Annotated in this window: 46 protein-coding genes (1 of these 46 running past the window's edge); 18 read left to right on the top strand and 28 right to left on the bottom strand. The window is 44.4% G+C overall.

The genetic code is table 11. The features are described 5' to 3' along the window. The 4 genes from IOD06_RS05335 to IOD06_RS05320 form a co-directional block, all read left to right on the top strand. On the top strand, positions 1–2,649 hold the final stretch of the coding sequence (locus IOD06_RS05335) for a YadA-like family protein (protein ID WP_194619739.1). It extends 3,360 nt beyond the left edge of the window; 2,649 of the gene's 6,009 nt are visible here — the last part of the coding sequence; its start codon lies off the left edge, out of view; its stop codon occupies positions 2,647–2,649. 264 nt (positions 2,650–2,913) lie between these two features. After that, positions 2,914–4,023 (top strand): energy transducer TonB, encoded by a 1,110-nt coding sequence (locus IOD06_RS05330; RefSeq protein WP_194619738.1) that lies wholly within the window; start codon positions 2,914–2,916, stop codon positions 4,021–4,023. 271 nt (positions 4,024–4,294) lie between these two features. Further along, positions 4,295–4,885 (top strand): MotA/TolQ/ExbB proton channel family protein, encoded by a 591-nt coding sequence (locus IOD06_RS05325; RefSeq protein ID WP_194619737.1) that lies wholly within the window; start codon positions 4,295–4,297, stop codon positions 4,883–4,885. Between the two features lie 38 nt (positions 4,886–4,923). Then, positions 4,924–5,325 (top strand): biopolymer transporter ExbD, encoded by a 402-nt coding sequence (locus IOD06_RS05320; protein WP_189585118.1) that lies wholly within the window; start codon positions 4,924–4,926, stop codon positions 5,323–5,325. A gap of 171 nt (positions 5,326–5,496) precedes the next feature. Here the strand turns inward: IOD06_RS05320 and IOD06_RS05315 are convergent, their stop codons facing one another. From IOD06_RS05315 to maiA, 5 genes are all read right to left on the bottom strand, one after another. After that, entirely contained in the window at positions 5,497–6,642 is a 1,146-nt protein-coding gene (locus IOD06_RS05315; protein ID WP_194619735.1) for a HupE/UreJ family protein, read from the bottom strand. Then, positions 6,639–7,883, bottom strand: coding sequence for a lipopolysaccharide assembly protein LapB (locus tag IOD06_RS05310; RefSeq protein ID WP_194619733.1), 1,245 nt, complete (start codon positions 7,881–7,883; stop codon positions 6,639–6,641). Before IOD06_RS05310 ends, IOD06_RS05315 begins: the two co-directional genes overlap by 4 nt. A 76-nt stretch (positions 7,884–7,959) precedes the next feature. Beyond that, positions 7,960–8,241, bottom strand: coding sequence for a hypothetical protein (locus IOD06_RS05305; RefSeq protein ID WP_194619731.1), 282 nt, complete (start codon positions 8,239–8,241; stop codon positions 7,960–7,962). A 27-nt stretch (positions 8,242–8,268) separates the two neighbouring features. After that, positions 8,269–9,768, bottom strand: a complete 1,500-nt coding sequence (locus IOD06_RS05300) for a DUF4331 domain-containing protein (protein WP_194619729.1) — start codon at positions 9,766–9,768, stop codon at positions 8,269–8,271. A gap of 503 nt (positions 9,769–10,271) precedes the next feature. Beyond that, positions 10,272–10,919: a maleylacetoacetate isomerase gene (gene maiA, locus IOD06_RS05295; RefSeq protein WP_265087665.1), complete on the bottom strand. Its 648-nt coding sequence runs from the start codon at positions 10,917–10,919 to the stop codon at positions 10,272–10,274. A 130-nt stretch (positions 10,920–11,049) separates the two neighbouring features. Here maiA and IOD06_RS05290 point away from each other — a divergent pair, with 130 nt between their 5' ends. Then, positions 11,050–11,904 carry an IclR family transcriptional regulator gene (locus tag IOD06_RS05290; RefSeq protein ID WP_194619725.1) on the top strand — a complete coding sequence of 285 codons (855 nt, stop codon included), beginning with the start codon at positions 11,050–11,052 and terminating at the stop codon, positions 11,902–11,904. Between the two features lie 79 nt (positions 11,905–11,983). On the opposite strand, the gene IOD06_RS05285 is transcribed toward IOD06_RS05290, so the two are convergent. From IOD06_RS05285 to IOD06_RS05265, 5 genes are all read right to left on the bottom strand, one after another. Continuing rightward, positions 11,984–13,036, bottom strand: coding sequence for a TRAP transporter substrate-binding protein (locus IOD06_RS05285; RefSeq protein WP_194619723.1), 1,053 nt, complete (start codon positions 13,034–13,036; stop codon positions 11,984–11,986). 35 nt (positions 13,037–13,071) lie between these two features. Continuing rightward, positions 13,072–13,647, bottom strand: a complete 576-nt coding sequence (locus tag IOD06_RS05280; RefSeq protein ID WP_010197491.1) for a VOC family protein — start codon at positions 13,645–13,647, stop codon at positions 13,072–13,074. Positions 13,648–13,771: 124 nt separating this feature from the next. Further along, entirely contained in the window at positions 13,772–15,073 is a 1,302-nt protein-coding gene (gene fahA / locus IOD06_RS05275; RefSeq protein WP_194619721.1) for a fumarylacetoacetase, read from the bottom strand. Between the two features lie 273 nt (positions 15,074–15,346). Continuing rightward, positions 15,347–16,543 (bottom strand): amino acid aminotransferase, encoded by a 1,197-nt coding sequence (locus IOD06_RS05270; RefSeq protein ID WP_194619720.1) that lies wholly within the window; start codon positions 16,541–16,543, stop codon positions 15,347–15,349. A gap of 291 nt (positions 16,544–16,834) precedes the next feature. Continuing rightward, positions 16,835–17,764 carry a LysR family transcriptional regulator gene (locus IOD06_RS05265; protein WP_194619719.1) on the bottom strand — a complete coding sequence of 310 codons (930 nt, stop codon included), beginning with the start codon at positions 17,762–17,764 and terminating at the stop codon, positions 16,835–16,837. A 170-nt stretch (positions 17,765–17,934) separates the two neighbouring features. Between IOD06_RS05265 and hppD the strand changes: the two genes are divergently transcribed. The 5 genes from hppD (at position 17,935) to ppc (ending at position 25,370) form a co-directional block, all read left to right on the top strand. Next, a complete protein-coding gene (gene hppD, locus IOD06_RS05260) occupies positions 17,935–19,035 on the top strand; it encodes a 4-hydroxyphenylpyruvate dioxygenase (protein WP_194619718.1) in 1,101 nt (366 codons plus the stop codon). 173 nt (positions 19,036–19,208) lie between these two features. Next, positions 19,209–20,171, top strand: coding sequence for a phenylalanine 4-monooxygenase (phhA, locus tag IOD06_RS05255; protein WP_194619717.1), 963 nt, complete (start codon positions 19,209–19,211; stop codon positions 20,169–20,171). A 109-nt stretch (positions 20,172–20,280) separates the two neighbouring features. Continuing rightward, positions 20,281–20,622, top strand: coding sequence for a 4a-hydroxytetrahydrobiopterin dehydratase (locus IOD06_RS05250; RefSeq protein WP_194619716.1), 342 nt, complete (start codon positions 20,281–20,283; stop codon positions 20,620–20,622). Between the two features lie 92 nt (positions 20,623–20,714). Next, entirely contained in the window at positions 20,715–22,103 is a 1,389-nt protein-coding gene (locus tag IOD06_RS05245; RefSeq protein WP_189585165.1) for a Na+/H+ antiporter NhaC family protein, read from the top strand. 486 nt (positions 22,104–22,589) lie between these two features. Then, positions 22,590–25,370, top strand: coding sequence for a phosphoenolpyruvate carboxylase (gene ppc, locus IOD06_RS05240; RefSeq protein ID WP_194619715.1), 2,781 nt, complete (start codon positions 22,590–22,592; stop codon positions 25,368–25,370). 187 nt (positions 25,371–25,557) lie between these two features. Here ppc and IOD06_RS05235 read toward each other — a convergent pair whose 3' ends face one another. After that, on the bottom strand, positions 25,558–26,091 hold the full coding sequence (locus IOD06_RS05235; protein WP_010197534.1) for a peroxiredoxin-like family protein: 534 nt from the start codon (positions 26,089–26,091) through the stop codon (positions 25,558–25,560). Between the two features lie 279 nt (positions 26,092–26,370). Here IOD06_RS05235 and IOD06_RS05230 point away from each other — a divergent pair, with 279 nt between their 5' ends. Then, positions 26,371–26,979, top strand: a complete 609-nt coding sequence (locus tag IOD06_RS05230; RefSeq protein ID WP_194619714.1) for a TetR/AcrR family transcriptional regulator — start codon at positions 26,371–26,373, stop codon at positions 26,977–26,979. A 174-nt stretch (positions 26,980–27,153) separates the two neighbouring features. Here the strand turns inward: IOD06_RS05230 and IOD06_RS05225 are convergent, their stop codons facing one another. The 15 genes from IOD06_RS05225 to nirB all read right to left on the bottom strand — a co-directional run bounded on the left by IOD06_RS05225 (position 27,154) and on the right by nirB (position 44,278). Continuing rightward, complete coding sequence (locus tag IOD06_RS05225) at positions 27,154–27,807, bottom strand: DsbA family oxidoreductase (RefSeq protein WP_194619712.1); 654 nt, start codon at positions 27,805–27,807, stop codon at positions 27,154–27,156. A gap of 521 nt (positions 27,808–28,328) precedes the next feature. Continuing rightward, the gene (locus IOD06_RS05220) at positions 28,329–29,165 is read right to left on the bottom strand and encodes a sterol desaturase family protein (protein WP_194619710.1); all 837 of its coding nucleotides are present in this window, start codon (positions 29,163–29,165) and stop codon (positions 28,329–28,331) included. A 24-nt stretch (positions 29,166–29,189) separates the two neighbouring features. Next, complete coding sequence (locus IOD06_RS05215) at positions 29,190–29,831, bottom strand: CDP-alcohol phosphatidyltransferase family protein (protein ID WP_194619708.1); 642 nt, start codon at positions 29,829–29,831, stop codon at positions 29,190–29,192. 88 nt (positions 29,832–29,919) lie between these two features. Next, a complete protein-coding gene (locus IOD06_RS05210; protein ID WP_194619706.1) occupies positions 29,920–30,564 on the bottom strand; it encodes an ATP-binding cassette domain-containing protein in 645 nt (214 codons plus the stop codon). An 86-nt stretch (positions 30,565–30,650) separates the two neighbouring features. Then, complete coding sequence (locus IOD06_RS05205; RefSeq protein ID WP_265087661.1) at positions 30,651–32,420, bottom strand: ABC transporter permease; 1,770 nt, start codon at positions 32,418–32,420, stop codon at positions 30,651–30,653. Further along, a complete protein-coding gene (locus tag IOD06_RS05200) occupies positions 32,417–33,724 on the bottom strand; it encodes an ABC transporter substrate-binding protein (RefSeq protein WP_194619704.1) in 1,308 nt (435 codons plus the stop codon). Before IOD06_RS05200 ends, IOD06_RS05205 begins: the two co-directional genes overlap by 4 nt. 51 nt (positions 33,725–33,775) lie before the next feature. Then, the gene (locus tag IOD06_RS05195) at positions 33,776–35,962 is read right to left on the bottom strand and encodes an FAD-dependent oxidoreductase (protein WP_194619702.1); all 2,187 of its coding nucleotides are present in this window, start codon (positions 35,960–35,962) and stop codon (positions 33,776–33,778) included. Between the two features lie 178 nt (positions 35,963–36,140). Beyond that, positions 36,141–36,551, bottom strand: a complete 411-nt coding sequence (locus tag IOD06_RS05190) for a hypothetical protein (protein ID WP_194619700.1) — start codon at positions 36,549–36,551, stop codon at positions 36,141–36,143. 239 nt (positions 36,552–36,790) lie between these two features. Beyond that, the gene (locus tag IOD06_RS05185; RefSeq protein WP_194619698.1) at positions 36,791–37,573 is read right to left on the bottom strand and encodes an SDR family oxidoreductase; all 783 of its coding nucleotides are present in this window, start codon (positions 37,571–37,573) and stop codon (positions 36,791–36,793) included. Between the two features lie 34 nt (positions 37,574–37,607). Further along, a complete protein-coding gene (locus tag IOD06_RS05180) occupies positions 37,608–38,540 on the bottom strand; it encodes an SDR family oxidoreductase (RefSeq protein ID WP_194619696.1) in 933 nt (310 codons plus the stop codon). Next, complete coding sequence (locus IOD06_RS05175; RefSeq protein WP_194619694.1) at positions 38,533–39,426, bottom strand: bile acid:sodium symporter family protein; 894 nt, start codon at positions 39,424–39,426, stop codon at positions 38,533–38,535. Before IOD06_RS05175 ends, IOD06_RS05180 begins: the two co-directional genes overlap by 8 nt. Beyond that, positions 39,423–39,830, bottom strand: coding sequence for a hypothetical protein (locus IOD06_RS13715; protein WP_265087660.1), 408 nt, complete (start codon positions 39,828–39,830; stop codon positions 39,423–39,425). Before IOD06_RS13715 ends, IOD06_RS05175 begins: the two co-directional genes overlap by 4 nt. A gap of 6 nt (positions 39,831–39,836) precedes the next feature. Then, a complete protein-coding gene (locus tag IOD06_RS05170) occupies positions 39,837–40,826 on the bottom strand; it encodes an NAD(P)/FAD-dependent oxidoreductase (protein WP_265087659.1) in 990 nt (329 codons plus the stop codon). Between the two features lie 320 nt (positions 40,827–41,146). Beyond that, a complete protein-coding gene (gene nirD, locus IOD06_RS05165; RefSeq protein ID WP_194619692.1) occupies positions 41,147–41,506 on the bottom strand; it encodes a nitrite reductase small subunit NirD in 360 nt (119 codons plus the stop codon). A gap of 162 nt (positions 41,507–41,668) precedes the next feature. Then, positions 41,669–44,278, bottom strand: a complete 2,610-nt coding sequence (nirB, locus tag IOD06_RS05160) for a nitrite reductase large subunit NirB (protein ID WP_194619690.1) — start codon at positions 44,276–44,278, stop codon at positions 41,669–41,671. A 594-nt stretch (positions 44,279–44,872) separates the two neighbouring features. On the opposite strand from nirB, the gene IOD06_RS05155 reads away from it, so the two are divergent. The 5 genes from IOD06_RS05155 to cobA all read left to right on the top strand — a co-directional run bounded on the left by IOD06_RS05155 (position 44,873) and on the right by cobA (position 54,413). Continuing rightward, positions 44,873–46,384, top strand: coding sequence for a NarK family nitrate/nitrite MFS transporter (locus IOD06_RS05155; RefSeq protein WP_149408266.1), 1,512 nt, complete (start codon positions 44,873–44,875; stop codon positions 46,382–46,384). Between the two features lie 2 nt (positions 46,385–46,386). Next, a complete protein-coding gene (locus tag IOD06_RS05150) occupies positions 46,387–48,480 on the top strand; it encodes a bifunctional protein-serine/threonine kinase/phosphatase (protein ID WP_194619688.1) in 2,094 nt (697 codons plus the stop codon). Positions 48,481–48,556: 76 nt separating this feature from the next. Beyond that, positions 48,557–50,017 carry an NAD(P)/FAD-dependent oxidoreductase gene (locus IOD06_RS05145; RefSeq protein WP_227669925.1) on the top strand — a complete coding sequence of 487 codons (1,461 nt, stop codon included), beginning with the start codon at positions 48,557–48,559 and terminating at the stop codon, positions 50,015–50,017. Beyond that, entirely contained in the window at positions 50,014–53,343 is a 3,330-nt protein-coding gene (locus tag IOD06_RS05140) for a molybdopterin-dependent oxidoreductase (protein ID WP_194619686.1), read from the top strand. The genes IOD06_RS05145 and IOD06_RS05140 overlap by 4 nt, the downstream gene beginning before the upstream one ends. 137 nt (positions 53,344–53,480) lie before the next feature. Next, complete coding sequence (gene cobA / locus IOD06_RS05135) at positions 53,481–54,413, top strand: uroporphyrinogen-III C-methyltransferase (protein WP_194619685.1); 933 nt, start codon at positions 53,481–53,483, stop codon at positions 54,411–54,413. Between the two features lie 202 nt (positions 54,414–54,615). Here the strand turns inward: cobA and IOD06_RS05130 are convergent, their stop codons facing one another. After that, positions 54,616–55,500 carry a LysR family transcriptional regulator gene (locus IOD06_RS05130; RefSeq protein ID WP_189585211.1) on the bottom strand — a complete coding sequence of 295 codons (885 nt, stop codon included), beginning with the start codon at positions 55,498–55,500 and terminating at the stop codon, positions 54,616–54,618. 173 nt (positions 55,501–55,673) lie between these two features. Between IOD06_RS05130 and IOD06_RS05125 the strand changes: the two genes are divergently transcribed. Together IOD06_RS05125 and IOD06_RS05120 are read left to right on the top strand one after the other, a co-directional pair. Further along, positions 55,674–56,828, top strand: coding sequence for an alkene reductase (locus IOD06_RS05125; RefSeq protein WP_194619684.1), 1,155 nt, complete (start codon positions 55,674–55,676; stop codon positions 56,826–56,828). Positions 56,829–57,086: 258 nt separating this feature from the next. Next, positions 57,087–57,308: a hypothetical protein gene (locus tag IOD06_RS05120; protein WP_194619683.1), complete on the top strand. Its 222-nt coding sequence runs from the start codon at positions 57,087–57,089 to the stop codon at positions 57,306–57,308. Positions 57,309–57,343: 35 nt separating this feature from the next. Here IOD06_RS05120 and IOD06_RS05115 read toward each other — a convergent pair. Beyond that, positions 57,344–57,671 (bottom strand): DUF305 domain-containing protein (locus IOD06_RS05115; protein ID WP_194619682.1); only part of this gene is annotated, 328 nt, incomplete at its 5' end.

Genomic DNA, 57,671 nt, shown 5'->3' with positions numbered 1-57,671 from the left:
GATAAAGACGCGGTCAATGTTGGTCAGCTCAACAGTTCAGCTGCCGCTGCTAAAACAGAAGTCGCCGCAGGTACTAACGTGGCTGATGTTGTGAAATCTACGGGTCAGAACGGTCAAGACGTCTATACCGTCAATGCAGATGGTGTCACCGCTTCAGCAGGCTCTTCTGCCGTCACGGTCACAGCAGGTGACAAAGACGAGTTGACCAACATGACCGACTATGCCGTTGACTTAAGTGAAACTAGCAAAGCCAGCTTGGTAAAAGCTGATAGCGCTATGCAGACGGTTATCACTCAAATAAATGGCAATGAGGTTAAAACACTGGATAAAACGGACAATACGGCCAACTTCATCACAGGTGATAACATCGTTCTTAGTGCTGAAGATGGTGGTATTAAAGTGGCGACAGCAGAGAATGTTACCTTTACCAGTGTCACCGCAGGGGATACCTTGTTGAACACAGGTGGCGTCAGCTTCTTGGGTGGCAGTACAGTTAGACTAAGCAGCATGGGTCTCAACAATGGCGGCAATAGAATCACTGAAGTAGCTGATGGTGAAGATGATACAGATGCCGTTAATATTAGACAGTTGAATGCAACCAACAGCACGGTCGACTTGGGACTAGACTTTACAGGAGACGACACTACCGTTGTTGTCAATCGTAAGTTAGGTCAAACCTTAACAATCCAAGGAGGCGCGACAGAGTTAACTGATAACAACATCGGTGTTGTTGCTGATGAAGAGGGCAATCTAAACGTTAAATTGGCTGAAGACGTAATGCTTGGTAAAAATGGTAGCGTGAGAATGGAAAGCACGGTGCTTAACAATGCAGGCGTCACCATCACTGATGGTCCTAATCAGACCATTACGTTAAGCAACGAAGGTCTTGATAATGGTAATAATAGAATTATCAAAGTTGGTGAAGGAATTGCGCCAACTGATGCCGTAAACTTCGCACAGCTCACAACGACCAATAACGAAATTGCCAAAGGTATTAAAATTGGTGATGGTAATAGCGATAATGATCAGCAATTTGCATTAGGTGATACGATCAATGTCACAGGTGATAGTAACCTTACTACTGTTGCTTCTGCAAATGGCGTTCAAGTTAAACTCAACAACCAGTTGGATTTGGGAGATGAGGGCAGTATGCAAATAGGCAATAGCATTATGAACAACGCAGGCTTTACTTTTATAGATAGTGGCTTAGGTAGAACGGTCACATTGAGTAGCCGTGGTCTAGACAATGGTGGCAACATCATTCGTAATGTTGGTAGAGGTGAGCTGAACTCTGATGCCGTAAACGTCGGGCAATTGAGAGAAGTGACCATTGCCTTGGATCGAGGTTGGGATATCACTGCTCAAGGTGATATTGCTACTCAGGTAAGACAAGGAGATGCTATCGACCTAAATAGTAGAGACGGTAATATCAAAGTGTCTAGAACGTTAGTCAATGATGTGGCTACCTTTGATGCTAGCACAGGTTTACGTGCAGCAGCTATACCTTCCAATGCTAATGACATTAGTTTTGATCTAAGCCCAGATATCACTTTGAACAGTGTCACCACAGGTAATACTACTATCAATGATAATGGACTCACGATTGCGGGTGGTCCAAGCGTCACGAAAAGTGGCATTGATGCGGCTGACACTAAGATTACCAATATCCAAAATGGTGAAGTAGCTGCAGACAGCCAAGACGCCGTTAATGGTAGTCAACTCTATGCCCAAGGCAGTGGTATCAGCAGCATTATCGGTGGCAACACTGTCTATAATCCTGAAAATGGTACTTTCATTAATAATGATATCGGTGGAACAGGTCAAGGCAATATCGATGGTGCGATTGCTTCTATCAGACAAGGTACGATCGAAATCAATGAAAACGTACAAGTTAATACTACCAACATCACCAGTAATACAACTGATATCACGACCAACACCACAGATATTGCTACTAACACTAGCAATATCGCGACTAACACAACCAATATTACCACCAATACAACCAATATCAACACCAACACGGATAGGCTCGATGCTGGACTCAACTTTGGTGCAGATAGTGGTGATAATATCAACAAACCAGTCGGAGATGAGAGTGTCCTAAGCTTCACAGGTGGTAACAACATAACGACCACCGCAGAGGGCAGTAGCATCAAGTTTGATCTGAACGGTAATATAAGCGTTGATAGTGTCACGGCTGGGACGACAGTCATCAATAGTAATGGTATCAGTATGCAAGGCGGCCCAAGTATGACCGCTCAAGGAATAAATGCAGGCAGTCAACGTATCACTGGTGTCGCTGATGGTATCGAGGCAACCGATGCCGTCAACTACAGTCAGCTCAGTGCACTTGATAGTCGACTCAATAGTAATATGAATGACCTTGGCTACAGAATCGATGAAGTGGAAGACGATGCAAATGCAGGTATCTCAGCTGCAATGGCAATGTCTGCACTACCTCAGGCCTACATCGCAGGTAAGTCACTGATCGGTGGTGGTGTCAGTACCTATAACGGCGAAAGCGCTGTAGCCATTGGCTTCTCTAAACTCTCTAACGACGGTCGCTGGGTTATCAAAGTGAACGGTACGGCAGATACTCAAGGCAATGTAGGCGGCGCAGTAGGTGCAGGTTTCCATTTTGACTAAAGAGGCTGCTCAATTATAAATTTTGATGAGATAAAAAAAGCAAGACATCAGATGTCTTGCTTTTTTATGGATGAAAAATAAATATTTAATACAATGAAGATAATAATCGTATAAATCTTGATTATCATAAAATCACTTTTTGATCAACTTGCCAAGTTTAAGAAGGTGAATATATCTATAGGATAGAGAGTGAAAATTATTAGATCATTCGCTTTCAACTATCTAAGCACTTATTGAAGAAATCGATATACAGGTTTGTTTTTAATGAGTATTCTAATCATCATGATACTACCAAATCCATTCACTCGTCCTCTCAATGCTTGGGTCACCATTTTTGTGGTTGCCTTGCACGGTGCCACGGTATGGGCAATGATATCTATCGATACCCCAAAACCTCCCGAAATAAAAAATAAACCAGAGACCATTCAACTAGAGCTAATCACATTAGCGTCACCTCCTACCAATAGGCCAAGTACAGAACCTCAATCCAAACCTGTCTCAGAAAAACAACCCGTCTCTGAGACTCAACCAATCAAACCATTAGAAAAAGTAGTAGCATCTGCTCAGCTGTCATCAGCTGCAACATTAAAAGCTGAAACAAAAGAAGCGCCAATATCTTCAACAGCAAACACTGACGTGGCTAAAAAATCATCCAATTTAGAAAGTAATCCTGAAAAGTCTCTCGAAAACCCCTCATCAGCATCATCATTGACGACAGTAGAATCAAGAAAAATATCGAATGTATCGAATGTATCGAATGTATCGAATGTATCGAATGTATCGAATGTATCAGACGACACAGAGCAAGATCTCTCGGCGATGATTCGAGCTGTGACAGCGCAGTTCAACCGTGATCAAGCCAGACAGAAACGTGCACTAGGAAAACAAACCAACCGAAAGCTCGCCGAACAAGAGCAATGGCGCATACAAGCAGCCAATGAAGCAATTGCCAACATGCTGAAGTTAGCCGCTGCCCAAGCCGAAAAGCAAGTCACTGATCAGGCCGCTATAGATGAGAAGGCTGATAAATATAATGAGGTTAATAAAAGTGACGAGACAGGCCCGTTTTTGGCAGATTATGGTAGCTGGCTTGATAAGCACGAACCGACGACTAGCTTACCATTGCTAATATGGCGTAGCATTGATACTGAGCTCGGTGATGTGTTTATCGTCATGCTAGAGTTGCATGTCAATAAAGAAGGCTATATTACGGAGGTGCAACTGCTTGAACCCTCAGGCAGTCCAATAATCGATGCAATGGCAACCACGCAAGTTAGGACAGGGCAACTCAATCCACTGCAAAAAGATGGCAAGACAGTTGATGCAATTATGCCGATGTCATTGGTATATGAGAGACCGACATTTAATAATTAACATAGAATTTGTAAGGTCTTTCGCCGATGATAATGCTAGCAGCTGTTTTTAAATGAACAACACGGTCTATCGTCAGATCAATATAAAAAAACGGCAAGCGTAACATCCAGCTGGTATAAATTTTCCTTGCTTGCTGTGTGCTTGGCACTTTAGAGCCTTACAAAAAATCATCCCGGCAGTATGGTATTTTTTTAAAGTGAATCTACTATAATTACGTCAAGATAATTACGTTAAGATAGTCACGTCAAGATAATTATGTTAAGGAAGATGTATGGATCTTATGGATTATTGGCAATACACAGATATTATTACCAAGGCTTTATTTTTTGCGCTTTTTGCACTATCGGTTGCCTCTTGGGTCACAGGAATTTTGCGGCTGTATTATAGTCGCCAACTGGCCAAAACTGTCGCGGCTGATTTAGCGCAGCAATTACAAAAACAAGTACCGCCTAGTTTGCAAGCCAGTGCAGAGGAGCGCAGATTGATGACCGAGCAGACTTTATTGCAGCTGATCGGTCGCTATCGACATCGCAGTGAGCAAGGATTGCCGCTATTAGGTACGACTGCTGCTATTGCGCCCTTTATTGGATTATTTGGTACGGTATGGGGTATATTTCATGCGCTACGCAGTATCGGTATGAGCGGGCAGGCAGGGCTTGCGCAAGTGGCAGGTCCAGTAGGTGAGGCGCTCATCATGACGGGGCTTGGTCTTGCCGTTGCGATTCCTGCTGTGATTTTTTATAACATTATTGCGCGTATGAATCGTCGAACGTTATTCTTAGCCAATGATATTGCTCACGGTCTCTTAGGTGCATCGATGCGTCCAGCAGTGACGACAGATAAAACGAATACAAAAGTTTAGATCCTTGCAATTTATTGGCTATAAAAAAGGAGACACGCATGGCGTTTCATCTAGGAGATGATGACACTCAAGGTTTGAGCGAAATGAACCTGATACCGCTCATCGATATCATGCTGGTGCTGATGATTATCTTTTTAGTGACAGCGACAGTGATGAACCCAACTGTGCCATTGGATCTGCCCAAGACCAGTGCTACGATTAATGATTTGCCTGATGACATATTACAAATCAGTATCAATCAAGATAATGAGCTGTTTTGGGATGAAGAGTCGCTGTCATTACCGCAACTACAGACACGGTTTGCGCAAGCAGCAAGTGATGGGCTAGATCCTAGTATTCATCTGCGCGCAGACAAAGACACTCGCTACGATATGGTGGCGCAAGTTTTGGCTGCTGCGAGTAATGCAGGTCTTACTAAAGTTGCTTTCGTCAATGAGTAAGCTTTTGAAATACAACCGTAAAAAATACGCCCTACCATCAAGAAGATGCTAGGGCGTATCATCAATCAGCACATGAATACATTTAGCCATTTCAAACTTCACACTCTAAATGATGACACGCCCTAGGACTTATTTTTTGAATCAGCTTAAAAGGAAGAAAACGGCAATCATCTAAAATGCCCGTTCAAAAAACCACCACAGTGCCACTAAAATACTAATCAGCGAACCGATATAAAATATAATCCATTTATAAAATTGTGTGTGACGTAATAGTAGCGCTATTGGAAACACCAAAGCGATAAATACCAACTGTCCCATCTCAATGCCTACGTTGAAACTCAACAACGCTAATACACGTGCACTGGTAGCAAGTGGCAAGTCTACCAATACATTGGCAAAACCAAAACCGTGAATCAGTCCAAAAACAAAGGCCAAATAGACCGCTCGTACCCGTAGTAATGGCACGACATTATTGAGCGCGGCAAAGGCGATGGACAATGCAATCAAAGATTCGATAAAGCGTGGCGGTATGCTAACGATTTGCAGTGCCGCCAAGCTGAGTGTAATGGAGTGAGCGAGTGTGAACGAAGTCGCAATCCAAAACACTTCAAGCAGCGCCGCTTTTGGCTTAGTAACAGCAATCAATTGTTTCTGTTTGCGCACGTACACCGCAGGAATGAGCAGTACAAATAAGAATAGCAGATGATCCCAACCAATTAGCAAGTGGTGTATACCGCTTTTGAGAAAATTAGTCGCGGTAGACATCCAGCCAGTACTCGCCTGCGCTCCTAATGGGCTTTGGCCTACTGCCAGCACTTGTAGGGCGGTGTCATCATTAGCCTGAGTCAGGATGAGTCGGTGGTTGGCATCGATACCTGCCAATATTTGATAATCAAGATTATCAATCGGCTGAGCACAGCTTAAGGCAAAATTGCTATATAAGTAATTAAATCCGCCACGTGTATTAATGGCCAATGGCGCAAATTTTGTAATTTGACACGCTTGTGCGCTACTTTCTAGTTTTATTTTGGATTGAATCAATTGCTCTATCAGCGATGTCTGTGACTTTACTTCTGCCCAACTGACTTGACTGTCTTTGTTTGGATCTATATCAATCAGCAACGCTAAGTCGCGCAGTGAAAGCTCATATTCAGCATCATATTTACTCTCTGCCGTACTCTCAGAGTCGCTCAGATTGAGGTTTAAGTAGGCGGTACTAGACTCATGCGCTTGTGCCACTGAACACGTCAGCGCCAGTAACAGCAGCGTCAGGTAACGATAAGTATGACTTCCAATAAGTCTGCGAAGCGCATTCATAAAAGCTTCTCCTTATTCATACCTTGCGTGTTTACGGTTTGCGTGCTTTTGGCTTGAGTGTTGGACGTTTGCGTAGTGGCAACTTGGCAATTTAGACAATCACTGATTTTACCTGAGCGTAGCGCTTGCTCTAGTGCAGGATATTCGAATTTCGTGTCTGTCATAAATTGGCGTATTAGCTTGATGTCTGCTTGGCTACCAGCTTTGATAGCTGCGCTCGCATAGAGCACGATATCAGCCGTTTCACGCTGCTGTTGCCAATTATCTTGAGCCAATTTTAGTGCTGAGTCTACTTGATTGGCCAGCAAAGCATAAGTCGCTTGTTCGCGCATATGAGCATTTTCTTTGCGTATCTGCCATACCTCAATGCGTTCTTTCATCAAGGCCAAGTTTTTCTGTGCTTGAGGGTCGCCTAATTCCATTTGAGCAGTGATAAGGCGTAGTAGCAAGGCGTCTTTATCCGTATGCTCTCGGAGCATATCGCGCACCTTTTCATACTCACCGATACTCAATAGCCAGTCAGCGCGAGCCATCAGCGCCGGTACGGTTTGATCGTCCATCACGCTAAAAATCTGATTGGTAAGCGAAGTATCTTGGCTACGTAATGCGGCATCTGCTTGCATCAAGTATATCCAGCGAGCAGTTGATGCATCTAACCCAGGTGCGATCGCCGCCAGTCCACTGAGTGTTTGTTTTGCCTGTTCAAGCTGCCCAGTCATGCTCTGTATCTGAGCCTGACAAGCCAGCTCATAAACACGCAATTCAGGATCATCAAGTTTGTTGCAGTAGCTCAAAGCGTCTTTAAACTGACCTTGGACGACCAGTAAAGAAGAAAGAGTCAATAGAGCATCTGGATGAGTCGCTTCTTGTTCTAATATCTGTGTTAGTAACTCTTTTGCTTGAGCAAATTTATGATCTGACTGCAATGCTCGTGCTCGTAGCATTAGCGTATCTATACTCTGGTCTGTGCTCTGATCTAACTGCGCGCGTGCCTGACCCAATGCCCGAGGATCGCCTTGTAGATACGCACGTTCTAGTAATTGACTGGTTTGTGCTGGGGTATTTGTGTGTGTGTCAGTTCGAAAGTCAGCAGCGTTTAGATAGCGCGGCGCTGGGGAATCTGTAGGCAGGGTCGCTAGAATTTGTTGATCGTCTTTTGGTATAAAGGGGGCAGCGTGAAGCAGTTGGCTGCTGAGAGGTAATAACAGTAATAATCCGATAGGGAATTTAATCCAATGCATAAAATATCTCGGCTCAAAACATAAAGAAACACCCAATCAGTAAACTGATTAGGTGCTTGGATAACTTCAGGTCAAACTACAGCGAGGCATTGGCGCCTGATACTGCGACAGGTTCTGCCAAATTGGCTTCAGGCAGCATCACCCGATCAATATCTTGAGGCTCATCAGTGTCGACATTATTACTAGCATCAATCACAGCAGAGGTATTATTAACGGCTAACTTCGCTTTCGCTTGATCTGCCGCAACAGCATTATCAACCTGATTTGACGAGTCAAAGTCATTGTTGTCATTATCATTGAAACAACCAGAAAGTGCAGCTGATCCAGTGATCAATACGGCTAATATTATATAGCGCATAGTATTTCTCCTTGGGTTAGATTCAGCTTATCGGCTACCTGGGTTAGGCGTTTTTAGATAAGGAAAGACAGAGTCAAACTCGGTTGCAGGTTTGACTGCACCATCTGTGAACAATGCTTTGCCAGCTTTAGCATCCGCAGGCACACAAGTGACGTCTGCAGGCAATCCAGCATGACATAAAGCACCCATAGATACTCTCAACGCAATGTCAGTGACATCATCACCAGGACGTCTACCGTTTGGAAAACCTGCCACATCTTTAGCAGTTGCACTTGGGCGACCATCGTTCTGACCTGGAATAATACTAATCACACCTAAGTCATTTTGATTGGCAGCTGCAACAGCAGGCGTGCTAGTGTTAAGTCGCAACATATCTGCTGGTACGAGCTTTGGATTAGCAGGTTTGTTGATAGTAGGAACACCCGTTAAAAAGGCGGTGACTAAATCTTGACGAGGGAAATTCGTTGGTGCAGGGGCTTGTGGATACAAGGTTTGAATAAGTGCTGGTAGCGTAGGATAAAAGACATAAGGCGCGAATTTTGCCACATCATCTTTTGGCTCTGACGCATTGAATTTATCTTTATCCTTTAGACCAATAACCACTTCATTGACCAATGGCATACCTAGTCGTGACACTTGCGTCCATGCGCCGCCTTTTTTGGCTGTTGTACTGATGCCTGAAGCAGGATTGCCATTTACCAAGGTCGCTTGACGCACGCTAGCCGTTGTCCAAGCACCGATGACAGGATCGTTACCAGTTGCGTTAACTAAGCAAGCTTTAGGGACTTCCATGGCAATAGAGGTAATGTTTTTATCTGCTAAGATGTTAGTACCACCATTACGTGCACCTAATGGGTTTAGGTTGATTAAATCAAACACTCTACCCAAGTCAATTGCAAAGCTCTCAGCACGTTGACCAACGAATACTCGACCTTGACCACAGCTACCCAAGTTTAACGGCTTAATAAAGCTGCGTGCATAGGTAGGGTAGTCAGCAAACGATTTGGTACCGATATAGTCAAATGGTTTTTTGAAATTGCCCAAATCAGTGCGTGAGCCACTACGGCGATCGCCTTTGACCATCGTGACGTCATAGCTCTCACTGGTTTGTACGTTAGCAGCAACTGAGGCATCACCAGCGTTAGATAAAGGAATGGCGACATTTGGTGTCGATGGATTGCCATCTGAGTCGATTTCGATACTGTTTAAGTTTTGGGTAAAGTCAAACTGGAAGGTAATATCTTCGACAGCATCGCCGTTGTTATCAATATGGATTTCATACAAGGCATCGTCGTCTAATGCGAAGTAATTAGGTCCACCGTAAGCGTCTTGTAGCGGTAAATAGTTGGCAATAATCGTGACGTAATCGGCTCGATTATTTTCATAACTATTAAACATATAAAAGTCAGTGGCATCGACTTTAGGGGTTTTGGTAATTGAAGGGGCTTCACGGTGACTAGAGGCGACAGCGCTTGCGCTAACGCATAGAGTCATGGCGGCTATTAGAGCCTTTGTGGTGTGTTTCATACGGATCCTTGTAGAAAAACTTAAGTGATAGAGGCTGTAAAAATTTTATAGCATATGAACTTTGATGAATTCAATTAAATTCTAAAGTTTGATTAATTAAATTAAATAGTGTCCTTACCAAGTTCATTTAAACTATACACTGAATTAGCTGATATTATTAGAACTTTTATCGGTTTTATCATACCAGTCGTCGGTTTTTTACAAAAAACTGCTTTGAAAACAATATCAAAGCAGTTGTACTAAAGTCAGTAACTATCGCCTATAATCAGTTCAAAATCAAGAGGATGTATTAAAATAAGAAGGTTTAATCAGTGAAAAATAATATCGATACATCACGCACTGCTGATATCAATTTTTCTTGCTTGCTGTGCCTGCGCAGACAGAGGTTTCGAAAATCAATCCTAGCAATGCTATGTTCTTTTTAAGCTGTGTTCTTTTTACATTGAATCGACTATAGAACCCATTTTGCAACGTGCTTATCCTTTCAATAACGGGTTCGTGATTTATTGAGGGTTAGGGGCATCAAGTTGCATCATAGGGTCGGCATCTGCAAAGGCTTTTAGGGTGCGGCAATGGGCATCAATAGCGACGATGTTGGGATAAGTGCTCAAATCTACTTTAAAACGGCGAGCGGAAGAAACTTGAGGAATCAAATAACAATCTGCAAAAGTAGGGTTGTCACCATAGCAGAATTGTCCGCGATTGTTATCTGCCGCCAAACGTGTCTCTAAAGCGGCAAATCCTTCACTGATCCAGCGATTGCACCATGCAATGACATTTTCCTCGTCTACTGATAACTCATTACGTAAATATTGTAAGATACGGCGATTGTTAAGCGGATGAATGTCGCAACCAATCATGGCACTCAACGCGCGCACATGCATACGTCCAGCAGCATCTTTAGGCAATAATGGCTGCTCAGGGTAGACGTCTTCTAACCATTCCAAGATAGCTGGACTTTGGTATAATAGTAAATCATTAACTTGTAGGACTGGCACCAATCCTTGCGGGTTAATCGCTTTAAAGGCAGTCTCTAACTGCTCATCTTGTGCCAAATTGATTGCGATATCGTCGTAATCTAAACCTTTTAGGTTCATAGCGATACGAGTACGGTAAGAAGTGCTACTGCGAAAGTAGCCATAAAGTGTCATCATTATTAATTCCTTTTATTATGATATGTTGTGAATGTTCAACACGCCCTAAAACAAGCGTGATGATGTTAAATCTTCATTCCAGCTTTAAATTGACATTTAACTAAGTAAATTATTCATTGAGCAAATCATGCCAGCAGCCAAAACCCTTTTAGATAGTTCTGTCACCAGTAAAAACCAAAGTGGCGTCCAGTCGCTTGAGATTGGGCTATCGATTCTAGATGTGCTGATCGACCGCAATGAGCCTATGATGCTAAAGGATATCGCTGAAGCCATGCAAATGCACCCAGCAAAATCCCATCGCTACTTGGTCAGCCTCATTCGTAAAGACTATGCTAGTAAGCTCGATGATGGTCGCTATGGTCTTGGCGATAGAGTGAATACATTGGCATCATTAGGACATACTGGACTCAACCAAAACAATCTGTTGGCACGCCTCACACAAGTGGCTAATGAAATCAAAGATACTTTAAATTGCGGGGTACAAATCGCCAAATGGTTTAGTGAAGGCCCTATTATCATTCAGTCGGTTGAGCCAGACAGTCCAATCAGTATCATTACTCGCATCGGTTCTCGTATGCCACTGACGACATCGGCGACAGGGCAGTTATTTGCCAGTTATCAGCCAGATGCCGTCATTCAGCCATTGGTCACAGCTGAATGGCAGACAGACAATGAAGCAATAATTACAGAAAAATGGCAGAATTTCAGTCACTTGCAAGCCAAAATTCGTACTCAAGGCTATGCGACAGTGACGGGCGATATGCTTATGGGGATTAACGCCATTACGATTCCTGTGATATTGCCACAGCTTGCCAGTAGTGCTGCTAATTCATCTGCGATTAATGACAAAATTGCTGGTGAAGGCTTACCGTTAGAGTATGCCATCACTATTATTGGAACAACAGAGCAGTTACCGATGAGCGAGCAACATAACGTGGTCGAACAAATACTCGCAATAGCACAGCGTTATCAAATAGCGTAGCCAGTATGTGATTCTATAAGCTAACTGGCTATCGCATCAAAAGATTTATTTTCGAACATCATCTAATGATATTCATCCTCTAAACCATACAGGCACTACTGGCCGCTTTTGCTTTTTCGTATACGTTGTCAGCGTCTAGACCAGTGGCATTCACTTCATCAAGGTAATGTTGAGAGCCTTCCATTAATGGGCCTCTCCAATCTGGGTCATTGAGTGGATCAGGGATATCAATCATGATATCGCCTTTTGCTTTGGCAGCGGCCATCGCTTTGGCATTGCTGACGTCAAATACTTTAGAGATATGTGCTGCCAGCTCTGCTCCTGAATTGTCATCAATCACTTTTTTGAGTTCATCAGGCAAGCTGTTGTATTTATCTTTATTCATACTGATCACAAAGGTAGAGTTATAAAAAGGGATGTTGGTGTGCGTATTGATCAGCTCGTCAAGGCGAAACGCTTGAATGGGTTGCCAAGTAAAGCTAAGCCCGTCAATGACACCGCGCTGAAGCGAGGTATAAGTATCACTGGCAGGCATGCCGACAGGTGCAGCACCAGTAGCTTCGATAATATGGCTCGCAACCGCAGAAGGTTGGCGAATACGTAGGCCTTTCATGTCTGCTGGCGTGCGAATCGGTTTATCAATGGTATGAAGCGCGCCTTGTCCAGTCCCTATCAGCGCTAACAAGTGAGTGTCTTCGTATTCGTCTTTAATCACACCCTCGTCATATAGTTTATGAAGTATACAGCTCTGCTGCTGTGCAGTATTTGTGATGCCTGGCAACTCTACAATTTGAGTCAAAGGGAATCGTCCTGCTGTATATCCTTGCGCTTGCATACCAATATCCACACTGCCTTTCGCCGTAGCGTCATAGGTAGCACCTGGTTTGCTGAGCGTCGCAGAAGGGTATATCTCAACCTTTAAGCGGCCTTTTGAATCTGCTTCAATTTTCTTCGCCCACGGCTCTAATGCTTCGGTGTTTATGTTGTCAGTGGCAGTCATAAAGTGCGAGAATCGTAACGTCGTCACGTCACCAGCATCTGTAGAGGCGCCTGCTGCTTGGTCGTTATTGGAGCAACCAGTTATCGCAAGCGAGGCAGCCAAGAGTATTCCTAAAGGGGTTTTTACTTTCATCATCGAATCCTTTCATGATGGTGAGATATGGTTTGCTACTCACCGACAGGGGCGACTTCACGCGCTTCGGCCAACTCTTCACTGTGCAAAAACTGCGTATGTGCTGGGGCGCGTTTGGTACGAGACCACTCATCTAGCATGTCTTGCTTGATGGCGTCTGTAATCATAGAAACCTTGTCTTCTGAGGTTGGATCGTCATAAGTCAGCTCAAGGCGATGACCATTAGGATCAAAGAAGTAAATAGAATGGAATATACCGTGATTGGTTACGCCAATGACATCAATGCCGCCTTGTTCCAAATGCTCTTTGGCAATCAATAGCTCATTACGGTCTTTGACCTTTAGCGCCAAGTGTTGCACCCAATTTGGGGTGTTTGGATCAAAGCCCATTTCAGGTTGATTGGGTACTTCAAAGAAGGCCAAAACATTGCCACTGCCAGCATTTAAGAAGACATGCATGTATGGATCAAAGGCTTTGGTTGAAGGCACGTGATCTTCTGCGAATGCCAAAATAAAATCCATGTTCAAATGCTTTTGATACCATTCGACGGTTTCTTTGGCATCTTTGCAGCGATAAGCCACATGATGGATTTTCTCAATTTGAAAGCTCATATCAAACTCCTTTTGATAGGGCGTAAATTTCATATTAATAGACAAACTGTCAGTACTTATAGACGGTACATCATTGTTGTCTGACAGTTTAAATCTACTTTTACGCCTTTTTTATATACGGTTATTATTTATCAAAATTAAAGCTAAGCGCGGGTAGTACTTTGCCGCGTACTTCACCAAAGCCAACACGGATGCCATCTTTTTCGCTATAGCCTTTCATGATCACTGTGTCGCCATCTTCGATAAAGCTGCGTGTTGCGCCGCCTTTTAGCGTGACTGGTTTAGTCGCGTTCCAAGCAATCTCTAGCATCGAGCCATAAGAGTCTGGCGTTGGGCCTGAAATGGTGCCTGAGCCCATCATGTCACCGACTTCTACTTTGCAGCCAGTGATAGTGTGGTGTGTCAATTGCTGTGCCATTGACCAATACATATATTTAAAATTGGTCTCGCAAAGAACAGTAGCCGTCTCCGCATTTTCAGGTAGTAACTCAACCGAAAGATTGATGTCAAAGCTGTTATCGCTCGCTTTTTCATTTAAATAAGCAAGTGGCTTAGGTTCTTGTGTTGGGCAAGCCGTTTTAAACGGGGCCAATGCATCCATGGTGACAATCCAAGGGGACACTTCAGAAGCAAACGTCTTAGCATTGAATGGGCCTAAAGGTACGTATTCCCATTTTTGGATATCTCGGGCTGACCAGTCGTTAAGCAGTACCATACCGAAGATATGATCAGAGGCTTCATCTATAGCGATTGGTTGACCGATATGATTGCCTTTACCAACGACAAATGCAGTCTCTAGCTCAAAATCTAAACGCTTACAGGCAGAAAAAATAGGACGGTCATCAGGGTTGGGCTTTAGCTGGCCTGATGGACGTACGATATCCGTCCCGCTAACGATGACGGTGCTGGCGCGTCCGTTATAGCCAACAGGCATTTCAGTCCAGTTAGGTAGTAGGGCGTTGTTTGGGTCGCGGAACATGGTGCCGACATTGGTCGCATGCTCTTTAGAAGAATAAAAATCGGTAAAACCGGGCACTCGAACAGGTAAATGCATGGTGACATCTGCTTGTTTAAACAGCGCCTTTTTTTGTAAGTCTGCATTGTCACGTAAGGTGTCATTGTCGCTAGACAGTAACGTTTGAATGGTGGTACGTGCCTGCGTCCAATTGTCTCGACCAGAATCAATAAAAGCATTCAGAGTAGATTGGTCAAAGTATGGTCCACCATCTAAGCTCAATAACCCTTCTGTCTCCAGTACGGACAAATCAAGCACGTGCTCACCGATGGCAACACCAGCGCGGCGCTTGTTATTACCAGCAGCGTCTTTGGTATCGCTAAAAATACCGTAGGGGAGATTGTGGATTGAAAAGTCAGAATCGGGGGTGATATCGATAAATGAGGTGAGGCTTGCGTCAATCATTGACATGATTTGCTCCTTGCTAATATAAATTTATGATTACGTTATAATTAACTACTTACGTATAATGTAATTTATTGATATGTGGATTGCAAGTTTTTTGTGCAATGGCTTGGCGCTATACCAGCTATAAAATTGATATCAGCAGTGCGTGATGTATCGATATTACTTTTCACTGACTGTATTATTATTTTTACTAATTACACCAAAATGGAATACAAAAAAAGGCTGAGCAAGTGCTCAGCCTTTTTATCAAACCACATTTTTAGTCGTGTTATTTAATCAGTCTTTTAGAACTTTTACCATGGCATTGGCCACGTAATCAATGTTGTTGACGTTTAAGCCTGCCACACACATACGTGAGTTAGATACCATGTAGATACCAAACTCGGTTTGTAATTGCTCGATTTGCTCAACTGTCAATCCGGTAAAGCTAAACATACCGTTTTGACGAGTAATATAATCAAAACTACGCTCAGGAAATTTTGATTCTAATACCGACTTGAGCTTTAAGCGCATGGCTTTTATACGGTCGCGCATGCCATAAACCTCACTAACCCACTGCTGGTATAGTGCGTCATCATTCATGACGATATCGACCACACGTCCGCCATGCGATGGGGGACTGGTATAAATACGGCGAACGATGAAATTTAACTGACCAAAGACGCGTTCGGTTTCCTCTACGGTAGGGCAAACGACGGACAGACCGCCGACACGCTCTCCATACAGAGACAAGTTTTTCGAGTAGGAATTGCTCACGAATAATATGAGATCCATATCAACCGCTTTACGGATAGCATAAGCATCACTGTCCATATCCTCGCCAAACCCTTGGTAGGCAATGTCCATAAAGGGAATCAGCTCACGCTGTTTTATCACCTCTAAGACTTTATCCCATTGCGCTTTGGTCAAATCCATACCGGTTGGATTATGGCAGCAAGGGTGCAACAGTACGATATCTTGTTTATTTAAAGTTTCAAAAAAACTGATCATCTCATCGAATTTGATGCTACTGCTGGCTTTATCGTAGTAGGGATAAGTGCCAACTTCTACATCGCAGCCTTCAAAAATGGCGATATGGTTGCTCCATGTCGGGTCGCTGACATAGCACTTTGACTGCGGGAACCACTGATGGATAAACTCAGCGCCAACTTTTAATGCACCTGAGCCACCGAGGGTCGCTATCGTAGCCACACGACCATCAGTTAACACTTGAGCATTTTTACCAAACAGTAAGTTTTGGCAAGCGCTACGATGACCAGGCAAACCTGCCATTGGCAAATAGGGACGGGCAGAGATAGGGTCAGCAATGCGCTCTTCGGCTGTTTTTACACAGTCCAGTACGGGCAGTACCCCTTCTTCATCGTAGTAGATACCGATGCCCAAATTGACTTTATTGGGATTGGGATCAGCAGAAAACTTGTCCATAAGTCCTAGGATAGGGTCACCAGCATAATATTCTACACTTCTAAACATTCTGTATCCTTACAAAAAATATGAGTCGCGAAGCCAAAAAGCATAAATCAAATGGATAATTAACTCAACGTAAGATTTAGTCACATTGACTGACGACAAGCCAAATAATCTATAAAACGCTTAAAAAACACCAACATGCCCTATTTATTTTTTAACTATATTTATGGTTTGCGTCAAGGATTGAATAAACTTGGCTTACGTACTATGAAAATTAAGTGCTATGAAAATTAAGTGCTATGAAAATTAAGTGCTATAAAAATCAAATACCGTACAAACTAAGTATTATGCAAATTAAGTATTGTGCAAGCCATCAAAGTGATCGTTAAAATACGTTTGTAAGAATTTCTTGAAAGCAATAGTGGCAGGCGATAACGCGCGTGAGGAGCGTTGATAAATAAAGAACTGTCGCATCTTAACAGGCTGGGACAAAGGTCGCATTTGCAAGCCGTTGGCACTGACCCAGTCGATAACTTCAGGCATGTAGGGCAAGCAAAGCGTAATGCCAAAGCCTTGACGGGTCATCTCAAGGGCGGTAGACATAAAATTCACTTTATATCGTGCCTGCTGGATATGGCTGGCGATCTGATCGTCCAGTTCCGCTGTCACTTGTTCAATGAAAGGACCTTGCAGTGTGATGAGCGGAATGTCTAGTAAATCCTGCCACGTTATCTCACGTTTTTGTGCCAGCGCATGGCTGTCAGGCATCACCACACAAAATGGCAGCTGATATAACAAATCAGCGTTGACATCGTCATCACTCTCCATAAAGCCAAGCTCAGTACCGACACCCAAATCGACTTCGATGTCTTGAATATGTCTAAGTAAGTTTTCTGCTGAACAGTCCAATAACGACACGTCAATCTCGGGGTGTTGTTTGGAAAACTGGGCAATAACTGCTGGCATGGACGAGGCTGCGAACTGCGAAACGGCTAGCCGTACTTGACCTTGCGCCAAGCTGGTCAAACTACTCGCCTCATTTTCGAATAGCTGCATTTCATTCAAAATACGCCGTGCTTGTGGCAACAAATGCCGTCCAACTACCGACAAAGACAGCTGACGGGTAGTACGGTCAAATAACACAATACCGAGGCCAGATTCTAATTCTTTAATCAATCCACTAACGGCAGATTGGGTCAAATGCATTTGATCGCTGGCACGAGTAAAGCTACCGTTGTCAGCGACTTGGATGAAAGCAGTGAGTTGGCGAATGCTGATATTCATAAGTAAACCTGATAAATAAATCATAAAAAACAATTAGTCTTATAAATAAACCTAATCTAATATAAATGCATCGTCAATAAGAATTATTGATTGAGAGTATTTTCTCATATTGCTTTCTCGTATTGTTTTTATAGTTTTTAGACCACCAATTGAAATTAAGGATGATTACAATGGCAGATTTATTTGAAAACCCAATGGGCTTAAATGGGTTTGATTTTGTTGAATTCGCCTCACCTAAACCGGATGCTGTCGAGGCATTGTTTAAACAGCTTGGCTTTGCACACGTGGCCAATCATCGCTCAAAAGACGTTGCGCTATACCGTCAAGGTGACATCAACCTTATCCTGAATCGTGAGCCAAAAAGCCAAGCCAGTTACTTTGTAGAAGAGCATGGCGCGGGCGCTTGTAGTATGGGTTTTCGGGTGCAAGATTCCAAACAAGCTTACGAGCGTGCCATCGAGATGGGCGCGCAGCCAGTAGACGTGCCAACGGGTGTAATGGAGCTGCGCCTTCCTGCTATCAAAGGTATTGGCGGTTCATTGATATATCTGATTGACCGTTATAAAGATGGTGAATCTATCTATGACGTCGACTTTGAATTTTTTGCTGATGTAGACAGAAACCCTATCGGACATGGCTTTAAAGTCATCGATCATTTAACCCATAACGTTTACCGTGGTCGTATGGCCTATTGGGCAAACTTTTATGAGCGTGTCTTTAACTTCCGCGAAATTCGATTTTTTGACATCAAAGGTGAATACACTGGTCTGACCAGTAAAGCCATGACCGCACCTGACGGTAAAATTCGTATCCCGCTAAATGAAGAAGCGAAGCAGGGCGGTGGTCAGATCGAAGAGTATTTGATGCACTTTAACGGTGAAGGTATTCAGCATATTGCTTTGGCTAGCGATGACTTGTTTGCCAGTATCGATAAGCTAAAAGCGGCTGGTATTCCACTAATGACCGCACCAAATGATACTTATTACCAAATGCTGGGTGAGCGTCTACCGGGTCATGGCGAGACTGTGTCTGAGCTACAGATGCGCGGTATTTTGCTCGATGGCACGACTGAGGGTTCTGTCCCACGTCTGCTATTACAGATTTTCTCTGAAACTATCTTGGGCAGCCCAGTGTTCTTTGAATTCATCCAACGTAAAGGCGATTACGAAGATGGTTTTGGCGAAGGTAACTTCAAAGCCTTGTTTGAATCTATCGAGCGTGACCAAGTGCGCCGCGGCGCGGTTGGTCAGCCACAGACTGAAACGCCATAATTTACGCTACATTTAGAAAAGCTCATAAAAAAACGGGCAGGATGAAAGTAATTTTTCTTGCCCATAATGAGCTCTGCACTTTGTAATGTCGTGAAGCCAATGTGATGGTTCAATCATAATTGAAAGCGACTAACAACATTTAAAGCGCTAACTGCAATAAAAGGAACGCAGGCATGGAACGCCTATCACATATAGATTCTCTTAATACCACCATCGGTGCCAATAGTGTCGCTTCTAAAACACCAAGCAATGATGCTGCTAGCCACGATGACACTGCGCATAGAAAGAGTGATTCTACTCCGAAAAAACAACCTTACGTGTCGCATCAGCCAGACAGTCATGGTCATATTCACTATAGTGACGATGAAAATGGCATGTGGCAATCGTTACTTGAGCGGCAAGCCGAGCAAATACCCAATCGTGCCTGCCCAGCCTATCTAGACGGTTTGAAAAAACTGGATTTGCCCGCCACCCGTATTCCACAACTACATGATATCGACGAGGTACTGCAAGCAACCACTGGTTGGCAAACTGCTGCTGTCCCCGCGTTAATAAGCTTTGGTAAGTTTTTCAAATTGCTTGCCAATAAATCCTTTCCCGTTGCAACTTTTATCCGTCGATTTGATGATATGGACTATATTGAAGAGCCTGATATTTTCCACGAAATCGTTGGACATTGTCCGCTACTGACACACCCTGCATTTGCGACTTTTAATGAGACTTATGGCAAGCTGGGTCTCAATGCCAGTAAAGAAGAAAGATGGTTTTTGGCACGGCTTTATTGGTTTACCATCGAGTTTGGTTTGGTGGGGAAAACCCAAGATAACCGTCGAATCTATGGCGGTGGCATCTTAAGCTCACCATCTGAGACCATTTATGCGCTCAATGCTAGTTCTGAGCAGCAAGCAGAACCTCGTTCTCAACATAAGCCCCAGCCTCAACCAGAGCATCGAGCGTTTGACTTGCTTGATGTGTTACGTACCCCTTATCGTATCGATCATATTCAGCCGATTTATTATGTCATTGATGATTTGGATACGTTATTCGATATCGTTAACAGCGACATCATGGGAATGGTCAAACAAGCCATGTCACTGGGATTGTTTGAGCCCCCTTATGCGGCAAAAAATGCTTAATACATGATTGGGAAGCACAGCATTATTTAAATCATGCAGCAATAAAAACAGCGTCAACACGGACGTATATTTACTAAAAAAACAACGATCAACATAAAAGGAAATTATAATGACGACATTATCACAAGCCAGCTGTGAAGCCTGCCGTATTGGTGCACCAACAGTTGAGGATACTGAGGCAAGCGAGCTATTACAGCAAATTCCAGATTGGTCATTGATTGACGTCGATGGCATCAAGCAATTACAACGCCAATATAAATTTAAAAACTTCGTCAAGGCGATGGAGTTTGCCAATCAATTGGCAGACATCGCTGAAGCAGAAGGGCATCATCCAGGCATCTTGGTAGAGTGGGGCAAAGCCACCGTGACGTGGTGGTCGCATAGTATTAAAGGGTTGCATCGCAATGACTTTGTCATGGCTGCAAAGACCGATAGCCTATTTGGTAAGTGATGAGGGTAGCAATAAGCATTGCAACTCATTAAACTTGCCACACTCAAAGCCAACCTCTATGCCAGATATAGCTGGCAAGCTAAGGACGTGTGATGCCGCCAAAAATATTAACCCAAATTTCGCCTCAACTTGCTTTTATGATTTCTGCCATTGTCATCGCCATCATGGGTGTCACCATGATTGGCTTTGGCTGGGTACCACATTTATCATTGATTCTCGCTATCTGTGTCTTGCTAGGCATCGGTCTGTTCAAAGGGCTAAGCTTTGATGATATGCAGTCGCAAATGGCATCAGGTGTCATGCGTGGTATCGGTGCCATTTATCTATTTTTCTTTATCGGTTTGATGGTCGCCGCCTTGATGATGTCTGGTGCCATTCCAACGCTGATGTATTTTGGCTTTCAGCTGATTTCTCCTGAGTATTACTATATCTCTGCCTTTGTGCTGACTTCTATTATCGGTATTGCTTTGGGCAGTAGTTTGACCACTGCCGCGACATTGGGCGTGGCTTTTATTGGGATGAGTAATGCGTTTGATGCCAACGTGGCGATTGCGGCGGGTGCTGTGGTTTCAGGCGCATTTTTTGGCGATAAAATGTCGCCATTATCGGATACCTGTACCATTGCTTCATCGGTGGTGGGTATTGATTTGTTTGAGCATATTCGCAATATGATGTACACCACGGTACCAGCATGGATACTGACGGTCATTATTTTTTGGTTTTTCTCGGGTCAGACTGCTGGCTCTGATTTGAGTCAAGTGACTATCCTGCAAGGGCAGTTGATTGAAAGTGGACTGGTACAAGGCTATGCGGTATTGCCTTTTGTCGTGCTGGTTGGATTGGCTATCTTTCGCGTCAATGCTATCTATACGATTATCTGTACCATTATTGCGGCACTGATTATTACCTATTTGCACAGCTCACCGAGCTTTGGACAATTAGGTGGTTATCTATTTGCAGGGTATGCGCCCGCTGAATCATTAGAGCTGGGTGAAGTAGGGGGCATGCTATCGCGCGGTGGTGTGCAGAGTATGTTCTTTACCCAAGCGATTGTGATATTGGCACTCAGTCTTGGTGGACTACTAACGGCATTGGGTATTTTGCCAGCATTGTTATTAGGGATCAAAGACACATTAACCACATCAGGACGCGCCATATTTGCCGCTGCCATGTCTGCTCTAAGCATCAACGTACTGATTGGTGAGCAGTATTTAAGTATTTTATTATCTGGTACTGCCTTTCGTCCGACGTTCGAGCGTTTGAATTTACATCCTAAGAATCTGTCTCGTACGATTGAAGATGCCGGTACGGTTATTAATCCGCTAGTGCCTTGGAGTGTGTGCGGTGTGTTTATCAGCCAAGCGTTAGGCGTGCCCGTGCTTGATTATTTGCCTTATGCGTTCTTCTGTTACTTGTCGCTACTGTTGACGATATTATTTGGCTTTACAGGGGTGACTATCAGTCGAATAGAGAAACACTAAATCGATAAGAATGTAATGACGTCAGATTCTATTTTTATGAGCTGACTGCTTATGACTATCTCGACATTACATCATAATATCATTGATGACACGCCTCAAATATAGCCTCGTAGTGCAAGCTTACGAGGCTTTTTGCTAAGTTTTGGGCTGGTATAGTCAGTGAAAAGTAATATCGATATATCTAACATCAGGATATTGACCAGCTATTTGACGCAGTTTGGCAAGATTTAGCCATTTTTAGCCGATTTAATCGCTTTCGTTCAGATTGAGGACAAGCCCTAGTGTGAGTCTGCAATTCTAGAGCTTGGTTATGTTATCGAGGTTCGATAGTTTTGCTATGGTTAATGTGGTAAATTGCTTGGGCAGCTAAAATAATAAAAGTGGATTATTTATATCAATAAACAGCCATAGGTTAAGCAACTAAAATCATAGTTTCACTATGTTACTCAATCATTGGTACTCACTCATTTAATAAGAAGGTTGAAGATGACACTAGATAATAACGTACTACGTAAACGCACCAGCTTGTTGGGTTCATTGCTTGGCGATGCCATCTCTCGCCAATCTGGTGAGCAGACGCTAGATACGATTGAGACGCTGCGCAAAGGCTTTATTCAGCAACGCCGTGAGCCTAACGAAGCCCATAAGCAGCAGCTCATTGACTTTATTGCTTCCTTGGACAATCAAACCTTAAAAAACGTCATACGCGGCTTTTCTATCTATTTTTTCTTAGCCAATTTAAGCGAAGAGAATTACTTGCGAGAGCAACGTCACGCGCAGCGCATGCAGTCTGAGCAAAGCTGGGAAGGCTCGTTTCGTCGTACGTTGCTTGAGTGTCGTGAGCGTAATATTGAGCCCGCTCAAATGCAAGAGCTGATTGATCAGCTAAAGTTTACGCCTGTATTCACCGCGCATCCTACTGAAGCTCGTCGCCGTACCACGATGAACATCTTACAAAGTCTATTCACGCATAGCGATGCCTTAAATAATTTGACCGAAAACAGTTTTGCTTACGAGCAGGCCAAAGAGCAAACGGCGCAAACGATTGACTTGTTATGGTCATCTGATGAAGTGCGAACGCGTAAGCCGTTGGTATATGATGAGATCAATAATGGCTTACATTATTTTAACGCCAGCTTGTTTAATGCCATCCCAAAAGTATATCGTAATATCAAAAAAGCCATTGTTGATATCTATCCGGAGCTGACAGACTATCCGTTACCTGCATTTATGAGCTTTGGCTCTTGGATCGGCGGCGATAGAGATGGCAATCCTTTCGTGACTTTTGAGACCACAGAACTTGCCGTATTAATGCATGCGGATACTGTGTTGCGTCACTACCAAGTACTACTAAAAAAACTGCGTCGCCAGCTCATCCATAGTGATACGACTGTCACCGTTTCACCTGACGTATATGCCAAAATCACCAGTTACGGTGAGCTTGATCAACGGGTGTTTGATTATAATCTCGATGACTATGGCAATGAGCCTTATCGTCGACTGCTCTCTGTCATCCTTACTAAAGTCAAAGCCACCAATCGCCGCATTCAGAGCAAAGGCACTGATGTTGAGGCCGAAAAGGATGCTTATCGCAATCCAGAAGAGTTACTAGAAGACTTGCGCATCATCCGTCATAGCGTGAATACACATGATACGGCACATGCAGACGGGTTATTGCTCGATATGATTCGTTTGGTCAAAACCTGCGGCTTTCATTTAGCGGCGCTCGATATCCGTCAAGAGTCCTCATACCATAGCGAGGTTATTGCTGATATTTTTGCCAGTGCCTCCAATTTACCAGAGTATCAAGCGCTAAGCGAAACCGAACGTCAAGAGTGGCTGACACGCTTACTAGAAAAACCCGGCACGCCGCTAATCTATACTGATAACCTGACAGACAAAACGCGTGAGCAATTGTCACTGATGAATTCAGTCGCAATGTTACGAAAACTTGTTGGCGCTGACACCTTTGGCAGTTATGTAATTTCGATGACTAATAACGCCAGTCAGCTACTAGAAGTATTGCTATTAATGCGGTTTGCAGGCTTGTGCAGGCTTAATGATGAAGGTCAATTGTCTGCTGACTTACCAGTGGCACCGTTGTTTGAAACCATTGAAGATCTTAAGAACATCGATAAAATCTTGCCTGCCGTGTTAGACAATCCACTGTATCGCGGGTTGCTGCAACACTCAGATAACACTCAAGAAATCATGTTGGGTTATTCAGACTCATCGAAAGATGGTGGTATTATTACTTCTGCATGGCAGCTTTATAGCGCACAGCAAACCATTAATAGCATTGCTGAGAAGTATGGCATCAAAACCCGCTTGTTCCATGGTCGTGGCGGTTCAGTGAGCCGTGGTGGTGGGTCAACGCACAAAGCCATTGCTGCGCAACCAGCAGGCACACTGCATGGTCAGATTAAAGTGACTGAGCAAGGTGAAGTTCTCTACGCTAAGTATGCCAATACCGATACCGCAGTATTTGAGCTGACCATGGCGATCACGGGCACACTCAAAGCCTGTTCCTCAAGGTTCGTGGTGCAACCCACTGAGCTGCCAAATTATGAAGACTTGTTTGCACGCTTAGCAGATGCGGGCGAGCAACGTTATCGTGAGCTGACCGATCATACTGAAGGGTTTTATAAATTCTACTCGCAGGTAACCCCAGTACAAGAAATCTCTTTATTAAATATTGGCTCACGCCCAGCCCATCGTAAAAAAGGCCTGCCAAGTAAGACGACTTTGCGAGCCATTCCTTGGGTGTTCGGTTGGTCATTAGCACGCTTCACTTTACCTGCTTGGTATGGTGTAGGTAGTGCGCTGCATAGTGTCAAAGCTGACGAAGCACTAATGAAAGAGATGAATAAACACTGGCCGTTTTTTAGCGTATTTATCAGTAATATCGAAATGGCTTTTACCAAAGCCAATATGAATATTGCACAGGCCTATAGCCAACTATGTGATGATGAACCGTTACGTGAACAGATTATGACAGCAGTCACCGATGAATACACGCTGACCAATTCAGGCTTAAACTCCTTGCTTGAGCAAGACTCTTTGTTATCCAATCAACAAAACCTTGCGGCATCCTTGCAATGGCGAGATGCTTATCTAGACCCTATTAACTATATACAGATTGAGCTGTTAAAGCGTGCTAGACAACAAGATACGATGGAATATGCTGATCATGATGATATCAACGTAGAAGACCCATTAATCCGTAGTATCAATGCACTGGCAGCGGGCTTACGCAATACCGGTTAGCACTGCAAAGCATTGATTAAGTTTAGGGTCTGTTGCGTTGGTCTATATAAAAAGCCCCTCAAACTATAAAGTTTGAGGGGCTTTTGATGTTTTAAGATATTATCTTTTTTTGCTATCGCGTTTAGGGCGTGTCCTTATTTTAAAATGAGAATATGCCCTAGTAGTAGCCGTGGTATTTTTATGGCTATTAATGCGTGCCGCGAATCGGGTAGTCGTTTCCTCGAATATAAGACAACCCACTGGCAAGCGATTCAAGCTCAGGTCGAGCAAAAGGCGCGTTAGAGATATCAATGATATGGATGTCTCCTTTGGCATTGATAACGAATACACCAGGCTCTGCAAAAGGATGATCGGTCTCTTTTTCTGAGCGTGGATCAGAGATATAAAGCCCTAGCGTGTTCATCTGCTCAACTGTCAAACCGTAAGCGATCGGGAAGTTGATGTCTAATTCTTCTAGATGGGTTTCTAACTGCTGCTTACTATCAGCTGATACGGCAATGATATCGACACCAGCGTCGGCAAATGACGTTTTGACCGTTTCTAACTGGTTAAGATATTTAGTACAAATCGGGCAGTGCTTGCCTCGATAAACAACCACTAATTTCCAATCGTGACCATTTTCAGGCTTACCCAACGATTGCATTTCGCCATCTCGCATTTGTACCTGTAGATCAGGGAATTGAGAACCGGCGCGAAGTTTTTGAGAGTCATTTGATTGCATATTTTTATCCTTTGAATTTTTATAATAATGTGAATAATGAAAGCTAAAAGATTTGATTATTAAATCAAGCTTCTTATAGTCAGTCAATTATGATTTGTTTAGTGTTTATGAACGAGCTTTACATAAACCTCACCTAACACTCCACTGGAGGCTAGTTGACCTTACTTTAACTGGACTTGAGCAATCATTCAAGTTAAAATTGAATAATTACTCAAACGATACGATACAGCCATATTGACTTCATATAGGAGTCATGGCTTTGAGAAATTGGAAAATATTATGTCACGTACCACGCTATATAATCGTCAAGAAGCCTTAGAACGCGCTATACAGCTGTTCTGGCAAAAAGGCTTTCATGCCACCTCTCTAAAAGATATCGAACAAGTCCTCGATATGCGCCCGGGTAGTATCTATGCTGCATTTGGTAATAAGAATGGCCTGTTTCAAGAAGCGCTAGAGCATTACGCCCATGCCGCACTGATGGAGCTTGAACGCGTACTAGCTAGCCATGAGTCGCCTTTATTAGGTTTGGCGGCTTATATGCGTCAACTGGGTGGTATCCGCGACCAAAAAATACCAAGTCGGGCCTGTATGTTGGTCAAAAGCTTACTGGAGCTTGGGGCTCGAGAGCAGTCAGCATTAGATAAAGTAGAAAAATTATTGGCTGGCTTGGAGACACGCTTTACGGAATGTTTCGTTGAGGCACAGCGGTTGGGTGAGATTGATAGTGAGCTTGATGCGGTTAGGCTAGGCCGTCGTTTGCAGGCAGAAGTCATGGGACTGCGTGCCTTTGCTCAGCGTGATGTCGATAGTGCTGCGGTGCATGCGCTGGCGGAAGACATGGCATCTTCTATAGAAGAGATGCGCAATGACTCGTTTGCTAGCTGAGTATGGTTGCTAGGCTAAAAATCAATTAGTATTGTCCATTCATTTTATAAATGGATAAAACCTAAAAAGGGCTACTCGAAGTTTAAAGCTTTAAGTAGCCCTTTTATTTTAAATGAGGATACGCTCTAGTAGCTACGCTTTAAAAAAGACTGTAGCCCTAACGAGAAATACCAATTAATCTGGCAGTTCTGCTAGTTGCTGCAAGATGTTTTTGAAATTCTCAACACCTTGTGCGCCGCTCACCAAATGCTTTTGATTAAAAATAACAGAGGGTACGCTTTGAATGCCTTGCTGACGCCACTGCTGCTGGGATTGACGTATGTCTTCAGCAAATCGTTGATCTGTTAGCACCGCTAAGGCTTCGCTACGATCTAAGCCAATCTCCGCTGCAATATCTGCCAGCACTTCTGTGTCAGCGATATTTCTAGCGTTGGTAAAGTGAGCGGCAAATAGGGCTTGCTTTAAATCATGCATTCGACCTTGTTGATTAGCCCAATGCAATAACTGATGCAAATCAAAGGTATTATAAGTGCGAGTTTCTTCGGTGAAATTAAACTCAAAACCTACTTCTGCACCAGCCTTAGTCATCATTGCGCGGCTAGCATCAGACTCTTCCTTGCTTGAGCCGTACTTCTTAGCGATATGCTCACGCAAGTTCTGGCCTTCAGGTGGGGTGTCAGGGTTCAGATCAAATGGATGCCAATGAATTTCATGGGCGGTGTTCGTTTGCTTGAGTGCTTCAGCCAATTGTCGATAACCGATGACACACCAAGGGCAAACCACGTCCGATACGATATCTATTCGTAATGGTTTTTCTGAATTATTCATAGTGATTCCTTATCTTTTTAGTTTTTAATTAGGGTCTGTTGAGTATTCAAATGTGGAACTGGCAGTGGCTGTTTTTTAGACAATACGCAGTGAAGTTTTTGACGCCTAGTCGTTCTAGGTTAGACAATTTCGCCATGTATTGGCAAAAAATAGCCCTGCCTCTGCTTGTATACTTGGGGCTGATGCTAAAATCACCCCAAACGTTGTTGCAAACCTAGCTAAGGTCTCGACATTATCGTCAGTTTACGCCTGATTTGATAAAATGTTTGGGGTGATTTTAGCGATCAGCAGTCCTAATATTTGAATACTCAACAGACCCTAACCAGCTTTGTGCCATGCATATGTTTGAAAGATACTGTCTATTGGCATGTTAGCCAGATAGTTGGTGTATTTCCCGTGACTTTTTGAGCGGCAACAAAGACCGCTTCTAAAATTTGACGTCTGATAAATACGGTATTAAAGACTGCTTGTATTGCCTCGTCATTGACGTTACCACGATCACTAACGACTGATAAAGTAAATCATTTACTTTTAAGTGACTTATTTTTAAGTGACTTACTTTTAAGTGATTTACCTCTGAAAGGCATCGCTAACAATCCCCATAGCGAGGCGTTCTGTTTGGGTGATGGATATTCTTTTAGCCCAATATCGAGCTCATTGTCCGGCTTCTGAGCGTCACTCTTGTAGCTACCGAAGATTTTATCCCACCAAATCACGCTAAACCCATAGTTTGAATTGGTTTCAGACACGCGTTGGCTATGATGGATACGATGTAAAATTTGCGTCATTAATATTAAACGCGCAGGCTTTTCAATGGCAGGCGGCAGACGAATATTGGCATGATTAAACATCGCCAAGCCATTTAAGGCGATTTCAAATATCAATATGGCTACGGCAGGCACACCCAGCGCACTGACGACGAAGAGTTTAACCAATATACTTAAGACAATTTCAATAGGATGAAACCTGAGCCCTGTGCTGGTATCTACGTGAGCATCAGCGTGATGGACTTTATGCAAGCGCCATAGAATGGGCACTCGGTGGAACAATCGATGCTGCCAATAAATAATGATGTCGAGCACGAGCAAGCTCAATACGATAGACACTAAAATGGATAAATCGAGCATATTGAACAAGCCAATTCCGTGCTGCTGATTATACAGCGCAACCGCCGTTAGACCTATTGGTACGGCCAAACGCGCCACAATTGATGATGCTAGCACCAAGCCAAAGTTAGCCAACCAGCGCTTGTTGCTTTTGATCGGGGCTTTACGTGCTGGCATGCGCCATTCAATCAGCATCATGATCATTAATATGCTGAAAAAGAAGCCCAGTCGCCACCATATCTCATTCGTCATTGGCTACCTCTTTACTTATTCTGTTTATATGCTGTTTGAATGGCTGTCTGCTTCTAGACGTTTGAGGGTTTGGTAACCGCCATATATACGGGTAAAAATAGTAACAGCGCAGGCAGCCGCAAAAACACTGGCCAGTAAGACAAACTGCTGTGGCCAAATACAAAAGGCGACAAACAATGCGATGGTTTCAGTGCCTTCTGTGAGACCATTCAAATAATAAAAGCTTTTGTATTTAAACTGCGGCTTGTCTAATGCAAATTTTTCAGCAGCAATGGCAAATGCTAAAAAGCTAGAGCCAGTACCAATAAAGGCGGCGAGTAATAATGCCCCTGCAATAGCGTTTTGTTCAGGATTTGCCAAGATAAAGCCAAGCGGCACGGCAGCATAAAATAAAAAATCGAGGGTAATGTCTAAGTAGCCTCCTGCGCTTGAGCTTTGATTGGCATGACGTGCGAGTGCGCCATCTAAGCCATCAAAAATACGATTTAGAGCAATAGCGATAAGTGCGCCAAACCAGAGCTGATTAGCCAGTAGTGGTAAAGCTAGCATGCCGATAATAAAACCGACCACTGTCAATTGATCAGCAGTAACGCCGCGCTTATGTAACATGATGACTATGGGCGTTAATATAGGCTTGATGACGGGTGTAATAAACTTATCTAGCATGCAATCACCTTTTTATATTACCGCTAAAAACTAAAGTTAATAACTAAGATTAATGACCAAGATTAATGACCAAGATTAATGACCAAGATTAATGACCAAGATTAATGACTTTACCTTCTGCTGCTTCAGCATCACTATGATCGTGGGTGACCATGATAGCCGGAAGTTTATGGGTACGGATTTGATTGAATACTAACTGTTGGGTCTCGGCTCTAAGCTGGGTGTCGAGCTTGCTAAAAGGTTCATCGAGTAGGATGGCTTTGGGCTCACTCAATAGAGTGCGTAGTAGGGCAACACGTGCTTGCTGACCGCCAGACAGATTGTCAGGATGGCGATTGCTCATACCTGCTAAACCCACTTGCTCAAGGGCGTGTTCTATTTTTTCGAGGCGCTGTCCTTTATTACGCTGCTTATTGTCTTTGGGCATCGCAAAGGCAATGTTACCTGCGACTGATAAATGCGAAAACAGTAGCGCATCTTGATAGAGCACGCCGATATGACGTAAGTGCGTCGGTAGATGGCTCACGTTTTTGTCATTTAGCCAGACATCACCAGTCGCGGTAAAGCCGTGTGGCAATGTGCCTGTCAGCCAATTCAATAAGCTTGATTTGCCACTGCCAGATGGGCCCATAATAGTGAGTATCTCACCGCCTGCAATCTGCTCATCTAAGCTCAGTAATAGCGCGTCTTTTCGATACAATTGTAAATTTTTTATCTGTAAAGATGATGGCATCAAGAACCCTTTATCTGCGTTTTTATAGTGAGTTGTTGTTCAAAACCAGCGTTTTTTGAAACTGTTTTTATTTGAAATAAACCATTTTAACGACTGCTATTTCTACCACTTTTAAAGAAATATTTTGGCAATATCCACGCCAATATAAAACCAATTAACGGTAAGGCCATTTGAATGATGGCATACACCGCACTGGTGCGCCTACTGGCACCATTGGCGAGAGTCACAGCTTCTGTGGTGATAGTGGCGATACGTCCGCCGCCTGCTAATAACGTCGGTAAGTATTGTCCAAAGCTAATCGCTAGACCAAGCGCGATAGCAATTAAAAGAGGCGCAAACAGCTGCGGTAATTTGACCTGCAAAAATACTTTGGCTGGTGTCGCGCCAAGACTGGCTGCCACATGAGCAAAACGAGGGTCTAGACGTCGATAGCTGCTAGCAAGCGATAAAAACACATAGGGCAGCACGAACAATAAATGCGTAAACGCCACATTAAAAAATGCCGTTTGATTATTGACCAATTGTTGCAACCATACCAAGCCAAATAAAAAGGCAATGCTGGGTACTAACAGCGGCAAATAAATGATTAAACTGGTAAATTTTGAAAGAGGTTTGCTACTTAGCTGTTCGGCTTCTAAGCACAATAAAGCAAGGACGATAGCAAATAAGGTACTTACTATACCGATCGTAAGGGTGTTAAATAATGGCGTGCCCATTTGCATAAAGGCGCTTTGAAAATGTAATAATACAAACTGCTCTGGCAATACGGCTGGAAAGCGCCAAAAGCCCGCCACTGACCACATAAACAGACCCATGAGTGCCAGTAATATAAAACCAATGACCACAGTGGTCAAAACTGCGGTCATTTTTTGCATTAAGGCATCGGCATAGTTGCGCTTGCCATTAATCAATGACGGATTACAGCAAATTTTTATGGCTCTCTCAGCAGCAAGCCACAAAGCGATTAATCCGCCCGTCAAAGCCAGCTGTAATAACGCGCCTGCCGAAGCCCGTATACGTAGGTTTAGATCAACATCATTAAACCATTGCATAATCGTGACCGCGAGTGTGGGCGGTGTGTTTGGACCCAATATTAATGGCATCTCAACACTGGCACTGGCATAGGCAAGGACGGCTAAAATAGGCAGACGTAATACAGGGTATAGGATAGGGAGGACGGCTTTAAAAAAAGCAGTGATGGGGTAATAGCCGAGATTGAGCGCGACTTTATATTGCTGATGCAGCTTTTTACCCAGCTCTGGTTGTGCCAATGCACCTAGTGCCATTAATAATAAAAATGGCAGCTCTTTTAAGGTTAAACCCAAAATGATACTAATGCCATAAGGATCATGTGGAAACATACCACCCGGTGACAATTCCCAACCGCTTAGCCACGGTGAGATGAGCCGTGAAAACATGCCAGAAGGCGCAATTAAAAACCCCACCGCAATGGCTGCCGCTGCATGAGGAATAACCAAAATTGGACTCAGCAAACGCTCAATACGAGTGAGCCAAATGCTATTAAAAAACGCTGCCAATATCATTAAAGTCATGACGAAAGCGAGTAGCGTGCTTAGTAGTCCAGTAGCGATGCTTAGCGCAGCCATTTGAGTAAGACCAGGCGTCTGCCAAAGATCGTTAAAGCCTTGTAGGCTAAAAGTCGTTTGCTCAAGTGCAGGCAGCCAACTAAACGCAGGCAGCAGTACGCTGACCAAACCACCGAGTACCGGCAATATCAGCAGTAGCAGCAAAAATTTTGGACTAAAAGATACGATACGCGTAAAGAGGTCTGTCTTATAAGATGCAGGCATTCTAGCGCTTGCATCAGTGGTTTTATCGTTAGAAACGTCACTCATGGGCTGACCCCATAACGTGTCTGCCAGCCTTGCATAATGGCATCAACCCAGCTTGGATGTGGTTCACTGACAGTGCGTTTGATGCTATCAAAGGGCAGGGCGCTAGGGTGTGGTTGGTTGTTCTTAAATAAAGCTTGTTGTTCAGGGTCGAGTGTAGACTGGACGAGTACCGTTTTATCACCCCATATAGAAGGTGTTTGTTTTTTGGCCTGTGCTTCTGGGCTCATCAAGAAATTTGCGACTAACTGCGCCGCTTGCGGATGGCTGGCATTATAAGGAATGGCCACAAAATGCGTGTTACTTAAGCTGCCATCACTCATTGCATAGCTACGAATACTCTCGGGTAAATCATAACGCTGCACGGCCGCTGGCACTTCAGGTGCAGAAAAAGTAAAGGCCAAACTCAGCTCGGTATCATCGACTAAGCGCCGCATCTGCGCGCCCGTTTGTACAAATTGCTCGCCTTTGCGCCATAGTGTTGGATGCAAGTCATCCAAAAATGTCCATAGCGGATCTAATACCAGATCGGTATTTTGCTCAGTGGCTGGCAGGTTGAGCTGTGCCTTGGTATTTTCACCTGTTTGAGCATCATGTTGTTCGTGCAGCATGACTAAGGCATATTTTAAAAAGCTCATTCCTAAAAAGTCTGGTGGCTTTGGGTAGCTAAAACGTCCAGGATTTTGTGCTGTCCAATCGACCAGCTCATCCAGAGTCTTTGGTGGATTATCAGTCGATAAACGGTCGTAATAGAAAGTCAGCGAGGCTTGTCCCCATGGTGCTTCCATGCCATTGGTGGGTACACCAAAATCAAAGTTCACCGTAGGGTTGTTTTCTGGATCGGTAAGGGCAAAGTTAGGTAACTTATTCGCCCATTGCTTGAGCAATAATGAGTTTTCACTCATGGTGGCAAAGTTTGCGCCATTAATCCAGATGAGGTCTACACTGCCTTCATCATTGTTATTGGCTGATTTTTCCGCCAGCACGCGACTGACCGCTTCACTGGTGTCGCTCAGTTTCACATGGACTAAATTGATATTATATTTATCATCTACTTGCTCGGCTGCCCACTGTAGATAGGCGTTGATCTGTGGGTCGCCGCCCCACGCATAGAAATAAACGTCTTGGTTTTTGCCAGTCTCTTGCACTTGTTGCCAGTGCGACAGACTCTTATCATCTGATACAGTGGTAGTAGAGGCGGTACTGGCAGAAATACCCATACAAATACCAAGTGCTATAGCATAGATGCTATAGCGGCTTAGGTTTTTTAAGGTTGATGAGGCTTGCAAGGACTTGATAACGTGCATTTAAGTTTCCGTTATGATGATATATTCTCAGCACAGTTGATAAAAACCCAACTAACCTCGACGCCATGTATGGTACTTTTCAAGCAAGTTTAATACTTTTTCAGGCGCATGATTGCGTTTCCATTCACCAGCCGCGTATTTATTGCCTTCCGCCCATGTCGGGTACATGTGAATGGTGCCGAGTATTTTATTCAGCCCTAAACCATGTTTCATGGCCAGTATAAATTCAGGCATTATATCACCAGCATGCTCAGCGACGATGGTCACGCCAAGTATTTTATCTTTGCCTTTAGGTGTGATGATTTTTATAAAGCCGACATTGGCGCTTTCAGTCACCGCACGATCTAAGTCTTTAAAGTCGTAGCGGGTAATCTCAAAATCAATACCTTTTTCGATAGCTTCCTGCTCATTTAAGCCAACACGTGCGACTTCTGGATCGATAAAGGTTGTCCACGGAATCACGCGATAATCGACCTTGAATTTCTTTAGATGTCCAAACAAACCGTTTACCGCGGCGAACCATGCCTGATGGGAAGCCACATGGGTAAATTGATAAGGGCCGACGACATCACCTGCGGCGTAGATATTAGGATAAAGAGTTTCTAGGTAATCATCGGTATTGATAGTACGTTCCGTTTCGATGCCCAACGCTTCTAGGCCGTAGCCTTCGAGGCGAGCACTACGCCCAACGGCACAAAGCAACTCATCATATTCAATAGCAATCTCTTGCTTATTTTGACTGTCTTGCTTATCTGTATCGTCGTCTAATTGCTCAACGATAATGAATTTTTTACCATCGCGAGTCTCACAGCGAATCGCTTGATGCGAGGTCAAGACATTCACACCACTTTCGACGAGCACTTGCTGTGCAAATTCTGAAACTTCCACGTCTTCTTTTTTCATCAGACGCGCGCCTCTTTCGATTTGAGTCACATTGGAACCCAAGCGGGCAAAGGCTTGTGCGAGCTCAGAGCCGATAGGCCCGCCGCCAAGTACGACGAGATTTTTCGGTGCTTCCTCCAATTCAGTAAATTTATTCCATAGCGTATCGCTCGTCACATAACCGGTCTCTTCCAAACCTGGCAAGTCTGGGATAAATGGACGGGCACCAGTGGCGACAACAATGGAACGTGCGGTGAGTCGCTGCGTGCCGCCATCGTTTAGCGCAACTTCTACCGTCCATGGGTCGATAAATTTAGCATAACCTTTTAGCACTTCGACACCCAATTCCGTATAACGCTCGACGCTGTCATTTGGCGCAATATCAGCGATGACTTTATGGATGCGTGTCATGACATTTTTGAATGAAAATTCTGGTTGAATATTATTGAGACCATAGCGTTCGCCATTGCGCATCTGTTCTGCGACTTTCGCGCTTTTGATAAGGGCTTTACTGGGTACGCAGCCGTAGTTTAAGCAGTCGCCGCCCATCTCACCCGCTTCAATCAGCGTGACTTTTGCTTTGACGGTGGCCGCGATATAACTGGTGACTAGACCGCCAGCACCCGCACCAATGACAATCATATTGCGATCGAATTTCTTTGGTTTGGTGTAATTTTTATAGACGCGGCGTTTTTTTATCGTATTTAAGATGCCTTTAGCTATCAACGGGAAAAACCCTAGTAGCGCGAATGAGGCAATCAAATTGAAAGATAAAATGCCTGACAAGCTCTCGATTTGTGCCAACTGCGTACCTGCATTGACATAGACGAAAGTACCAGCGAGCATACCTACTTGGCTGACCCAATAGAAGGTTCTTGCCTTAATCGCGGTGACACCCATCAATAGGTTGATTAAGAAAAATGGGAATATTGGAACGAGGCGTAAGGTAAATAGATAAAAGGCCCCTTCTTTTTTTACGCCTGCGTCAATAGAGTCGAGACGCTCGGGGAAACGCTGCTTGATAGAATCGCGCAGTAAATAACGTGAGGTCAAAAAGGCCAGTGTGGCACCAATACTTGAGGCAAACGAGGCGACCAATAAGCCTTGAACCAAGCCAAACAACGCCCCAGCTGCCAAAGTCATGATGGCAGCGCCAGGTAAAGATAATGCAGTGACTAATATATAGACTAAAAAGAAGCCACCAATAACCAACCATGGTGACTGCGCTTTATATTGGTCGAATTGATCCATCGAGCCCTTCAAACCCTCAAGTGTCAATAATTGGTTGAGGTCAAAGTAAAAAAAGCCAATGACTAACATCAATACGGCTAATATTAAAACTATTTTCTTAATCATGGATTATCCAGCTAAATAATAATGCAAAGGGGTGTGTGAGAAATAGGATCTAAAAAAGTCTTATATACAAACACATAGCGATGTCATCAGTCCTACTATAATCTACTTTTTCGTTATTCGTAGCGATATATTCGTTTTTAGTAAACTATAGTGATATTCAGATTGATTATCAACTTTCTTAGGATAAAGTCGGTGACGTCTTTTTGCCCAATGTTAAGGTGTCATAATCTCTCATTAAGAAAAGCGCTATACAAGCCGCCAGCATTGGCCATGCAGCAAAGAACAATAGATTGTCGAAAGGAGTGAGATAGAGACCGAAAGTGGCAAAAGTAGAAACCGCGTGTAGCAATAAGACAATGCCGTATGTCCATTTTTTGAATAAACCCATTACGAACGAGAAGATCAGTATGATTTGTAAGCTACCAATAACGTATACGATACTGGTGCCTAAGCCTTCTAATGCATAAAATTTAGAAAACACATTGGCGGTGTGGTCAGGATTGACAAATTTGTCGAGCGTCCAAAAAAAGAACACAATGAAGACACCTATTCGAAGCAACAGTAAAGACAAAGGGAGATGTTTTGGCATAAGTTATTTCTTTTTAATAAAGTTTGAAAGCGAGTTCAAAATAGGGTGGATTGAAGTGAGGTTTCTACGCCTGTTATTAGAAGGTTTTTATGTGACAGACATGAGTAAGAATTGTTTGCTTTATGTTGAGTGATTGCTCAATTATAGCTGTCAGATGTTACAAAATAATGCAAGGGCGTATCGTGATGGTATTTGGAATACGGCCATTGAAAATAGTGGCGCGTTATCGAAGACTATTTCTAAAGATCGTTTGCAAAACGTTTGCGTACTTGTCGCAAGTAAATACTGGGGGCGATGCGCCATAAGATGCTACCAAAGCGTGAGACAGGTTCGGGCAATATCCAGCGTTTGCGTTGGGTCAAGCCTTTATCAATACGCTCAACCATCCACTCAGCACTGCGAATATTACCGATGACTGAGCGTGGGTGGTTGGCAGTATTACCATCATGACCGAGCGCATGACTTTCGATAGGCGTGTCTAAGAAGCTCGGATATACCATCAATATATGAATACCATCGACTTCTAACTCTAAGCGCAGTACTTCAAAGAACTGGGTCAGCGCACTTTTAGCAGCGCAATAAGCGGCGCGTCCAGGAACTGGCATCCAGCCTGCCATTGAGCCGATACAAACAATTTGACCACGAGACTCTCGCAGTAAAGGTAGTGCTGCCATCGTTAGCTCTACTGCGCCTTGCCAATCTACAGCCATCACCTTGCGGAATACTGCTGGGTCAGTCTGATGCGCCGGTGAGCGGTGAGTGATGCCAGCATTATTTACCAGTAGGTCAAGCCGTCCAAAGCGCTCATATAGCTGATCAATAAGCGAGGCAATATCATCAGCTTGGGTGATATCGGTGACGACCATCATGATTCTGTCCGTATCAGTAAACTCAGTTGCTCGTGCATTTAAAGCTTGTGCATCTATATCGATGAGCACTAAGTGATGACCAGCATTATACCAATGACGAGCCATCGCTAAGCCCAGTCCCGATGCGGCGCCAGTAATCAAAGTAACGGTCATAATGAGCTCCTTTAGAAAAACAGATTTAATCTCTTTAAGGTTTACGCAGTCCATTGGTTTCGACAAAATAATCAAAGGTTTCAGCGGAAGTTTTGGTCAGTTTATAGCCAAACTCTTCTTTTAGACGGCGGTTAGCAAGTACTGGACGATAACGCAAAAAGTTAACTTGTTCGGGGCCAGTAGGCTTGCCGCGCCACTTCTCGACTTGTAGTGCTGCTTTGACTAGCCAAACGGGCAAGATTAATAGTGGTTTATTGAGCTTATGTGCAATCTGCTTCATGGTCAGTGCGCCATCACCAGCCATATTGAAGATGCCAGATTTATCTTCTCGAATACCCATCTCCATCGCATTTATGACATCTTGATCCCAAATAAAAACAAAAGGGGAGTCACTACCTTTGAGCGCAAGAATGCGCGGCGCCATGAACAATCCAGTGATTTGGTTGCGGGTGTCAGCACCTAATACGGTACCAGGTCGAAAGATAAGCTGCTGCAACTGCGGATGCTTTTGACGAAAATCGCTCAGCAATTCTTCTATTTGTCTCTTATGATCAGAATAAGCGAATTCACGATTGCCTCGCAGCGCATCATGCTCATCGATCCATTCCGGATTGTCTGCATGATAACCATAAGCTGCTCCTGAGCTAGTCACAGTCAGGTGACGAACGCCAGCTTGTACGCAGCACTTTAGGACATTATGAGTGCCGTTAACATCGATATCGAAATCCCGTGCTCGATCTTTTGATGCTTGCAGGATGGAGGCCAAATGAATCACATGAGTGATTTGCTCATCGATAAGCAGCTGAGCTAGGTCGGCATCACGTATATCTAGTATTTTAATCGGGAAGTCTAGGTCTTTACGCGTGCAGATGTCCGTGCCTATGACAGAGTAATGCGCGGCTAGTCTATTACCTAATTGATGACCGATATAGCCTGCTGCGCCCGTGATAAGTATGCGTTTAATCATATGGCCTCCGTGCCCAAATTTGTGAAAGTGTCAGGCCTGACACCAGATGCCAGACGCCCCAAAAGGCGGTAATCAGCATCATGCCGCCCGCTTGCGGAAAAAAAGTAAACAGAATGACTAAGCCCAGTCCGGAGTTTTGAATGCCGACTTCCATAGTGACTGCACGGCGATCAGCAACGGGCAGTTTAAGCGCTTTACCCATGCCATAGCCGAGCGATAGTGCCAGTAAATTATGAGCCACCACTAACCAAAAAAAACTGTTAAAACGTTCGATAAATAAGTCAAAATTGTTGGAAAAGGCGATAGCGACAAACGCTAAAAACACTAGTAATGAGACGATGCGTAACGGTTTTTCGCTACGGGCAACCAGTTTGGGAAATTTGCGACCGGTCAACATACCAATGACTAAAGGCACGGCCAAAACCAAGAGTACTAATAATAAAATGCTACTCGGCTCAAGCGTAATTTGGGTCAGGTATTGCCGCGTATGAGGATTGAGCCAACCATAAAAAGCAAAGTTCAGCGGCGTCAATACGGTAGCTACCAAGCTCGAAACCGCCGTCATACTCACAGAGACGGCGACATTGCCTCGTGCCAGCCAAGTCATGATATTAGAGAAACTACCACCAGGACAAGAAGCCACCAAAATCATCCCTAACGCCAGATCTGGATCGACATTCAATGCCCAAGTAAACAAGCAGGTGGCTAGCGGTAACAGGAAAAACTGTGCAAACAGACCAGCTATAGGCGCAATGGGTGCTAGGATAATACGTTTAAAGTCCTCAAGGCGTAAGGTCAGTGAGACACCAAACATCATTAAAGCCATGATGACATTGAGCATAATTAAGCTGGCAGGATCGAAGACGATCGGTAACGCGCCACTCATACTGACGTATCCGGCTGACAATCTTTTCTATTAAAGATTTTGTGTCTTAAGCGGCGCCCTATAGAGGGGTTATTGCTGAAGGTTTTATTGTCAGTCTCGTGTTCATCTACACCTATTTGCAGTTTAGCGATATGCTCAGCAAGTGTGGCAAGATATTCCTCTTTATTGACATAATAAGCCATTCGCGCGAGCTTGATGTAGTCATAACCACCATCGAGCGTCACGCCACTCAGTGCTTGTGTGACCACATCGAAGTTGTCAGCCGCTGCGCTATTTTGCTCGCGCTGCTTAATATATAACGCGACCAGACGCGCTTGTTGATTGCGACCTTCCCAGCCAAGTCCAGCAGCCTCTACCATACCCATCATAAACAAATTGTCATATTCAGGATGAAAGACATTCATATACAGCTACGGTGCATGTTGTGTGGCAGGCCAGTTGAGATGCTTACGATCAATAAAAGGATAGTCGAGCAAATAGCCAGTCGCCATCAGAATCAAGTCATAATCACTGCTTTCACCATCGCTGAAGCTCACCGTATGCCCTTTAATACCGCTTATATCACGTCGCGGCTTAATATCACCATGACCCAAATGGTGGAGCACTAACGAGTTAACGACTGGATGCGACTCGTACATTCGATAGTCAGGATCTGGTAGACCATAGTCCGAAGGCTTACCAATGATCATACGGATCATCGCTGCATCCATGCGCTGCTTGGCTTGCCGTGGTAGCTTGAGTTTGCCGCCTAACGTATCGATAGGACGACCTTTGATAAATTTAGGCAAGAAATAATAGCCACGTCGCAAGCTGATATCTACTGACTTTGCATGGTGAACGGCATCTACCGCAATATCCGCACCAGAATTACCGCAGCCGACGATGAGTACGCGCTTATCTTTGAATACTGAGGGGTTACGATACTCGGAGGAATGCATCAACTGACCGGCGAACTCGCCCGGCAAGGTTGGCATGTTTGGCTTATGTAAAGTGCCATTGGCAATCAGCACCCCATCGAATAGTCGCGACTGATGCGCGCCATTGCACTCACTGATTACGCGCCAACCATCACCTTCGGGGCTAGCACTGATGACTCGAGTAGAGAATTCATAACGGGATTTGAGGTCAAATTGATCGGCAAAGTCTTGGAAGTATTGGCGCAGCTCGCTATGGTGTGGGTAGCAGGCAACAGAGTCGCGCATGGGATACGCTTTGAACTCGGTCATCTGTTTGGAGGATATCAGATGGGCTGTTTCGTACATGGTGCTATGAGGGTTATCAATATCCCATAGGCCACCTACATCACTGTGCAGCTCAAAACCAACGAAAGGAATATTAAGTTTTTGGAGATTACGGGCGGTGGCTAATCCCATTGGACCGGCACCAATGACAGCATACATATTTGTTCCCTCAAATTTATGATCGTATTGCACCCATCCTAATTGGGTATGAGCGTTATATTAGTCTATGTCGTTAGGCCGTTCAAGAATAAGGTTAGAGGAATCATAAATATCAAGGTCTGTACCACCACTCCCATCAGCGATACGGGTTTGGATGCCGTTATTTGATTACGGACTGTCATGACCTTTCATAAAATTATTAAACATAACAAACAACAAAACAGCCTTTAAATCTAAGATTTAAAGGCTGTTTAAGACTATTGAGAGAACGATAAGATATATAGCTGGCTCACCATAAAAGTGCTACGGCGCTAACCTAGCTAACTCTGCAAATTATATTTGACCACCACATTGCTCCCATCATGATCAACCTTATAAGTGTTGAGTATGATGCTTTCATCATCTAAACATTGGCCTGTTACCAGATTAAAGCGCTGCTTATAAATAGGCGAGGCCACATACAGCACGGCTTCACTAAGACCAGCCGCGTTGGTAATGGTAGTGCCACCGATTAAACCTCTAGACAATACATTGGCCTGACTAAAAGGGTCATAATTATCAAGCGCGAACAGCTTAGTTTCTTTGGTGCGAAAGATAGCCACTTGTTTGCCATCTATGAGCGCACAAACACCAGTCTCAGGGAGAATGTCTTCTAATCTACAAACCGTATATTGAGTCATTGGGTTATCCTTATTCATATATTATCGGAGAGTATAGGCAGTCCTAGATAAATCAGAGACGGTGTTAGGCTAGCTCGATCGACTATTGATAGTGCTGTCATTCGCCTTCCTAGTTTATTAATTGTCTCTTCATTATCTTAAACCGACTATCTTGGGCGTTGATTAAGCCAGCTCAGTCACTAGGATTTGAGTTTTTTCAGTATCGGTTGCAGGGCGAATTTGCTCGCGCTCGGTGACAAAGACCACATTGTCATCTCCTTGCTCACTATTGACGAAATGACGGAAACGTTTGAGCTTTTCGCTATCGGTGATGGTGGCTTTCCACTCACACACATAGTTGTCGATTAGCAGTTGCATCTGCGCTTCTAGCTCGTCAGCGATGCCTAAGCTGTCTTCAATAATGACTGCTTGTAGATATTCCAATCCACCTTCTAAGCTCTCGCGCCATTTTGAAGTTCGTTGGAGTTTATCTGCTGTTTTTATATAAAACATAATAATGCGATCGATGTATTTGATGACCGTGTCGCTATCAAGATCGGTGGCAAACAACTCACCATGACGCGGGGTCATACCACCATTACCACAGACAAATAAATTCCAACCATTCTCGGTGGCGATAATGCCAAAGTCCTTGCTTTGTGCCTCTGCACACTCGCGTGTACATCCGGACACGCCCATCTTTATCTTATGCGGTGAACGTACTCCTTTATAACGATCCTCTAAGGTGAGTGCCAAGCCGACACTGTCATCGACACCGTAGCGACACCAATTATTACCCACGCACGATTTAACAGTACGCAACGACTTACCATAAGCGTGACCAGTCTCAAAGCCAGCTTGCACCAATTGTGTCCAGATATCAGGCAATTGGTCTAAACGTGCCCCAAATAGATCCACGCGTTGACCACCTGTGATTTTGGTATACAAATTAAACTCTTTGGCGACTTGTCCGAGGATGATCAGCTTATCGGCGGTGATTTCACCACCCGGCACACGAGGTACGACAGAATAGGTGCCGTCTTTTTGTATGTTGCCCAGATAATAGTCATTGCTATCTTGCAACGGTGTCAGTTCAGGCTTGAGCACATAGTCATTCCAGCATGAGGCCAAGATGGAGGCGACCGTAGGTTTGCAAATCTCACAGCCATGACCATGACCATGCTCATCCAACAGAGCATCAAAGGTTCTAATACCATGGACACGAATCAAGCTATAGAGCTCTTGACGAGTATAAGCAAAGTGCTCACATAAGTCGTTATTGACCTCAAACCCGAGGGTCGTTAACTGGTAGCTTAAAGTGTCTTTCACCATAGGCGCACAGCCACCACATCCTGTACCTGCACTGGTACAAGACTTCACTTCGGCAATGGAGTACGCACCGTTCTCAACCGCCGCGCAAATAGCCCCTTTGGTGACGTTGTAGCATGAGCAAATCGTTGCACTATCTGGTAAATTTTCTATACCCATTTTCGGTTTTTCAACGTTGGGTAGTATGAGGCTTTCAGGGTGGGCAGGTAGGTCGATGTCGTTGAGATATAGCTGTAATAGATTATTATAGTCTTCGGTATCACCGACCAATACCGCGCCAAGCAAGCGTTTATTATCAGGCGTTGTGACCAATTTCTTATAAATGCCCTCAGCAGGGTTCTGGTACAAATAGCTCAAGCTGTCCGCGCTGTTGCCATGGGCGTCGCCAATACTACCAACATCGACGCCCATCAGTTTGAGCTTGGTGCTCATATCAGCGCCCGTAAAGGTTTGCGAATGATCTCCTGTGATTTGTGCCGCGCAGATACTCGCCATGCTGTAGCCTGGTGCTACTAAGCCAAATATCTTGTTATCCCACACCGCGCATTCGCCAATAGCGTAGACATGCGCGGCATTGGTGCGGCATTGTTCGTCAATTAAAATACCACCTCGTGCACCTATCTCAATGCCGCACTCAGGATTGTTTTTGATAATGCCATCTTGCGGACGAATACCCGCACTAAAAACGATCATATCGGTATCAAGCGAGGTATCATCGGTGAATTGCATGGTTAAATGGCATTGATCTTCACTGGTGTTATTTCTGTTTTTTGACAGGGCATCGGTATTGTCAATAATGGCTTGGGTATTCTTGCCAGTTAATACTTTGACCCCGAGGGCTTCAATTTTTCGTTTCAAAATTTCACCGCCAGCAGCATCAAGCTGAACACCCATCAATTGTGGGGCGAACTCTACAACATAAGTTTCTAACCCTAAAGTGACCAGTGCTTTTGCTGCCTCAAGTCCCAGCAGTCCACCACCCACGACCACACCCTTTCTGACTGTGGGGCGCTCAGCAATGGCAAGAATGTCATCTAAATCGGCAATGGTTCGGTATACGTGGCAATGCGGATGTTCACGCCCTGGAATGGGTGGTACAAATGGATAGGAGCCTGTCGCCAGCACCAGCTCACCATATTCAATCTGCTCGCCAGCTTCAGTGATGATGTATTGATTGGTCGCATCGATATCTACAATGCGCTGATTCAGGTGCAATTGAATTTGGGCGGCGGCATAGGCGCTCAAATCAACCAAATTTAGCTTACTGATATCTTTATGCTCAAAATAGCTCGATAAATACACACGATCATAAGCCGGACGGTCTTCTTCTGCAAACACATGAATCTCAAATTTCTCATGTAGCCCTTGTTCTATGGCTCGCTCAACGAAATGATGCCCGACCATACCGTTGCCAATCACCACTAACTTAGCTTTATTTGTTGTACTCACTATAGTGCTGCTCATGCGCTTATCCTTAGTAATGGGGTTGTCTAAATATCGTGATCTAAACGTTATGATGGTTAGCAATATTTAGTGCCTACACCAATTACACCTTCAATAACTGTGCCAAGCACTGTTATATAGCGCTTTGTATTTAAGGGGATTGCTAAAAAATTCAGACGAGTACGTATGACGCTCATCGCGTATTTACAAGGTCGCAAGGCATTTATGAGGAGGTTGATGATGATGGTAAATAAAACATTAATCGATCATTTGGCAATGAGGTGATAAGTATTGATGCACTAAAGTGGACAGAATCATGCACCAATTTGATTGCATTTATAATGAGTGGCATTTTTTTATGTTTCTCAATGATACAAGGGCATCATGTTTTTTAAGATATGAATCGGCTTGTTATAGTCGCCTGCAAGTCTGCTATTACAAAGCATTGACGCTTTTACCAAAGACGATGGTTCGCCTCCACAATGATTTTTACGACGGCAAATGGCACAGCCATTGCACCCCCTTAAGTGTTCTAACTGATCATTCTGTTTAACATAACTTGTTCTTATGACTTTTTATGTTGGCCCTAAAGTTTGCCATTTAAGGAAATCGCTTATGTCGTCATCGCCACCATCGAACCCCGCTGTGCCAACTAAAAACAAGCTTAATATCTTATCTTTTACAGGTAAGAATAAAATTCTCCATCTTGGTTGGATGGCTTTTTTTCTGACCTTTTTTGTGTGGTTTAACCACGCGCCTTTTTTATCCGCGATTGGGGAGACGCTTAACCTTACTAAAGATCAAATCAAAACCTTATTGATACTAAACGTTGCCTTGACGATTCCAGCTCGAGTCATTATCGGTATGCTAACCGATCGTTTTGGCCCGCGCCTCGTCTATACCGCCATTTTGGCGATTGGCGCCATTCCCTGTTTTACTTTTGCCTTTGCGCAAGACTACAACACGCTAGCGTTGTCTCGGTTCTTACTGGGTTTTGTGGGTGCAGGGTTTGTGGTGGGTATTCGTCTAATGAGTGATTGGTTCCCTGCAAATGAGCTGGGTACGGCTGAAGGTATTTATGGTGGTTGGGGCAATTTTGGTTCCGCTGCTGCTGCCTTGCTATTACCGACAGTGGCTATCATCGCTGCCGCTATAGTTGGTGGTGATGAGGGCTGGCGTTATGCGACGGCTACTTCAGGGGTGGTCATGATGCTGTACAGTGTGATTTTTTATAAGATGGTGCGAGATACGCCAAAGGGTGCGACGTATTTTAAACCCAAAAAATCTGGTGCCATGATGGTGACTTCAGCAGGTGACTTTTGGCTGATGATGGCGTTTAAGCTGCCAATGTATTTGGCCTTGGCTCTTTTGGGATGGAAATTATCGCCCGCTGGCGTCAGCTTGCTTAGTCAGGACAGCGTGACTATCGTCTATATCGGACTGGTTGTTTTATATATTTATGAGTTCGTGAGTAGTTATCGCTTTAATAAAGAGATATTTACTACGCCAGTTCCAAAAGCACATCAATATGACTTTAAGCAAGTCGGTATCTTAAATATTCTCTACTTTGCGACCTTTGGCTCAGAGCTGGCGGTGGTGTCTATGTTGCCGCTTTTTTATCAAGAGACATTTAGCCTATCGATTGTGATGGCAGGGGTATTGGCATCAAGCTATGCGTTTATGAATTTGATGTCACGTCCGGGCGGCGGTTGGCTCAGTGACAAGTATGGACGCAAGATCACGCTGCTGATTTTGACTGCGGGTTTAGCCGTCGGTTATTTATTGATGGGAATCGTTGATTCAACATGGCCGATTGCGTTGGCATTGTTAATCACGATGTTTTGCTCATTCTTTGTACAGGCAGGCGAGGGCGCAGTGTTTGCGGTCATTCCACTCATTAAGCGCAGTATGACTGGACAATTCGCTGGCATGACTGGTGCTTATGGCAATGTTGGTTCGGTCGTTTATTTAACCGTACTGAGTCTCGTCTCCTATCAGGTGTTTTTCTTTGTGATCGCCGCCACCGCAGTGGTTGGCTTCTTAGCACTATTCTTTTTAAAAGAGCCTGAAGGCGTTATCATCGAAGAAATGCCAGATGGTAGTTTTGCCCAAATTAAAGTGAGCTAAGTATGAAAAAGGGCGGCACACAAGACTTTAAGACCACTGACAAAACCAGTCACTATAGTGCGGATAATGCACTATGGTTGCTTGATTTTTATACCATGCAAGGGCGCAAATCCGAAAATCAAGACAGCTTGCTGATAACAACATGCTTGCCGTATGGACAGTCCACAGCAACCATCAACGGCGGTGTTCATTGTCCTCATGCGCCTTTATTGGTGCTGATGGCGGATGGTGTCAGTGCCTGTCAGTTCCCTAAACAAGCCAGTCAATTGGTCGTCAATACCATCACGCATCACCTTACTTTAGCGCTTGAAAATCTCGTGAGGACAGAGTATGAGTCGGCATCAGAAAATGAGTCACAAGCCAATGGTCAAAAGGCACCGATAAGCTTTGATGATAATCAAATTGCCATATTGATTAAGGAGGCGGTAAACAAAACCAATGATGTGCTCTATTTCCCACAAGTCTACGAGCGAGTACCACCGCTGTTATCGACCTTATCAGGCCTACTGTGTATCGGTGACCGTATCCATCTGTTTCATACGGGCGATTCACGTATTTACCGTATAGGTATGGATAGCATGGCGGTGCTCACTAAAGATCACCGCATCCATCGTGGGCAAGACAAAGGTGCTCTGTCGGCTGCTGTTGGCGCTGATACACGAATTCAGTTACAGCAATCGGTATTTACATTGCATCAAAACGAGTGCTTAGCGCTAATGACTGATGGCGTCTATGAATCTATTACTGCCTCAGAGCTTCAGTTTGAACTGTGTGCCGCCGCAAGCGCGCTAGTTCAATCGACGACTATTATTGATCAAGATCCTGTTGACCGACAGAGAAGTGATGTTGGTATCGGTGAAAGTTCAGGTATCGGTGAAAGCTTAGATATCAGTAAAAGCTTATGCGAGCAAGCGTTTAGCGAAGGCAGTTACGATAACCTAAGTATGATGATGCTCGGTATGAATACGCCAATGCTCCATAAACAAACGTTTAAGGCACAAACCTACAAGACAGGTGACAATGCTAGCTCTCACAATATTCATCGTTATCAGTTGCCAACGGGTTTGGAGATTGGTGCGCAGATTGACGGTTTTACTGTCAAGAACATTATAGCCCGTACTGCTCGTAGTGAGGTATATTTGGTAGAAGATAGCAACCATCATGCCTTTGTCATAAAGTCGCCAAGCCTTGATACGATTACCGATGGGTATTATCTGCGCGAGTTTTTGAAAGAGCGAAAAATAGGATTGAGCTTATCTAAGCACCGCCGTGCTGGCGAGCCTGCTTACAATCAAGCGGACCCTAATGATTTGTCGAGCGATAACACCCTTATCAGCATCAAAACCAATCAAAGCGCGAGCTCAGCGCTGAGTTCTTCAGGATTGCTACGTTATTATCCCGTACCAGCGAGTAGTATTTATTTATACCATCTGACCGAATATATTGAGGGCGAGAGCCTCAGAGATTTTATGGATCGCCATGCCCCTTGCGACGTATGGCAGACATATGATTTGTTGACCAAAATAGGCATGGCGGTTCGGGTGATGCATCGCAACTATCTATTGCATCAAGACATCAAGCCGGAAAATATCCTATTGACCACCTCAGGCGCGGTCAAATTGATTGATTTTGGTTCGGCCAGCTCTTTAATACTCAAAGACAGCACTCGACCACCGAACGGCGATTTGCACTACGCTGCACCAGAATATTACAGCGATGCACCAAAAGGAGTTTATTCTGATTTATTTTCCATAGCCGTAATCGGTTATGAGCTACTAACCAATGAGTTGCCGTTTAGTTCGCAAGATTTGATGAGTTCGCATCAAGCAAGTCATACGTTGACGCTGCCTGCTCAATCATTACGTCAGCACCGCGTACCCACTGCTAGCCAGCAAGCGTTAATGCGTGCGCTGCATTCCAACACCCAAGCTAGATACCAAGCAATTGGTGAGTTTTTACAAGATTTTAACCCCGACAACACTAGCAATATCCGCGACCCTGAGCCGCTTATCATACGCCATCCATTACTGGTATGGCACAGCATTTGCTTCATTCAGTTTGTCATCATCTTATCATTGCTGGCTTATTTTCTATAAGTTTGCTTCAACAAAAACATGATATGACACGCCATTTATTTAATGCTGCACGTTGCGGCTAAGGGATGCTCTTCTTATGTCGCCTTTTGTACCACACCTTAATGCACAGTCAACAGTAGTCAATAGCCAAAATCCTAAAATAGCGTCAACACTACCTTCGAGTGCTGGTATCGTCATTATTGGTGCTGGCATGGCAGGCAGCCGTTTTGCTATTGAGTTGGCTCGTGCCCAACAGCAAAACAGACTGGAAAACCCTCACATTCATCTGCCAATTACACTTATTAGTAAAGAACCACAAGTCGGCTACAACCGAATTATGCTATCGCCTGTACTGTCAGGAGATTCTCTATTTGAAGATACTTATCTATACGAGCAATCAGAGTATCAACAGCTGGGTATCACCGTATTGGCTGGAATTTCGGTTGACACAATAGACATCAAACAGCAGTCCATTGAGCTGAGCAATGGACAAACGATCGCTTATAGCAAGCTGGTTATTGCGACGGGCTCCAGTGCTCGAATTATTCCTTTTCCTAATTACGATGCTAAAGGCGTGCACGTGTTTCGAGAAGTAGCTGATGTAAATGCACTAACCGCATATGCACATCAAGGGAAAAAAGGTCTGGTGATTGGGGGCGGGGTATTAGGGTTAGAGGCCGCGTGCGCTTTGGCTACTCAAGGAGCAGATATGACGGTTGTTCATGTGGATAGCTATGTACTGAATCGACAGCTTGATTTGCCCGCCGCTGAGCTATTGCAAGCAGAGCTCAGTTGTCGAAATGTCGGACTTGAGGTATCAGCGATCACTGAATGTATAGCGGTCAACAACCAGCATGAAGTATGCGGACTGTTGCTAAAAGATGGGCGCACGTTGCCAGCAGATTTCGTGGTCATGGCAGTGGGCGTGGTACCTAATATCACATTGGCAAAAGACAGCGGGCTGACGGTCAACCGTGGCATCATCGTCGATAATTATATGCACACCAGCGCTGCCAACGTATACGCTATTGGCGAATGTGTGGAGCTAGACGGTGAGCTGTTCGGTATGGTGGCGCCCGTCAATCAGCAAGTTGATACCTTAGTTTCTGTCCTAAAAGATGCGAGGATATCAAACGATGGCTTAGCATCCAGAAATAATTGGCACCCTTTTACTAGCAAACCGCTGTCTTTAAAGCTAAAAGTATCTGGCATCAGTGCCTTTTCAGCAGGGCAAGTCGACTTTGATGACGAGGAAGCGGCGGCTATCGAAACCATCACTTATCAGCAAACCAGTATAAATCACTATCACTGCCTCTATCTTAGAAACAATAAACTGATCGGCGCTGTACTCTACGGTGAGGTCAATGAGGGCAGTTTCTATAGCCAGCTGATCAATAGCAATAGTGATATCGCGTCTATAAAAGCGGATTTAATATTTGGCGAGGCTTACTGTGATTTGGAGAAAATAACGACAGATAGTGAGGCTAACGGAGACATGGATATCGATAGCGATCTGGATTTATTAAGCGCAGCAGACATAGTAGGAGCGGCGTCATGAGTGAAGTGATCTTGAGTAATAAACCGAATGCTAGTCAAGAATTAGAAAGTGGTATACGCCGATCTGATCACAAATCTAATGACATATTCAATCCTTCAAAAACGGCTCTTATTGCCACTTATACTGAAGAAACGACGTCCACCATACGTACCACTTGTCCTTACTGCGGGGTAGGGTGTGGTGTCCTAGCCAGTGTCGATGCGATAGGGGTAGTGAGCGTAAAAGGAGATCCTGAGCATCCGGCGAACTTTGGTAAATTGTGCTCAAAAGGCAGTGCGCTGGCACAAACCTTGGGCAGTGAGCGACGCTTAACTGAGCCTTACTATCAAAACAAGCAAGCGGTAATGCAACAACATCGACCTATGCAATTGGTTAATGATTTTAACGCTATCGACATATCTGATGAGCCACTTACAAAGCCTACCGATTGGAATAACGTCTTAGATGATATTGCCACGCGCTTAAACGACACGATCGCCAAGCATGGTCGCGACAGTATTATGTTTTATGTCTCAGGACAGCTACTCACTGAGGATTACTACGTCGCCAATAAGTTTATCAAAGGCTTTATCGGTAATAATAATATCGACTCCAACTCACGCCTATGTATGTCTTCCGCAGTAGCAGGGCATAAACGTGCCTTTGGCACTGATTTGGTGCCTGGTAATTACGAGGATTTAGAGTCCTGCGATTTATTGGTGCTGGTGGGCTCAAACATGGCATGGTGTCACCCTATTTTGTTTGGACGATTTTTGGACGCAAAAAAAATTGATCCCAGTAAAAAGCTTATTGTCATTGATCCGCGTCGTACGGACTCTTGTGAGTTCGCAGATTTGCACTTACCAATAGCCGCTGGCACCGATACGCATTTATACAATGGGTTGTTGCACTATCTTAAGCAGCAAGGTTGTTGCGATGAGCGTTATCTCAAGCAATGTAATGATGTCGATCTCGCTTTGGAGGCTGCCAAGACGTGGAGCATCGACAAAGTCGCTCAAGCATGCAAAATCAGCGCTGACCTCATACGCCAGTTTTATCAGCTAGTCGCTGCCAATGACAAGACAGTGACCGCGTTTAGTATGGGTGTTAACCAATCAAAGAGTGGCACCGACAAGGTCAATGCCATTATCAATAGTCATCTGTACACCGGACGCGTAGGAAAAGTAGGCGCCAGTCCGTTTTCACTCACTGGTCAGCCAAACGCTATGGGTGGCCGTGAAGTCGGGGCGCTGGCTAATTTGCTGGCGGCACATTTAGACTTGAGTAATAGTATTCATCGTCAACTGGTGGCTGACTTTTGGCAGGCACCGCAGTCTATTGCGCCAGAGGTTGGCATCCAAGCTTGTGATGCTGCCGATGCTATCTTAGATGGGCGTATCAAAGCCATTTGGATTATGGCGACCAATCCAGTCGTGAGCTTACCTGAAGCGGATAAATTTCGCCGCGCATTAGCGGCTTGTGACTTGGTCATTGTCTCTGACTGCTCGGTAGACAGCGATACGGTTAAGTGCGCAGATATTGTATTACCAGCACAAGGTTGGGGTGAAAAGTCAGGCACAGTCACCAATTCTGAGCGGCGAATCTCAAGACAGCGGGCGTTGAAGCCTGCATTAGGACTCGCTAAGCCTGACTGGTGGATACTGTCTCAAGTGGCTACCCGCATGGGGCTAGCTGGGTTTGATTACCAGCATCCTAGCGAGATATTCAATGAGCATGTGGCATTGACTGCTTATAAAAACGATCCTAGCCAAGTGCCCTCTATTAGCAATCAACCGCGCTATCTGAACTTTGCTAAAGACCTACCAATGCCAATCCTAAATCGTGCTGACTATGAGGTAATGACCCCCTTTCAATGGGGCGACCCGCGAATCACCATGGCGCACTCAAACTTTATCGCTATTACACCCTCAGATAGTGCCAGCTTACCTAATAGGCATCAGCGTCGCTCAAGACCGAAAGCTAATGGCAATACAGAAAGCAATAATATAGCGAGCAATAATAGAGAACATGATAACAGGCGCGATAAGCCACATAACGGTCACTCATCGACCGTGAATCTACGCCTTATTACCGGTAGATTACGTGATCAGTGGCATACCATGACCCGCACAGGACTTGCGCCGCAGCTTAACCAACATGAGTCTGCGCCGATGCTGACCCTCCATCCCGATGACGCCGAGCAACTTGGTGTTGAAAAAGGCGACTATGTGCAGCTACGTCCTCGCTATGAGCAAAACCTACTAAAAAAGCTTCAGCCACATAATGAGGCGGCTGTTGATTCAAATATAGATGACTCAAATACAGACATTGAAGTGTTAGAGCAAAAAGTGATAGCACAAGTTGCCATCAGTGATGGCATGCGTGTTGGTGATGCATTTATGCCCATGCACTGGAGTAACGCCTTTGCCAGCGGTGCAAGAGTAGGTACGCTCATTCCGACGGTTGTCGATCCCCATTCAGGACAGCCTGAGCTAAAAAACTCAGCGATTAGTATCAGCGCTGTACCCATGCAGACGTTTGGCAAGATTTTGGTGCATCCTGATTTGCAAGACACCATACTAGTGCACTTTCGTGCTATGGCGGCTAACTTTAAGGAGCAAATGACAGAGAATGAGTCGCAAGCAGCCTCTTCTAGCTTTGATGTGGCTAGTGAGCAGTCGACTCAAACACTACCAGCACTGACATGGAGTATTAGTCGCCAAGCTAACAGCGTTCTAATGACTCTTGCTAGCCCAGTCGACAGCATCGCTAAGCAATTGCTTGATCCTGAGTTTTGGCAGCAGTTTATCGATACCTATCAAAGCTCTGTATCGGATAAAGAGCTGACTGATGACGCTGCCAATACTGTAGGGGTTAATAGTGCTTTTACCCTTAGTAAACCGGAGCAGCAACTACGCTTTATTTTGACTCAGTCAGAGGTGAATGAGGCAAATGAGGCAAATAATGAAGAGGTCGATCGCACGTTGCCAAGCACTTCTATCTCTACTATACCGAGTGAGCGGCTACTATTAGCTATTTACTTCGCGCCGCAAGTGACGCAGCTGCCAAGCAGTCATTGGCTTGATAGCTGCTTTGCCAATACCGATGCGATACCTGCACAGCAGCGCTATAAATGGTTGCTAGCAGGTCGTCCAGCCACAGGTTATATCGATCCAGGCCCGCTGGTGTGTTCGTGCATGGCGGTGGGAGAAAACATCATCATCAATGCCATCACCAAACAGCAATGTACCAGCGCACATGCCATTGGTAAAGCGTGCCGAGCGGGCACCAATTGCGGCTCATGCGTGAGTCAAATTAATGCACTTATTGAGGAATATGCGTCCTAAACGCCTGTTGAAAGAGGGTCAAGTTATCGATATGGCATGAGGCTTGCACCGTGTCTTGTACTATCTTTTGTTCTTATGTATTCCATTATGAAGTGCTGATCTGCACGGCGCTAATAGTGTTATTAGGAGTGACCATTATGACTGATTCATCTGCTTTTATCGCAACCCTACCTTCGAATGACTTATCCAATAAAAAATGCAATGTCAATGTGCTAAACACACCATCAACGATAGCAGAAGGTGAGAAAGTAGGCACTGTGCATTTAGTTGGTGCTGGTTCTGGCGATCCTGAGTTGTTGACTCTAAAAGCGTTACGAGTCATGCAGCGCGCAGACATAGTGCTTTATGACAGCTTAGTCTCAGAGGATATCTTAGATATGTGCGCGCTGACAGCAGAAAAAATATTCGTCGGTAAGCGCCGTGCCAACCATGCTCTGCCGCAAGAGGGCATCAATGAGCTGCTAGTCAAACACGCGCTGGCAGGCAAAACAGTGGTTCGTCTAAAAGGCGGCGACCCCTTTATTTTTGGGCGCGGCGGAGAAGAGCTGCAAGAAGTTGTGCGCCATGGCATTCGTTTTGAATCCATTCCCGGCATCACAGCCGCCAGCGCCGCTGCTAGCCGTGCAGGGATTCCACTAACGCACCGTGATCATGCACAAGCCGTCAAGTTTGTGACAGCGTGCAAAAAGTCAGGCGCAGCCAATAATGACTATGACGAACACTTGGACAGCAAGCAAACAGTGGTGTTTTATATGGGACTACATCGGCTAGGTGAGTTGACCAAAGGGTTGATAGCAGCGGGGCGCGACAGCGAGACTCCTTTTGCCGTGATTAGTCATGCAAGCTTACCCACGCAGCAGCTGCTCATCGGTACGCTTGGTAGTATCGCTAATCAGCAAGCGATAGCGAAATTGCCAACACCTGCACTATTAATTATGGGTGATGTGGTCACTTTATATCATGAGTTTGCAGACTATAATCTTGGTGCTGTGGGTAAAGGTGCATTTGTTGATGTTAATAAAGTTATAAGCAGTAACCACTTAATACCCAATTTGGAAAGTATGACGTAGGACAAATAAGTTTAAGAAACTGTTATTTCAAGAAGCTGTTATTTCAAGAAACTGTTATTTCAAGAAACTGTTATTAAGGTGATTTGGTTATGTGAGCCAATTCAGTAATCTGTGTCAGTGTGTACTCAGTCTGAATCCTACTTATACTAGATTAAGAAATTTTCGATGTCGTTTCAAAGTCGGCTATCGCTAACGTTACTTATTATAGATTTCGTAATTGCTCAATTAACCAACGATGTATGCCACTGTCAGTAGTACGTGGGTGCCATGCCGCGATGACTTTAAAAGTAGGTGGCAAGGCTTCAACCTCAAGCTCTTTGACCTTACTGCTCGGCAATAACCGCGAAGGATAAAACGCAATCATATCAGTCGTGTGCAAAATATTGGGTACAGCAGAAAAGCTAGGAACTGACATCACAATATTTCGTTTTAGACCTTTTTCTGCAAACCATTGGTCATGAGAGCCGCGCAAATTAGCACGCGAAGGCGACACGACTAGCTGCGGGTGTGCAGCCACTTGCGTCAGTGTTAATGGCTCTGTGGCAAAAGTATTTTCACAACCCGTCACGCATAAATGTTGCTCTTCAAACAGAGTGACATACGATAAGTTGTCAGGGATGAATTCAGGAAAGGTAATCAATAAATCAAGCTCGCCTGCTGCAATCAGCTGATTAATATTGTCTGAGGCAAAGTCGCGCACGATCAGCTTCAAATCCGGTGCGTCGCGGCGCGTAATATTAAACAACTGCGGTAACAGCGCCTGCGTCGCATAGTCGGTCGCACTAATCGTAAAGACGCCTTTATATGTTTGTGGCATAAAAACCTCTGGCTCTAACAAATCTTCCAACTGCTTTAATATATGGTCAATAGGTTGCTGCATCGATAGCGCCTTTGGCGTTGCCACCATGCTATTTCCTTGACGAATAAACAAACGATCATCAAACACCTCACGTAACTTACGCAGCTGCTCACTGATGGCTTGTTGGGTCAGCCCCATTTTTCGCGCGACTTGTGAGAGGTTTTTTAGATCAAGCAGCGCCTGTAATACTCTAAGTTGCTTAATGTCGAGCCGATTCATACCATTCATAACTCATACCATTAATAGTTGTATCTTAAACAATAAGTGGTTGTTTCTAATTGTACCCTCAAAACGCTATGCTGACCAACATTGCTTAAGTAGCAACTAAATGAGCTATTAAGCATCAAAACAGGCCAAATACATTTAATAATAAGCCATCAGCTGCTTTAAAAGAGACATTTATGACACAAACCATTCTAAATACAAGTACACTATTTTCCTCTGTAGAACTTGGGCCTTATACGCTCAAAAACCGTATCGTAATGCCGCCATTGACACGCTCCCGTAGCACGCAGCCTGACAATATTCCTAATGACTTAATGGCCAGCTATTATGCACAGCGTGCGACAGCAGGCTTTATGGTGACTGAAGGTACGCAGATTGAGCCAAGAGGCCAAGGTTACGCTTGGACGCCAGGTATCCATTCACCAGCCCAAGTTGAAGGCTGGAAAAAAGTTACGCAAGCAGTACATGATAAAGGCGGTATTATTTTTGCTCAGTTATGGCATGTTGGGCGTGTGTCTCATACCAGCTTGCAGCCACAAGGTGCTCAGCCTGTAGGCCCATCAGCGATTGCTGCTGACAACGTAAAAGTATTTATTGAAATAGGCCCAGGTGAAGGTGCATTGGCCGATCCAAGTGAGCCACGCGCACTCAGTACCGATGAAGTTGGTGAGCTGGTAACGATGTATGCGGCAGCCGCACGAAATGCACTGGAGGCGGGTTTTGATGGGGTAGAGCTGCATTGTGCTAATGGTTATTTGGTCAATCAGTTTATTTCTGAGCATAGCAACACACGTGATGACCAATATGGTGGGTCGTTGACCAATCGTCTACGTTTCTTAAAAGAAATCGTCGCTGCTGTCAGTGATGTGGTCGGTGCGAATCGTTTAGGCGTACGCTTTGCGCCTTTGTTTGCGAGTACGGATGAGACGCGCGTGTATTTAGGATTGGTAGAATCAGACCCTCATCATACGTATGTTGAAGCGGTCAAATTGCTTGAACAAGCGGGTATTGCTTACTTATCAATTGCAGAAGCTGATTGGGATAATGCGCCTGATTTGCCAGACACTTTTTATCGAGCGGTCAGAGAAGAATTTTCAGGCCGTATTATTTATGCGGGTAAATATACCGTAGAAAAAGCCGTGAATATTTTAGCCAAAGGCTATGGCGATTTATTTGCGTTTGGTCGTCCTTTTATTGCCAACCCTGATTTACCTGAGCGTATCGCCAATAATTGGCCACTCAATGAAGTAGATCCTGCCACGATGTATGGTGGCACTGACGTTGGCTACAGTGATTATCCTTACTATAGTCAATCCTCTATAAAAGAGTGACAGCGTTAACCTCGCTTGAAGTATTACATATACATCTGCACTCGGTTGCCTTGACTCTCTTTTAAACTGAATCAACTATATCAATAATAGCGAAGCAGCTGAGCAGTGACTGAGATAAGGCCATTAATATTAATGGCCTTATTTTTATTTATAAATTTGGGACTTGTTGGATACTCACAAGCAGTCAATCATCACGCGAAAATTATTGTTTTTATCGCGTAAAGATTTTTTTATTATTTTATCAATAGGTAGTAGGCAATGAATCAGAATACTAAAGACAGACTTATACGCATATTAGTAGGATATGTCGGACTCTATCCAACACTCTTAATTGTATTAACGTTATTGAAGCCTGTGACTCAAGGATTAAGCCTGCCAGTGGTGGTATTAATTGAAACGATCATACTCGTTCCGTTGACACAGCTGGTGTCCTTCCCACTAGCAGGCTGGGTCATTGAGCGTCTAAGCAGAAAAAAGTGATCGTTTTTCGCAGTGTTCACTGGTAAACCATCATATTATTCCAGCTCTTCAATCAACTGCTTCATCTCAGCGATTTCACGCTTTTGTGCTTTTATGATATCGTCAGCGAGCTGTTGTACACGCGGATCTTCAATATCAGCGCGGCTACTGGTGAGAATGGCAATCGAGTGATGCGGTATCATGGCTTGCATCCAATCCACTTGATCGACAGTTGCTTGTGATCTGACACCCCAAATACCAACGGCAAACATCAACACGCTCAGACCATAGATCATCAAATTGACCTTGGTCTTCTTATACATATTGGTCATAAATGCCAACATGACCACTGCCATACCGGCACCCATGTAGAGCGCCATATAA

It is taken from the genome of Psychrobacter sp. N25K4-3-2 (assembly GCF_015351755.1).
In the GTDB taxonomy this organism is placed as follows: Bacteria; Pseudomonadota; Gammaproteobacteria; order Pseudomonadales; family Moraxellaceae; genus Psychrobacter; species Psychrobacter glaciei.
This window is presented reverse-complemented; position numbering and strand designations above follow the sequence as displayed.

Excerpts from the sequence above, each read along its gene's own strand:
- IOD06_RS05245 (WP_189585165.1), top strand. The coding sequence starts at position 20,715 with ATGCCGCCAAAAATATTAACCCAAATTTCGCCTCAACTTGCTTTTATG.
- nirB (WP_194619690.1), bottom strand. The coding sequence starts at position 44,278 with ATGAGCAGCACTATAGTGAGTACAACAAATAAAGCTAAGTTAGTGGTG.
- IOD06_RS05145 (WP_227669925.1), top strand. The coding sequence starts at position 48,557 with ATGTCGCCTTTTGTACCACACCTTAATGCACAGTCAACAGTAGTCAAT.
- IOD06_RS05200 (WP_194619704.1), bottom strand. The coding sequence starts at position 33,724 with ATGCACGTTATCAAGTCCTTGCAAGCCTCATCAACCTTAAAAAACCTA.
- IOD06_RS05125 (WP_194619684.1), top strand. The coding sequence starts at position 55,674 with ATGACACAAACCATTCTAAATACAAGTACACTATTTTCCTCTGTAGAA.
- IOD06_RS05130 (WP_189585211.1), bottom strand. The coding sequence starts at position 55,500 with ATGAATGGTATGAATCGGCTCGACATTAAGCAACTTAGAGTATTACAG.
- IOD06_RS05305 (WP_194619731.1), bottom strand. The coding sequence starts at position 8,241 with ATGCGCTATATAATATTAGCCGTATTGATCACTGGATCAGCTGCACTT.
- IOD06_RS05140 (WP_194619686.1), top strand. The coding sequence starts at position 50,014 with ATGAGTGAAGTGATCTTGAGTAATAAACCGAATGCTAGTCAAGAATTA.
- IOD06_RS05265 (WP_194619719.1), bottom strand. The coding sequence starts at position 17,764 with ATGAATATCAGCATTCGCCAACTCACTGCTTTCATCCAAGTCGCTGAC.
- fahA (WP_194619721.1), bottom strand. The coding sequence starts at position 15,073 with ATGTCAATGATTGACGCAAGCCTCACCTCATTTATCGATATCACCCCC.
- IOD06_RS05285 (WP_194619723.1), bottom strand. The coding sequence starts at position 13,036 with ATGAAAGTAAAAACCCCTTTAGGAATACTCTTGGCTGCCTCGCTTGCG.
- IOD06_RS05225 (WP_194619712.1), bottom strand. The coding sequence starts at position 27,807 with ATGAATAATTCAGAAAAACCATTACGAATAGATATCGTATCGGACGTG.
- IOD06_RS05190 (WP_194619700.1), bottom strand. The coding sequence starts at position 36,551 with ATGCCAAAACATCTCCCTTTGTCTTTACTGTTGCTTCGAATAGGTGTC.
- hppD (WP_194619718.1), top strand. The coding sequence starts at position 17,935 with ATGGCAGATTTATTTGAAAACCCAATGGGCTTAAATGGGTTTGATTTT.
- cobA (WP_194619685.1), top strand. The coding sequence starts at position 53,481 with ATGACTGATTCATCTGCTTTTATCGCAACCCTACCTTCGAATGACTTA.
- IOD06_RS05195 (WP_194619702.1), bottom strand. The coding sequence starts at position 35,962 with ATGATTAAGAAAATAGTTTTAATATTAGCCGTATTGATGTTAGTCATT.
- IOD06_RS05175 (WP_194619694.1), bottom strand. The coding sequence starts at position 39,426 with ATGAGTGGCGCGTTACCGATCGTCTTCGATCCTGCCAGCTTAATTATG.
- nirD (WP_194619692.1), bottom strand. The coding sequence starts at position 41,506 with ATGACTCAATATACGGTTTGTAGATTAGAAGACATTCTCCCTGAGACT.
- IOD06_RS05205 (WP_265087661.1), bottom strand. The coding sequence starts at position 32,420 with ATGAGTGACGTTTCTAACGATAAAACCACTGATGCAAGCGCTAGAATG.
- IOD06_RS05185 (WP_194619698.1), bottom strand. The coding sequence starts at position 37,573 with ATGACCGTTACTTTGATTACTGGCGCCGCATCGGGACTGGGCTTAGCG.
- IOD06_RS05230 (WP_194619714.1), top strand. The coding sequence starts at position 26,371 with ATGTCACGTACCACGCTATATAATCGTCAAGAAGCCTTAGAACGCGCT.
- IOD06_RS05320 (WP_189585118.1), top strand. The coding sequence starts at position 4,924 with ATGGCGTTTCATCTAGGAGATGATGACACTCAAGGTTTGAGCGAAATG.
- IOD06_RS05300 (WP_194619729.1), bottom strand. The coding sequence starts at position 9,768 with ATGAAACACACCACAAAGGCTCTAATAGCCGCCATGACTCTATGCGTT.
- IOD06_RS05215 (WP_194619708.1), bottom strand. The coding sequence starts at position 29,831 with ATGCTAGATAAGTTTATTACACCCGTCATCAAGCCTATATTAACGCCC.
- IOD06_RS05325 (WP_194619737.1), top strand. The coding sequence starts at position 4,295 with ATGGATCTTATGGATTATTGGCAATACACAGATATTATTACCAAGGCT.
- IOD06_RS05170 (WP_265087659.1), bottom strand. The coding sequence starts at position 40,826 with ATGTATGCTGTCATTGGTGCCGGTCCAATGGGATTAGCCACCGCCCGT.
- IOD06_RS05120 (WP_194619683.1), top strand. The coding sequence starts at position 57,087 with ATGAATCAGAATACTAAAGACAGACTTATACGCATATTAGTAGGATAT.
- IOD06_RS05155 (WP_149408266.1), top strand. The coding sequence starts at position 44,873 with ATGTCGTCATCGCCACCATCGAACCCCGCTGTGCCAACTAAAAACAAG.
- IOD06_RS05180 (WP_194619696.1), bottom strand. The coding sequence starts at position 38,540 with ATGATTAAACGCATACTTATCACGGGCGCAGCAGGCTATATCGGTCAT.
- IOD06_RS05235 (WP_010197534.1), bottom strand. The coding sequence starts at position 26,091 with ATGCAATCAAATGACTCTCAAAAACTTCGCGCCGGTTCTCAATTCCCT.
- maiA (WP_265087665.1), bottom strand. The coding sequence starts at position 10,919 with ATGACACTTTATGGCTACTTTCGCAGTAGCACTTCTTACCGTACTCGT.
- IOD06_RS05210 (WP_194619706.1), bottom strand. The coding sequence starts at position 30,564 with ATGCCATCATCTTTACAGATAAAAAATTTACAATTGTATCGAAAAGAC.
- IOD06_RS05315 (WP_194619735.1), bottom strand. The coding sequence starts at position 6,642 with ATGAATGCGCTTCGCAGACTTATTGGAAGTCATACTTATCGTTACCTG.
- IOD06_RS05290 (WP_194619725.1), top strand. The coding sequence starts at position 11,050 with ATGCCAGCAGCCAAAACCCTTTTAGATAGTTCTGTCACCAGTAAAAAC.
- IOD06_RS05220 (WP_194619710.1), bottom strand. The coding sequence starts at position 29,165 with ATGACGAATGAGATATGGTGGCGACTGGGCTTCTTTTTCAGCATATTA.
- IOD06_RS05310 (WP_194619733.1), bottom strand. The coding sequence starts at position 7,883 with ATGCATTGGATTAAATTCCCTATCGGATTATTACTGTTATTACCTCTC.
- IOD06_RS13715 (WP_265087660.1), bottom strand. The coding sequence starts at position 39,830 with ATGAATGTCTTTCATCCTGAATATGACAATTTGTTTATGATGGGTATG.
- IOD06_RS05250 (WP_194619716.1), top strand. The coding sequence starts at position 20,281 with ATGACGACATTATCACAAGCCAGCTGTGAAGCCTGCCGTATTGGTGCA.
- IOD06_RS05150 (WP_194619688.1), top strand. The coding sequence starts at position 46,387 with ATGAAAAAGGGCGGCACACAAGACTTTAAGACCACTGACAAAACCAGT.
- phhA (WP_194619717.1), top strand. The coding sequence starts at position 19,209 with ATGGAACGCCTATCACATATAGATTCTCTTAATACCACCATCGGTGCC.
- IOD06_RS05280 (WP_010197491.1), bottom strand. The coding sequence starts at position 13,647 with ATGAGCTTTCAAATTGAGAAAATCCATCATGTGGCTTATCGCTGCAAA.
- ppc (WP_194619715.1), top strand. The coding sequence starts at position 22,590 with ATGACACTAGATAATAACGTACTACGTAAACGCACCAGCTTGTTGGGT.
- IOD06_RS05330 (WP_194619738.1), top strand. The coding sequence starts at position 2,914 with ATGAGTATTCTAATCATCATGATACTACCAAATCCATTCACTCGTCCT.
- IOD06_RS05270 (WP_194619720.1), bottom strand. The coding sequence starts at position 16,543 with ATGTTTAGAAGTGTAGAATATTATGCTGGTGACCCTATCCTAGGACTT.